This window comes from Chitinophaga filiformis, assembly GCF_900102545.1.
Taxonomy (GTDB): domain Bacteria; phylum Bacteroidota; class Bacteroidia; order Chitinophagales; family Chitinophagaceae; genus Chitinophaga; species Chitinophaga filiformis.
This window is the reverse complement of sequence record NZ_FNBN01000005.1, coordinates 288,357-346,027: the sequence shown is the minus strand read 5'-3', so window position 1 is coordinate 346,027 and position 57,671 is coordinate 288,357. Positions and strand designations below refer to the sequence as shown.

Below are 57,671 nucleotides of genomic sequence, written 5' to 3'. Positions count from 1 at the left end.
CTCCGAAGGAAATGAACAGGAAATTAAATGGCTCTTTCTGCCCGTTCCCTGTAAAGTAGCGGACCAGTTCCAATAGCCCTGCCACGCCGGATGCATTGTCGTCAGCACCGTTATGGATCTGTCCCACGGGATATTTCCCATCAAACAATGCGGCTGTACCCAGGTGATCATAATGGGCGCCGATGATGATGGTTTTAGCGGCGCCATTGTCCAGGAAGCCGATTACGTTCCTGCTGGTCAGGCCATGATGTTCTTTCCTGTCGAAGGTAAAGTCCTGAAAGTAGCTACCCCCATTACCCGGAGTGAGTCCTGCCTGTTTAAATTGTCTGGCTACATAGTTACTTGCTTTGAGTCCCCCCTTTTCATTAGTACCCCTGCCTTTTAATTTGTTGGATGCCAGATAGCTGGCCGTTTTTCGTATACGGCTCTCAGATGGTTGGTAATCCTGTGCGTAGGAAGTAGAATAAACAGTTGCGGCTGTAGCCAGAAACAATAGATATTTCATAAGGTTCAGATTAAATGCATGATTCCTGAAAATACAGAAGGCTTCCGTCGTGGGAAGCCTTCTGCTAATATAGTATATCGAATAGATCAGATACTATTGTTTTTTGCGTTGCTGAGCGTCCTGCTGACGTTTCTGCATATCGGCCTGGCGTTTCTGCATGTCTTCCAGCTTCTCCTGCCATTTTGATTTGCTGGCTGGTTTCTTTTTATTCTCCTGGATCTGTGCGTGGATCTTATCATGATTCACGAAGAATTTCTGGATCACCCACTGCAGACCAATACTGATCACGTTGGACAGGAAGTAATAGAAAGTCAGCGCTGATGCGAGGCGGTTGAAGATACCCAATAGCATCACCGGGAATACATACGGCATATATTTCATTACCGGATTGCTCTGATCTGCCATTCCACGGTTATTGAACGCCAGCATTAAGCTGGTAGCGGTCATCAGCAGTGTGAATAAGCTCACGTGATTTCCGTAGAAAGGAATTGTGAACGGCAGGTCCAGGATAGAATCGTAGGCAGAAAGGTCTTTTGCCCAGAGGAAGCTTTCCTGTCTCAGTTCTATGGATGATGGGAAGAAGCTATACATCGCTACCAGGATAGGCAACTGCATGAGGGCTGGTAAACAACCTCCAAGCGGGTTTACACCGGCGCTCTTGAATAACTTCATCTGCTCCATACCGAATGTCTGCTGGTCATCGGCATATTTTGCTTTCAGCTCGTCGATCTCTGGTTTCAGCACTTTCATTTTAGCCTGAGATACATAACTCTGGTAAGTGAATGGCGCTATCAGCAGACGGATGAACAGGGTAAGCAGGATGATGATGATACCGTAGTTACCAATAAATCCGCTCAGGAAGTTGAACACAGGGATGATCACCCATTTGTTCACATATTTTACGAAAGCGAAAATACCGGAGCCCAGTGGGATGATGCTTTCCAGACCAATATCAAAAGACTTCAGGGTCTTATAGTGGTTAGGACCGTAGTAGATCTCTATCGGGAATGTGAAATCATGTGCACGATTGTAAGGGATCTCCAGTGTAGCGAAGGTTTGTCCTACGATATTACCGCTCTCAGGTACTTTGGTGTTGATCTCCGCACCTGCGAAACGGGCATCCTTTCTGGCGATGAAAGTAGTATTGAAGAACTGTTGCTTTACGCTCACCCACTCAAGCCTGGTGTCCAGCTTTTCATTGCTGGTACGGTTCAGTGTGAAGTAGTCATGCTTTCCGTCTGTATTCCGGTAATGTACCTGGTTGTTCAGACGCTCGTTCTGCATGTCTTTTTCCTGCTTGTCGTTCTGGGAATCCCATTGCAGGCTCAGTGTTTTCTGACCGGCTGGCAATACATTTTCCAGACCGATGGCATGGATATCAAAATCCATAGCGTAACCATCCTGTTTCAGGGTATATACATACTCCAGGTACTGGCCGGGGTTGGAAGTAGGCAGGCGGTAGGCGATAGACTGGCTACCATCAGGCAGTTGCTGTACATTACCACCGGTAAAATACAGGTCTGCAGTATTTAATAAGGTATTGTTATTGGCAGGAACCTGCAGGGAAATGCGGTTGAAAGAGCTGTTTACCAGCATCAACGGTTTACCCTGGAAATCCTTGAATTGTTTCAGCTGTACCAGTGAAGGCTGTCCACCGTGGTTGGAGAAAGTGATTTTCACTACTTTGTTCTCCAGTACGGCAGTTTGCTGAGTTCCATTGGCTGCACCTGCGAAGGCACCATATGCACCGGCAAGTTTGGTGGAATCTGGCACGCCTGCGGTGGTGTAACTAGCGGTATCAACAGGTTTCGGCTTGTTAAGATTAGCTATGGAATCCTGGCGGTCCTTCTCTCTTTTTGCGGTAACCTGCTGTTTCTGGTTGTAAAAAATGTAACCAACAAACAACACTCCCAGTAGTACAAAGCCAATGACTGAGTTTCTGTCCATGAAATTCAATTAAAATTTAGGCAGCAAAGGTAAGTAAAAGCAATAAGCTTTCAGTTGTAATCAACAAAGTTAATACCCTGTTGTTACCACTGAAAGCCTGTTACTTATAAATATTCATTATTGGTGGGCAATCTTTTCTTCAGCAACTTTTGCCTTATTGGTCTTGTCTTCCGCATACTGTTTGGCGGCAGCAATAAAGTGCACGAACAGTGGTGCAGGCGCTTCAACCGTACTTTTCAGTTCAGGATGGAACTGACAGCCTACAAAGAACGGATGGTCTGGCAGTTCTACCATTTCCACCAGTCCGCTTTCCGGGTTACGGCCGGAAGGGATCATACCCGCTTTTTCAAAATCGGCCAGGTACTGACCGTTGAATTCATAACGGTGACGGTGGCGCTCGCTGATGATAGTGCTACCATAAATGCCGGCGGCTCTTGAACCTGGTGTTAATTCGCAGGTATAGGCGCCCAGACGCATGGTACCACCTTTTACAGTGATCTTTTTCTGCTCTTCCATCAGGCCGATCACGGCATGAGGCGTATCGGGATTCATTTCAGTAGAGTGAGCATCTTTCCAGCCTATTACGTTACGGGCGTATTCCACAACGCTCATCTGCATACCCAGGCAGATACCAAAGAATGGCAGATTGTTCTCACGGGCATATTGTATAGCGACGATCTTTCCTTCAATACCACGATGGCCGAAGCCCGGAGCTACCAGCAGGCCATCCAGGTTACGTAACTTTTCTGCCACGTTCTCCTGTGTAAGGAATTCAGAATGAATATTTTGTACCACCACTTTACATTCATTCATGGCACCTGCGTGAATGAATGATTCCAGGATGGATTTATAAGCGTCCTGCAGTTCCACATATTTTCCGATCAGACCGATGGTTACCTTGGATTTCGGATATTTCAGCTTATCCAGGAAAGCGCGCCATTTGGTCATATCCGGCTCTCTTTCAATAGGGATGTGCAATTTCTTCATACAGATCACATCCAGCTTCTCACGCAGCATTTCCAATGGCACTTCATAGATAGTGCTCATGTCGGTAGCCTCAATTACAGCATCTACTGTTACATTACAGAACAACGCTATTTTCTTTTTCAGGTCATTGTACATGGGCTCTTCTGTACGGCATACGATCACATCAGGATGTACACCGTTCTCACTCATCATTTTCACAGAGTGTTGCGTAGGCTTGGTTTTCAATTCCTTAGCCGCACGCAGGTAAGGGATCAGGGTCAGGTGTACCACCAGGCAATCCTGCTCATCCAGTTCCCATTGCAACTGACGAACTGCCTCAATGTAAGGCAGGGACTCGATATCGCCCACAGTACCACCCAGCTCGGTAATCACGATATCATATTTACCGTCTTTACCCAGCAGCAGGATCCTGCGTTTGATCTCGTCAGTGATATGCGGTACTACCTGTACAGTTTTGCCCAGGTAGGCGCCTTCACGCTCCTTATTAATAACAGTCTGATAAATACGGCCGGTAGTCACGTTATTCGCCTGAGAGGTAGGCGTGTTCAGAAAACGTTCGTAGTGGCCAAGGTCGAGGTCAGTTTCGGCGCCATCTTCAGTTACATAACACTCACCGTGTTCGTAAGGGTTTAATGTTCCCGGATCCACGTTGATATACGGATCAAATTTCTGAATAGTCACTCTAAAGCCACGAGCCTGCAATAATTTCGCCAGCGAAGCAGCTATAATTCCTTTACCCAACGAGGAAGTCACACCTCCCGTAACGAAGATATATTTTGCCATAAAATCTAAAAATTCTGTAGAATATACTTGACCTAAAGAGAAGCGCCGGACGACTTTTGGTGTAACCAGTCAAGTAAAAATAACTTCCGAAGGTCATGCAAAGTTAAGACAAATTTAAAGTGCTCCAAAAGGGTTTTTCATATTTCGTTGCAGCTGTACGTATAATACCTTCATAATAAGTCACTTCTATAGAAAATTGAAGGTCATAATTTTATATTCGATGAAATCCCACTCTGGTATTGCATTTCTTGCGTCTGTCAGGAAACTTCTTGCTAATTTTGCGCCGTAACAAATCAGCATATGACATTAACGCCCAAGCGTGCGCAGGATTCCGTGATCCAGATGACGGAACTGGTACTGCCCAACGACACCAACACTTTCGGTAACCTGATGGGGGGCCGCCTTATGTACTGGATGGACATAGCAGCCGCCCTCGCCACTATGAAACATTGCAGTGCTCCGGTGGTAACTGCTTCTGTAGATAACATTTCTTTTGAGACCCCGATTAAGCTGGGTAACGTAGTACATATTGAAGCGAAGGTGAGCAGAGCATTTTCCACCTCTATGGAAGTGCATCTGCGGGTATGGGGAGAAGACCCGGTACAGCAGTATCGTTATAAGTCCAACGAAGCCTTCATGACCTTCGTAGCACTGGACCCCAATGGAAAGTCCAGACAGGTTCCCCAGATCATCCCGGATACTGAAGAAGAAAAACTATTATATGAAGGCGCCATGCGCAGACGCCAGTTGCGTCTGATCCTGAGCGGCAAAATGAAACCTCAGGATGCAGAAGAACTGAGGGCATTGTTCATTTAAAAAACTGATCAGCTTCTCCCCGGATCATCTGAGTTTCCGGGGAGCATTCTTCCTCCCGTCAGCTTTCCCCCTCCCACTCCTGATAAAACTTCTCCAGGAAAGTTTCCATAAAATCATGTCTTTCCCGGGCCATCTGGCGACCTGTTGCGGTATTCATTCTATCTTTCAGCAGTAGTAATTTCTCATAAAAGTGATTGATGGTCGGGGCAGTGCTATTCTTATACTGTTCCTTCGTCATATTGAGATCAGGGGCGATACCCGGGTCATACATGGCCCTGTTTTTAAATCCACCATAATTAAAAGCACGGGCAATGCCAATGGCACCAATGGCATCCAGCCGGTCAGCATCCTGCACTACGGCCAATTCGGGCGAATGGAAAGTGCCATTATTGTGTCCTCCCTTGAAGGAAATATGCAGAATGATATTGACCACGTGCTGGATAGTGGCTTCCGGGACACCTGCTGATTCCATATAGGCACGTGCTTTCCGTGGGCCTACATTCTCATCGCCATTATGGAACTTGGAATCGGCAATGTCATGTAGCAGTGCACTGAGTTCCACTACCAGCAGATCTACCTGCTCACCGGCAGCGATCTTTTTGGCCAGCTTCCATACCCGGTAAATATGCCACCAGTCATGTCCGCCTTCGGCGCCTGCCAGTTCTTTTTTTACAAATTGTTCCGTCTGATTGATCAATTGTTGCGCATCTGCGTTGTATTGGCTCATAGAGCCAAAGATATTATTTCCTGATGGCTGCGGCAAAATGAGGGGCGTACAATAACAGGAAAAACGAAGAAAAGGAGAAACTGAAAAGGAGGCTCATAGCATAATTTGGTTTAGATATCTCATTTCTCATTGTTGTAGCCCTCCTTCCCACTTTCGGTTTCTCCCCCCTGGATTCCGGCATGCAATTTAGAACTGATCAGGGATCTTGCTTCACTAAGATTTTCTTCGTCTTTCCTTCTGAATGGCTTTAAATACCGATGGATCAATTTGGTGCATGCAGCCATGCTGTTGTTATTGAATTTTAACGGCGGTTTGGTTATTACGATTTAGATTTAAAATGTCCCCTTAAAAAAGGGGACAGTAGCTTCGTCGCTATATGCGATATAAATTCTGGTTGATAAAACTATAAAGAGCTTTCATAGCTTCCGGAGAGAAATACCTTATCGAGGCCCCTTTTGGGCCCCGACGTGTAAGGTATATACTTCAGGGAAGCGGGAATATTTTTATATTGGCGCGGCGCAAGACGGGGAAAAGTATGTGAACCCTGACTGCGAGGTCAAAAAAATTTTACTAGCCTTGCTGACCCTAGTACGGAGCTCTCCCCGCCTTTTACCGCTGAATTGTTTAATTTCAGACACACCCTTTCAGTATGTCAAGGTTTTTTACAGCGCAGAGCAGACTATCTCCAAATAATCATAGGACAAAGTTGTTCTCCTGACTGGTTTAAAAATGGCTAAATCTAATTTTTGAAGCTGTCTGTATAGCCTGATATAAACACATTATTAAAATAATAATTTATCTAATATTCGTTACATCGATTCAAAAACAACAAGCATCTATCATTATTTCATTATAAAAATAGGAATCACTATTCATATTTTAGAATGATTAGCGGTAAAATATAAATATATTTTTATTTATAATACAATAAGAAAGTACTGAAAAGAAGATGAAAGCGCTTGAAACAGGAACGCTATTTTAACTGAAACAAATTGAATATTTCAGACGGGCGGACATGGTAATGCCTCCCAAATATTTGTGAGTAATCTGTCTAATGGAGAGATAAAAAAAGAAGAAACGACGGGTTAATCTTTCCGAACCAGGACATCGGTGATCCTGTTCAATTGTTTTACTTTTTCCGTGAAATCGCCTTTAATCCGTTCTCTGATCACCTGTAACTTGTCCAGTACATCATTGATAGAGCCCGGGATCACCTCCTGCAATACTTCTTTCAGGCGTTTAGCAACGGTAGGGGATTTTCCGTTGGTAGAGATGGCTATCTTGAGGTGGCCTTTTTGTACAATAGACCCTAAATAAAAATCGCACAACTCGGGGGTATCGGCTACATTGATCAAAACCCTGCTGCATTTTGCCTTTTCCCAGATATACATGTTTAACTCCTTGTCGCTGGTGGCAGCAATAGCCAGGTCTTTTCCCAACATATCGCCACAGGAAAATGGCTTCTGGATAAGCTCCACATTTGGTGCATGCTTTACGAGTTCCATCAGTTCCGGCTGGAACCAGGTGGCTACCACGGTGATATTGGCCTGCGGGCAGTTTTCCAGCAAGGCATTTACTTTTTCATGACCTATATTTCCCCCTCCCACAACCAGTACATGCAGGCGATTCAATTTAAAAAATACCGGGAAAAGATGATTTTCTTCCATGATAGTGCGATTACTGATTACACGTGATAAATTACGTGTTTGTCCGTCATCCGGACTTCCTGTAATTTATCACGTGTAATTTATATGTTATACAGCTATTTTCAGTTGTTCTGCTATCTTTTCCTGTACGGCCTGGAAAGCTTCATGAAAACGCACCACTTCTCCTACTACAATAATTGCCGGGTTACGCAGGTTATCGCGTAAGGCTATTTCTTTCAGATCTGCTACATTTCCGATGCCTATCTTCTGGTCAGGCAGCGTACCATTCTGGATAATGGCGGCTGGCACATTGCCTTTCCCCTGTGCTACGTATGCTGCTGCAATCTCCTCCAATTTGCCCATCCCCATGAGTACTACTACCGTAGTATCTGCCTGGACAGCATACGCCAGGTCACGGGCTAAGCTCCCACTCTGTGTGGTACCGGTCAGGACCCAAAATCCTTCACTCACATTACGCGCTGTAACAGGTATCCTGTTGATACCGGGTACAGAGATAGCACTGGTAATGCCTGGCACAACTTCCGTATCAATGTTGAATTGCTGGGCGAAGGTCAGTTCCTCCTGTCCGCGGCCGAATACGAAAGAGTCTCCTCCTTTGAGGCGTACCACACTGCCATAAGTTAGCGCATATTTCACGATCATGCGGTTGATCTCATCCTGGGAGTACATATGCATACCTGCACGCTTACCTACGAAGCGTTTCAGGCAATTGCTGGGCGCATGCTCAAGCAACTCATTATTGGAAAGTGCGTCGTAAAGGATCACCCTTGCCTGCTGTATGGCTTTCAGGCCTTTCACAGTGATCAGCTCAGGATCTCCCGGGCCCGCACCCACCAGTGTCAATTTCGGATGTATGTTCTGCATAGTGTACATTTAAAAGATGATAACCGCAAGCGTTTATTGCGCTACAACTGCTGCTGTCTGTTGTCTGTATGACTGCGCCTGTTGGTAGAAATCTGCTGCCTGTTGCTGATATTGTTTTGCAAAGCTTTCAGAAGGTTCATTCTGATTGATCTGCAGTACCAGTGTTTTAAAGCTGCCATCCAGTGGCCATTTGCCGGTTTCAACAAAGTGTTTGTCGAAATCGTTGATGATACCTGTCTGTGTATTACAGCTTACGCCTTCACCCAGTAACAGTGCTTTCGCAGTCTGTACCAAAGTGGAGTATGAGTGGTAAATGCTGTCTGCATATTGCTTATCGTCCAGTGCAGCCTGGCTCCATTGCAGCTTTTCCTCACCTTCAAACAGCAGGGTCGCTACCAGGTCAATTACCACGCTGGCACACTCACCCACACCAATAGCGGTTGCGAATTTGTCGCCCTGACCCCAGTCAACGAAATCTTCATCAATCAGTGTATTCAGATCTGTTAATGGTTTCAGGAGATCGTAGAAGTATTTTTCACCTTTACGGTCGTAGTAATCATTGAACTTCTCGTCTTTCTGACCATTGGCTTCGTAGTCATTCAGCAGGGAACGCAGTACATCCGGGCCTCTTTTACTTGGCACTTTGATCACTTTGTCTGCAACACGGCCTACACCATCTCCGACAATACCACCACCCAGGAGCACCTGTAATGCCGGTAATACTTTACCACCGCTTTTCAGTGAGCTGCCATGGAAACCAATGGAGGCAATACCATGCTGACCGCAGGAGTTCATACAGCCGCTTATCTTGATCTTAATGTCTTTATTGTATACCAGGTCAGGAAATTCTTCCTGGATCACCAGTTCCAGTGCGGTAGAGATACCTGTACTGCTGGAGATAGCCAGGTTACAGGTGTCGGTACCAGGACAAGCGGTGATGTCTGCAATACTGTCAAAACCTGGTTCAGCAAAACCTGCTGCTTCCAATGCACTGAAAACATAAGGCAGGTGCGCAGGCTGGATATATTTCAGCAGTAAACCCTGATTCGCAGTTACACGTACATCATTGGCTATGGCAGGTTTCAGCGCTTCTATCAGCTGACGGGATATTACAGAACTGATGTTTCCCAGCGGCACACGTACATAGGCAGCATAGTAGCCGGCCTGACGCTGCTGGAAGACGTTCGTCTGTTTCCAGGCTTCATATTTCTTCGGATCCCTGATGGTATATGCAGGCAATACCGCATCGGCAGCCGGCAGTTCCGGAGCTTCCCAGGTATCAGCATCTACATGGAAGGATTTTGATTTAATAGCGATACGCTCTTCAGCCACCAGACGCTGGAACTCTTCAAAACCAATTTTCTGTATGAGGAACTTCATACGTGCTTTATGACGGCTGGCTCTTTCACCATGACGGTCAAACACACGCAAAACAGCTTCTATATATGGAATGAGCTGGTCTTCTTCCAGGAATTCATGGCCAACATGTGCCAGGTACGGCTGAGCACCCAGGCCACCACCTACCAGTATTTTGAAACCGCGCACTTCCTGTCCGTTTTCCTGGCGCACCTTAGGTATTACACCAATATCGTGCATAAATGCCCAGGCGGTATCAGCGTCGCTGCTGGAAAAGGCCATCTTAAATTTACGGCCCATATCCTGGCAGATAGGATTACGCAGGAAATACCTGAAGGCTGCATCTGCATAAGGAGTAACGTCAAATGGCTCCTCAGGATCAATACCTGCCTTGTCGGAAGCAGTAATGTTACGAACCGTATTACCACATGCCTCACGGATGGTGATATCGTCCAGATCCAGTTTAGTCCACAGTTCAGGCGTCCTTTCCAGGCTTACGAAGTGGATCTGGATATCCTGACGGGTGGTCAGGTGCAGGTTACCGGTAGAATATTCGTCTGATACGTCTGAGATACGTTTCCATTGCTCCAGCGTCATCTTACCATAAGGCAGTTTGATGCGGATCATCTGTACTCCGGCCTGACGCTGGCCATAAATACCCCTCGCCAGACGCAGGCTACGGAATTTCTCTTCCGGGATCTGTCCTGCGCGGAATTGGCGGATCTTCTTCTCCAGTTCTATGATATCTTTCTCAACCACGGGATTTTCCAGTTCGGTTCTGAAGCTTTGCATAGTGAATATTTTCTTGGTGGTAAATTATCAGATATTAAAACGTTATACTTCCTTATCTTCTATAAAACACAGAGCCCCCGCACATTAAGTCGGAGGCTCTGTATATCTTGATTTGATTCCTGATTGATCAATTTCCTTATACATCTACGCCTCCCTGGCTACCATTACAATGGAGCAATGGCATCCATGATACAAAAACACGCTATTCATTCCTATATTTCCCATTAATTTAGTAGACTATTACAAAGTTAGAAATATAGCCCAGAATTCCAAAAGTAATTTTGCCCCCTAAAACCCCAAGGGGCAACCCTTTCCCTGGCCGGCCGGAACGGTATATTTTTAAGGAATCTGTCCTTATGCCTGCCTGCACTGGAAAGGAGACTGCCTGTATGAGGTCCCTGTCATAACCAATGATTATACAGGATAACTATTATTTATGCTGAAAGAGCCCGGTATTGCTTTCTTCCGTCTCTGCCTTAACTTTGCGACGCAAGAACAAATGAAAAGCGCATGATAAATACGGTGATTTTTGATATGGACGGGCTATTGATAGATTCTGAGCCACTTTGGGGAAGAGCGATGAGAGAAGTTTTCGCGACTGTTGGGGTAGAGCTTACCCCCGAACTGACCACCCACACTACCGGTCTACGTACAGCAGAGGTGGTAGATTACTGGCAGCATTACTTCAAATGGGAAGGAAAAGATAATCAACAGGTTACCAACGAGATAATAGATGCTGTTATCAACAAGATACTGGCGGAAGGTGAAGCAATGGAAGGACTGGAATATATCCTGGACTATTTTGCGAAAAAGAACTTCAAAATAGGATTAGCCTCCTCTTCTCCCCTGCGTCTGATAGAATCTGCGGTTGATCACATGGGTATCAGGGACAGATTCCATGCTATTTCTTCGGCAGAATTTGAGTCACATGGCAAGCCCCATCCCGCAGTATATCTGGCTTGTGCTAAAAAACTGGGTAGTGCTCCGCTGGAATGCCTGGCTTTTGAAGATTCGGTAACAGGGATGACGGCTGCCAAAGCTGCACGCATGAAAACAGTGGTGGTGCCTGAGGCACATAACCGTCAGAACAAGCGGTATGCGCTGGCAGACGTACAGCTGGATTCCCTGCTGGAGTTCAATGATGAGATATTGGCTCGCCTGCAGGCATAAGCTGTGTAGGTTCAGGTAAAGCCCCCGGGAAACAAGGGCGGGGGCAACACTTAGACATCAGATCCCTTGTTGGATTAAGCCGCAGGCATTAACATAATTATCTTCTACGGGCAGACGTCATCGTCTGCCTGTTTTATTTTATCCAATCCCCGAGACACTTAGCTGGGTTACAAAAAAGAAGAAGGGTGTCCCGCTACCGGAACACCCTTCATGTATTTCAACTACCTAAAAAGCTTATTCACCTTTCTTCTCGTCGCCTTCATCCTTCTTCAGCTTCTCTCTCAGTTCAGCCAGTGCACCCAGGTCGCCCAGTGTAGCTTTTTCTACCTTGCTCTGGATGGTTTTCACAGCTTTACGAGTTTTGTCAGCATCAGCTCTCTTTTCTTTGGCAACTGCTTCTTTCTCTTCGTTTTTAGCCTGTTCCCACACTCTTGTATGAGATACCAGTATACGTTTTTCGCTGCGGTCGAATTCAATGATCATGAATTCCTTCACATCTTCAACGCTGATAGGTTTCTCATCTTCAGTGCGCAGGTGACGGGCAGGAGCGTAAGCTTCCAGACCATACTGCAGTTGAACAGTAGCGCCTTTTTCATCTTTCTTCACTACAGTACCTTCATGAACGGATCCAATCGGGAAGATAGTTTCGAAAGTGTTCCAAGGATCTTCTTCAATCTGTTTGTGGCCCAGGCTCAGTTTACGGTTATCCTTGTCAATGCCCAGGATCACCACTTCGATCTCGCTACCCACTTTAGTGTACTCACTTGGGTGGTTGAAGCGTTTGATCCAGCTCAGGTCAGAGATGTGGATCATACCACCGATACCAGTTTCCAGCTCAACGAATACGCCATAAGGAGTGATGTTCTTCACGATACCTTTGTGACGGCTGTCCAGCGGGAATTTAGTTTCGATAGTAGCCCAGGGATCTTCTGTCAGTTGCTTGATAGACAGGCTCATCTTACGCTCGTCCTTGCTCAGTGTCACTACCACTGCTTCGTATTCTTCACCTAATTTGAAGAATTCTTTAGCATTGATAGGAGTAGAAGCCCAGGAGATCTCAGATACGTGTACCAGACCTTCTACACCAGGCAGAATTTCCAGGAATGCACCGTAGTCTTCGATGTTCACTACCTTACCTTTTACGCGCGCACCTTCAGTGATGTGTGCAGGCAGGGTATCCCATGGGTGAGGAGTAAGCTGTTTGTAACCAAGGCTGATACGTTTTTTCTCGTCGTCGAAGTCCAGTACCACCACATTGATCTTCTGATCCATCTGGAGTACTTCGCTTGGATGAGAGATACGTCCCCAGCTGATGTCGGTGATGTACAGCAGACCATCCAGACCACCGAGGTCGATGAATGCGCCGAAATCTGTAATATTCTTGATAGTACCTTCCAATACCTGGCCTTTTTCCAGTTTGGAGATAATATCCACTCTCTGCTGTTCGATATCGCTTTCGATAAGCGCTTTGTGAGAAACAACTGCGTTCCTGATAGCCTCGTTAACCTTAACCACCTTGAACTCCATTGTTTTGCCTACAAACTGGTCGTAGTCGGTAACAGGCTTAACATCGATCTGAGAACCTGGCAGGAATGTTTCCATACCATAAACGTCTACGATCAAGCCGCCTTTGGTTTTGCTGGTAACGGTACCAGTAACCACTTCGCCGGTTTTGTAAACTTCCACGATTTTTTCCCATGCACGCTGCTGGCGAGCCTGTTTACGGCTCAGGTGCAGGTTACCATCGCGGTCTTCTTTTTCAACAACCAGTACTTCTACTTCGTCACCTACTTTCAGTCCCTGCAGATCGCGGAATTCGTTCAGAGAGATCAGACCGTCAGATTTGAAGCCGATGTTGATCACAACGTCCGTTTTGGTCAGGCCAACTACGGTACCTGTGAGCAGGCCGTTTTCTTCGATCACTTTAAAAGTGTTGTCGTACGTTTCATCGTACTTCGCTTTCTCTTCTTTGCTGTAAGAAGATACATTGCGTTTGTCCACGCTCCAGTCGAAGTCATCGTGAGCGGTTTCTACAACAGGCGCCTTTTTTGTCGCTGTTTCTACCTGAGCTGCTGCTGCAGGTACCTGTTGTTCAGCGTTTTGTTCGTTAGTAATGTTGTTTTCTGCCAAAATTTGGTTCCTCCTTTTGTAAATAAATTCTTCCGGATTTTGTGCCCGAAAGTTTTAATTGGACGGCAAAGATACTTAATAATCATTAAAAAATAAGCAATTTTCACATGTTTAACACACTGGTCCCCCTTTCTCCCCTCCCCTTCGTCCGGGTACCATTTGCTCCAAAAAAATGTGCTGCTAAATAGATTTTTGATTGCAGATTTTGTACTAATTTTCAAGTATGAACGGGACCTCATTCAGCTCTGATATTCGCTATTGGCTTAGACAAGGAAATACAATTAACCATCTTCTTTTCTGGAATATAATTGTTTTCCTCGTCATGGGAACTGTGTATCTGATCGGCAGAATTGCACCAACCACAGACTTCCTTTCCAGTTTTCTTTTTGATAATCTTTCACTCCACGCCAATGTGTTTGCCTTCCTCCGGAAGCCATGGGGCTTACTGACCTACATGTTCACACATCTGGAATTTTTACATATACTCTTCAATATGCTGAACCTTTACTGGTTCGGTAATATTTTCAGGTCTTTCCTGGGCAATCAGCGGGTACTGCCGCTTTACCTGCTGGGAGGTATTATGGGAGGGGCTGCCTATCTGCTTGTATATAACCTGGCCTTTGGTGGCGTAAATGCTCCCATGATCGGCGCTTCAGCCTCTGTAATGGCCCTGCTGATAGCCTGCGCCACCAAACTACCCAATTACGAAATTGGCTTGCTCTTCATCGGTTCTATCCGTCTTAAATGGCTGGCACTGGTGGTGATCATACTGGACCTGATCTCCCTTACCCAGGGAAATGTAGGCGGCATTGTAGCCCATATGGGCGGTGCAGTGACAGGCTTCATCTATATCAAACTGCTGAACAACGGTACGGATATCTGCCAGCCGCTTATCTGGCTGTTTAACCGTCGTCTGCGGGTAGAAACACCCAAACGTTCATTTAAGCCTAAAAAGTCTCCCCTTAAGCTTGTGAAACCCGGTCTGGAGGAGAATAAGCAACTCCGGCTGGACCAGCTGCTGGACAAAATAAACGACAACGGCATGGACAGTCTTAGTCCTGAAGAAAAGGCATGGCTGAAGAAAATGAGCCAGGAATAAACGGCCATGTATACCAGCCATTCAAAATATGTAACTTTGCCGGCAAGATGAAAACATTTAACGTTCCGATTATATATCGCAGCCCGCTGATTACGGCTATCAAAAACCGCCGTAAACAACAGGACCGCATGAAGAAGGATTTTACACCTACCGTACTGGATTTTGGTCCCCTGAAGATATTGCTGGCCCGCCACTTTGGCTTTTGTTACGGCGTGGAAAATGCCATCGAAATCGCATTTAAAACAGTAGAGGAAAATCCCGGCAAAAGGATCTTCCTGCTGAGTGAAATGATCCATAACCCACACGTAAATAACGACCTGCTGGCCAAAGGTGTCCAGTTCATCATGGATACCGCCGGCAAACAGCTGGTTCCCTGGGAAGCGCTAACACCGGAAGATATTGTGATTATCCCTGCCTTTGGTACCACCCTGGAAATAGAGTCCAAACTAAGCTCTCTGGGCATTGCTCCCCTGCAGTATAATACCACCTGCCCTTTCGTGGAAAGAGTCTGGAATAAGGCAGAACAGATCGGACAACAGTCCTATACCGTAATCGTACACGGCAAACCCGGACATGAAGAAACCCGCGCTACGTTCTCCCATAGCCGCAGCAATACCCCTACCGTAGTGGTAAAAGATATGGAAGAAGCCCGTCTGCTGGCTACCTTCATTACCGGAGAAAAACAGGCCGACGAGTTTTACTCCCTGTTCAAAGGACAATACTCAGAAGGTTTCGATGTAACACGCGACCTTCAGCGCGTTGGTGTTGTGAACCAGACCACCATGCTGGCTACGGAAACACAGGCCATCGCCGACTATATCAAAAACGTGATCATGGACAGGTATGCCCTCAGTCCTGAGAAGGTGAGTGAACGTTTTGCAGACACCCGCGACACGCTTTGCTATGCTACCAATGATAACCAAAGCGCAGTAACCGGCCTTTTAGAGGAATCAGCAGACCTTGCTATTGTGGTAGGCGGATATAACAGCTCCAATACATCCCACCTGGTAGAATTATGTGAAGTAAAGCTACCTACCTACTTCATCTCTTCAGATGAGAAACTGGTGGCAGCTAATGAAGTATATCACTGGGATTTTCATCACAAACAGGAACTGCACAGCCTTTCTTTCCTGCCTGCAAAAGAGCAGGTAACCGTCCTGCTGACAAGCGGCGCCTCCTGTCCGGATGCACTGGTAGAAGCAGTGATCAGAAAACTACTCTCATTTTATGACCTGGAATATAAAATGGAAGAACTTGCGGCAACCTTTGCCTGAGGCTGATTTTCATTCACCGGAAATATTATAAAGTAAAAAAGACACCATTGCGGTGTCTTTTTTCTTTGGGGCTAATCAATGCTAGTAATGCAGAGAAAAAAAATTTTATATAGTAATAAGTTTAAACCTGAACCAAAATTAGTTGTTAGGCGATAAGCGTGCAACAGAGACTTATTATCCGGTGGTCTATTTCCTGTAAGTGGCGTAAAACAGATTAAATCTGGTTAGAACTGCATCGCCTTTTTCAGGAAATCAGCTTTCCGCCTGCGGGAGATTTCCACCTGTGTTCCATCACTCATGAGCGCAAATCCGCCCTCACCCTGTATATAAGACTGCATCTGCTGCAGATTGATCAGGTGTGAATTATGTACCCTGAAAAAGTCAACATCTGTCAGTAGCTCTTCAAATTCTTTCAAGGGTCTTGATACCATCAGGTTCTTTTTATCTGTAAAAAAGATACGGGTATAGTTGCCGGTGGATTCACAACGTACAATATTCTGTACCGGCATAAATACCAATCCGTTAATGGTAGGCAAGGCTATTTTCTTATGTGTCTGATGCAATGTTTTCATATTCTGCAGAAATACTTCCAGCGGCGATGTGGATGTTTCCGTTTGTCCGTTACGGCGACTGATACATTTCTGCACAGCATCCTGCAGTTCTTTTACACTGAATGGCTTCAGCAGGTAGTCCAGTGCGTTAAACTTGATAGCTTTCAGCGCATATTGCTCATAGGCGGTAGTAAATATTACATCAAAAGTGATCTTATCAAACAGCTTCAACAGTTCGAAGCCATTTTGGTGAGGCATTTCAACATCAAGGAAAACTACATCCGGCTGCAGTTCGGTAATCAGGTCTTTCGCTTCTTTCACGCTATTCACTCCTCCCAGCACAGTCACTTCCGGGCATTTTTTCTGAAGCATTGTCTGAAGAGCATCTATACAGTGTTGCTCATCATCAACGATGATTGCTTTAATTTCGCTCATGCTGTCTTTGTAGGTTTATTAAAATATGAATTCCACCGGTAAGATGAGTTTCACTTGTGTTCCCAGGGCTTTCCCGGTTTCATCTTCCAGATCAGTTATATTTACATCTGCTTCTTTGGTATTATTGATCTTTCTGATAAGGTCTATTCTTCCTTCTGTTACTTTCATGCCCATTGAGCGATGGGTTTGTCCTTTTTTCTCCTTTATTTCTACTGCTTTTTTACGCCCGATACCATTATCTGTTACTGTGCAGGTCAGGGTTTTTCCTCTTACTGAAACGGCTATCTCCAGTAATCCTTTTCCGGATTTGTGCACCAATCCATGCCAGATGGCATTTTCTACATACGGTTGAATAATCATCGGAGGGATCATTACCTCCTCTTCATTAAGATCTTCTGACACAGTGATCTGATAATCAAACACATCATTGCAACGCAACTTTTCAAGGTCAAGATACAGGCGCAAAGATTCCAGTTCCTTATTCAAAGATATGAATGTGTACTGCGTATTATCAAGAATCATTCGCATTAAACGGGAAAATTTGGTCAGATAGTCTGAAGCCTCCTCCTGGTTATTGCTCCAGATAAACCGGTGAATAGAGCTTAACGAGTTAAAAATAAAATGTGGGTTCATCTGCGCACGGAGGGACCGCAGTTCCAGTTGCAGGGTCTGTTTATTGGTTTCCAGGTTCCTGTGACGGATATAAAAGAACCCTCCTATGACCAACATCAACGCAAAGCCTGCCATAGACAAGGTATATACGACATTCCGTTTGGTACGCAGCTCACTTATCTGCTTATCATGTTCCAACAGTTTGATCTGGTTGTCTTTACGATCTACCTCATAAACGGCCTGTGTCTGCGCCCATGCCAGCGACGATTGTTCTTCCAGCAGACTATCCTTATAGACCAGCGATTTTTCCATGGCTTCCATAGAACGCTTGAAGTCTCCTTTCACCTTATAATTGTTCGCAATGGCCTTATAAGCCTCCATTAACAGGTATTTGAAGCGCCAGGTCTGGCAGAGTTCAATACATTGCATGAAGTATTTATGCGCTTCCTCATATTTTCCCTGCAGGCTCCACAGCTTACCGATGTTCAGATAACTTTCAGCCACGTGTACTTTATCATCCACATTACCATTCACTTCCAGGGCCTTATTCAGGTATTCATGGGCGCGTGCATAGTCCTTTTTCTCCTGGTAGGCAGAGCCAAGGGCATTATAACAGATGGCCAGCCCGATACTGTTATTCAATTGCTGGTTCACAGCCAGTGATTTCTTGTAATAGTCAATGGCGAGATCAAGTTTTCCTAATCCCTGGTACGCATAACCGATATTGCCAAGATTGATGGCTACTCCGAGTGAGTTTTTGCTTTGTTTTTCCAGCTCCAGGGCCTTTTCAAAGTGATTGATGGCCTCTGCATATTTTTCAGTGGAGAGTTTGATGTTGCCAATACTATTGATGGCAATACAGATATTGCGGACGTCATTGATCTTTTCCGCCAGCTGAAGCGCCCGGAAGTGATAATCAAAGGCCTTTTCCAGCTGATCGTCCATCCTGCGGTAGTCTACCCCGGTATTATTCAGGGCGTTACAGAGCCAGAGATCATTCCTGGCTTCTTCGGCATATTTAACAGCTTTCTGGTGATAATCGGCAGCGAGCAGGTATTCGGATTTGTTCCTTTTTGAAATGCCGGTCTCAATATATGCATTGAATATCCCCCGCGTATATTTGATACGCTGAGAGAGGGTTATTGCTTCCTGGAAAAAGAGGTTTTCCATCCCACGTTTGTCGAAGTACCTTCCCAGTAATTTACCCTTATCAATGAGCCAGTCTGCTTTACTGGTATCTCCGGGAAGTTTTCTGGCAGAATCGAGCGTCCGGTATACAAGGGCGGAATCCTGCGCCAGTGTAATGTTCCCCTTTACAAACAAAAGCAAGAAAAATAGATAGATATAGCCTTTAAACATGCACAGCCGAGGTAATACCACAAGTTAATTAAAAAAGCGAAAGGGCGAAAGAATTCGCCCCTTCTTCCTATTAACCGAATACACCTACTGAAAATATGGAACAAGGCAGGCATCCCCGCCCTGCACCACATTAAGTTTAATAAATATCAGCCCACAAAGCCTGGATATATATGTAATTACTAGCTTCACGGTTAATAGCAACAGGTCTGTTGGATATAGTTCTAAAAAGATCATTGCTGATCCCTTATGACTTCTCTTGACCACGTTGGGAAAATAATATGCTTAGTATTTACCGGTACATCAAATGAACCGTCAATACAATACCATTAAATAAAAAATGCAGGAAATTCTAGAGGATGTGGAAAATTATCTATGGGTTTCTTCCTGGTTTGTACCGGGAACATAACAAATTTAACAAGGATTTCTTAAAACTAAAAATAAATTCAGGAAGACTGCACAAGCACCGCATCGTCCACCCATTGCAGTACCAGCTTCAACTGTTCATCAGGTGTTAACTGACTATTATCCAGGATAATAGCATCTTCGGCTTTCCGTAAAGGGCTGATCTCCCGGTTAGTGTCGATATAATCTCTCAGTTCCAGATTTTCTTTCACTTCGTGGATACTGATATTTTTATTTTTGGCATATAACTCCTTGAACCGGCGTTCTACGCGGATAGCGGTATCCGCGGTCATGAATATCTTCAGTTCAGCATGCGGGAATACAGTAGTTCCGATATCACGGCCATCCATCACAATCCCTTTTCTAACGCCCATTTTCTGTTGCTGTGCTACAGCAAATTCACGTACTTCTTTTACTGCGGCTACTTCACTCACTTTTTCAGCCACCAGCATCTCCCGGATCATGTGTTCCACATTCTCCCCGTTCAGCGTGATTTCAGACGCCTCGTTGAGGGGATTGAATTCGAACTCCAGGTGAATATCATGCAGGGCCGCCTTTACAGCCTCATGATCGGTCCAGTCTACCCGGTTTTGTATAAAATACAGGGTTATCGCACGATACATGGCTCCACTGTCTATATACACATAGTCCAGCTCCGCAGCCAGTTGTTTAGCCAGCGTGCTCTTTCCACATGAGGAATAACCATCTATTGTAATAATAATTTTCTTCAAAACCCTGTAATTAAATAACTATGAGATGAATAGACGGTGTAAAGTTAAAAGAATTTTGGAAAAATGGAACAAGATTGCCGGTTATATACCGGCAATGATCCACCAGTTACTTCCATCTGACTGGATGGTATATGAAATCCTCGAAGAACTTGTTAAGGATACAGACGCTGCTGCGTCGATCTGGCCGCCATTTGTGTCAATTGTAACCGTACCATTGTTAGGCTTTTTAAAGACATATATCCTGCCTTTACAGGTATTGGCAGCCGGTAACGTTATTGTAATATTTGCACCGCTGGTTTTTACAACAGTATAATCGCTTTCGGTTAATGTTGTACTGCTGGTAACACCACGGATCGGCAGACTGAAACTTCCGTTCACCATCGCTGTGGAGGTGGGAGCATTTGTCTTAACCCCCAAACGGTTGTTCGTATCATCCCAGAAGAAATTGGCATTGTCTTGTCCTACCTCTGAAGAAGCATCGCTGGTCACGCTGCCAAATATGATTGATCCATTGGTAATAGTGTTATTACCATTAGTCATAATCGCCTTGTACCAGCCATTGATAGCGGTCGTTCCCAGCGGAGCAGTAATACCCGTCCACTCTTTCAGCGCCAGTGTATTCTTATCGAAATATAACTGAGTAGTAAATCCGCCGTTATTTCCCTTAAAGGCCATTGTACTCCATGCATAAGCAGTCGTACCAGCCGGACCATTGGTAACTACCCCGGTCACAGGACTGGCCCATATTTTCATACGTGTGGTAGACCCTGCCACGTCTGCATTACCGATATCATTGTCAGCCAATGTACCATAGGTAGCACCACCATCATTATCCGTATTTGTCTCCCAGGCAGTACCATTCCATTTCAGAACTTCACCACTTGTAGGTGTTTTGCTGGATACCCTCAGGCCCACCAGTTTGGAAGCGTTCCAGATAGCCAGCGAACTGTCTGCATACAGCGTACCTCCCGTGTTCAGTTTAAGGCTGTTATCGAGGGCTACTTCCTGCGGACTGCCGGCGCCTGCTGTATATCTTCCCAGCAATTTCTGGGTATTGATGTTCTGCATTTTTGCAAAGGTCACGGCCTGATTACTGATAGTACTTGCTACCGTACCGGTACCTGTTCCGGTAACATCTCCGGTCAGCGTAAGGCTGGAACTACCACCATTATCCGTATTTGATTCCCACGCTGTACCATTCCATTTCAATACCTCCCCGTTTGCAGGCGCTTTGCTTGACACTCTCAATCCAACCAGTTTGGACGCATTCCAGATTGCAAGGGAGCTGTCTGCATACAAAGTACCTCCCGCATTGAACTTAAGACTATTATCCAGGGATACTTCCTGTGTGCTACCCAGACCTGCCGTATACCTTCCTAACAGTTTCTGTGTATTGATATTCTGCATTTTTGCAAAAGTCACAGCCTGATTACTGATCGTACTTGCTACGGTGCCCGTACCTGTTCCGGTAACATCTCCAGTCAGTGTAAAGGTAGGACTACCCAGACTTTGCCATGCCCCCAGTGAACGTACAGTTAAACTATTATTGAGCGTCAGATATATCAGCATTCCATCGGGTGAACTTTTAATTGTTGTCGATGTTGTGTCGCTGATACGCGGCAGTAACAATCCCTGTGAGCCACTTTCCAGTTCCAGCAATGCCGATTTCTTTATCACACTGGGATTATTCCCCAGCTTCAGCTGCTGTGCATAAGACAATGTGGTCACCGAAAGGAATAATAGCGTTAATATCTTCTTCATATTTCTGAACAATTTCCTGAAATAGAACAGGAAAGACACAGGCAGTATTACCTGTGTACTTCCTGCAATGTTTTATATAATGTCTTTATCTGTTGACAGATAAATCATAGGTATCAATGATCTATTACGACTACTTTGCAGACATAAGCCTGTTTCTTCGTCTCTTTATGTGTTAATACAAGGAAGTAAGTACCGGTAGGCATATCCCTGATGTTTACCTCACTCTGACCGACCATTTCCAGTCTGCGTACCTGTTGACCCCATGTATCAAATACCTGTACGATCAGCGGTGTCTTAATACCTCGAACAGTTACCTTAAAGTCGCCATAGTTCGGGTTCGGGAATACAGTAGCCTGGATCAGCGGTCCTACTTCTCTTACGTCTGTGTATACATACTTTCCGGTAGCTGATACCGCCTTGATGCGGTAATAGCTCCATCCATCATAATCGTTGGTATCCTGATAATAGTAGTCAAGACGGGTTGTACTGTAACCACCTGGCGCTTTTGTTGGTACAGTAGCAATCTTCTTAAACGCTGTTTCGTTATCCAGCATCCGCTCTATTTCAAATACAGCGTTGTTAGTTTCGCGGCTGGTTGTCCATACAAGGTCGACCAGTGAATAACTTACACGGTAAGCGTTAAAGTGAATAATATCCGCCGGCAGATAACTATACGACAGGGAGGTCAGCTTGGCAAAGTACATGTTCATGCCAATGCCGGCAAAACCACGGGAGTGCATTGTCGCGCTCTGTAGCATGGGCTGTGTGGTCAGTGTGCCAGGCGCCATACCATCATTTACGGCTCTACGTAATTCCCAGTCAGTATCTATAAAACGGCTGATATAGCTGCTGCTACGGTTTACACTGTATTCCGGCGCTTCATCAGCATCCATGTGCTGCAGCGCAACACTTGTCAATCCTGTACCGTTCCCTTCCTGTCCAAGGTTCCAGGTTTTATATACCACGCTGTCATAAAGCGTCCTGCCTGTTATAGCGCGCAGGAATACGCTGTCAAAAACCCTGGCTTTAAAATCTTCCGGAGAGCCTTCATAGCGTACACCGGCAGGTGCATAGTTTGTGGCGCTGGTACCTACTGGAAACACTACCTGTCCTGCGCTGCTGCTCAGTTTTGCACGATAAAGGAAACCACCTGCTGTTTCAGTTCCGGTAACAATGAAACGTTGATCACTATACCCCGTAATAGAGCCCGGATTATCAGTCCCAACCATCAGGTTCCATCCATTCAGGAATACATGACCGTTGGTTAACTGTAGTGTATTTCTTATATGCAGGTCGTGCAGGTCCGCAAGCACAACACCGTTGGCATTGTTAATTTCCAGGTTGGGGAAGCTGGCGCCCGTCTTCGAAGCCACATTATAGCCGCCGGCAATGATCTGCTGGCCGCTTTTACTCATAAAACGAAAAATTCCCCCGGTACCATTAAGGCCGGAAGAGCTTTCATCAGACAATAAAGCAGAATAACTATTCGTCCACTGTTTACCCAGAAAATAAAGCACAGAAGCGGGACTGGATCCCAGCATACCGTCATTGGTAACATCTCCGAAAAAGGCGACATTACCAAAGCTCCACACCTTGCCGTCTGGAGGAATGTATGCTGCGTTCTGAGCTATAGTATTTATAGAAAGAACCACTAAACATAATATGAGTAAATATCTCTTCATGCAGGGTATTATGCCTTTTAATTTCAACCTCACCAGCCATTATATCCGTAGCAACGGCAGCGCATCATGGTCTGCAGGCGCTACGGCACAGATATTAAGGTTCCGGAATTAAGCAAGGTTCCGGACCGTTATAGTATTGATTGTAGAGATCTTGCGGGTCCCGGGAGAATTCAGCAATAAAAAAACTAACAGGAGCAGTCGATTACTGCTCCTGTTATGTAGTATTTTTTATTTTCTGATAATGTACCAGTTCACACCATCAGTCTGGATAGTAATGAAGGTCCAGTCATTGTAGATCATGTAGTTGGCGCCGCCTTCAATAGTACCAGCGCTTGGCTGTACAGTAACTGCGTTATTGATATCGCCGGTACCGATCTTCTTGATTGTGTAAATACGACCGGCAATAGCAGCAGAAGGAGTAGGCAGTGTGATGGTCAGTGCACCGCTGGTAGCATCTGCCAGTACTGTGTTGTCAGTATCGTTGATAGCGTATGAAGTAGTGGTCTTTGTAATTCTCATCTGTACAGAACCATTCACCTCCAGGGTTGAGTTGGCCGGAGCTGTCTTACCTACAGCAACAGCCGCAGCGAAGCTCTTGTTACCAGCGAAGCTCTGAGTGGCGGTAGATACCACACCTCGTTGAGCTGTAGTGTGTGAAGCATCTACAGCACTTGCGTTAGGCAGGTTGAAAGTAACATCGTTAGCAGTTGCCTGTATGTCGAAGTTTGCACCAGCGCTGTCTGTTTTGAAAGCTACATTCACATTGCTGGTAGTACCAGCACCTGCCTGGATAGTACGGATCGCTTTTGCGATTGCATCCAGGTCGAATGGTCTCTTTGTAACAGTGCTTCCTTCACGTACCAGCACATCATAAGATGCAGCAGTAGCAGCATTTGCCACACTGTTCAGTGTCAGTGTGCCATTGAGTGTAGTACCATTGGACACTGCCAGTGTATTCAATGTGGTAGCACCAGTTACACTGAGATCATTACCCAGTGTAGCAGCACCGGTTACACCGAGTGTATTGTTAACTGTAGTAGCACCATTCAGTGTAGTGTTGCCGGTTACAGCTAATGTGTTACCCAGCGTAGCAGCACCGGTTACACCTAATGTAGTACCCACATTTACAGCACCGTTGAAGGTCTTATCGCCACCAAAGGTCTGTGCACCAGTGGTTACGATACCCGCCAGAGTAGCGCTGGCTGCAGTCAGTTCCAGTTTGTAGCTGGCAGTAAGCGGATCGTAAGTGATACGACCACCTCTGTTTTCCTGGCCAGCAGCGATCGCTGTGATGAAGTCGGCGATAGACAGGTTGGTACCGCTTGACAGGGCCTGTAATTTATCCCAGTCAGATTTTTTCATGAAACCATAGGCAGCAGTAGCAGTAGGAGCCATAATAGGCGCATTTACTGTAATTTCTCCGGTGGTAGTGTTTTCACTAATGTTGAAAGATGCATGTGCAGAATCAGCATTAGCGAAGATATTAGCTGCCAGCGCTTTGAAGGCAGTCTGTGGTAATGTCCTTTTCGAAACGATGCCTGTACCGCTTAACATCATTACATCCAGCAGGGTATTATCCTGGTTTACAGTTGAAAATTTCAACTGTCTGTCGGCCTGTATACCAATCGCTTCAACACCGTTTGTACGGATAGAAAGCGGATTTGCATCAGCAGTACCGAGGTAATCAGCAGCTGTAGTACCTGTATTTCCTTTCAGGCTCCAGTTGGCCAGAGCGTCAGCTGTGCTGGCAATCTTTACCCAGGCGCCTCCCTTTCTCATGTATACGCCCTCAGTAGTGGTACCGCTGGCCAGGTATACGATCATACCGTCCACAGCATCAGTTCCGATAGCGGCGTCGATAGCTGTGAAGTTTGGAACTCTTGGCAGCAAGAGACCCTGTTTGTTGCTGCTCAGCTCCAGGATAGCTGATTTCGTGATCTGTGAAGGATTATCACCGATCTTCATCTGTGCCTGAACTGCTGTAGCTGCAAGGGTCAGACCTCCAGCTAAGAGAATTGTGCGTGAAGTGTTGCGTAAAACTGATTTCATAGTATAGGGATAGATAGATTTTATATCCGTTAATAAATATGTTACCATGATTTGTTGCAAACGAAAACACGCACCTGTCATGCGCATATAGCCATTATAGTTTATCCGCTTTGAGGCAAACCTATTCTGACTAGACCCCCGTTTGCACCGGGCCAGGTTTTAACAGTAATGAAGACTGGTTAAAAAAGGTTGGTTAAGAAAGATTGGATGTTGTTCACTTGTCGTTTACGAGTCTGGCACCACCTGCTGTGGATGTCCCATTTTGTATAATGCAAATATCTAATATTATTAATATTACTTTTATGACATGAACGTATCATTTTGACGGGCACAACCATTTTATATTTAATTGATTATCATTTAATTCTTTTGCAAATATAAAAACAAAATGCATCGCCGTCATTCTCATCGCAGAGTACTGGCTCTGAAATACCACGTTCATGTTATATTTTTTTTGAAGATATCCGGACACAGCAACAAGGCAAGTTTCTGCTGTTCTGATTGAACAATTCACTATTTTTAATGCTTCTAGCAAATCTGTTTACATAAAAAGGAAATCATACTTCAGATATGGGAGTGGTGCAGAATCTATTTTTAGGCCTGGGAAAGAAATTTCGCTCGCAACGCAAGCCTAACCAACTAAGCTTTTTCCAGGAAAAACGGCTAAAACACTTGCCTGACAACAAGATCAATAGTCTACCATATAAGAACGGGCAGATCTGGTTTAAGAGGGCATGGGAATTTATGCATTCCTATGAAGAGTTAATCACTAACGAGATCTATCGCTTTAAAGCAGATACAGATACTCCTTATGTTATTGATTGTGGCGCCAACATTGGCCTGAGCGTTCTGTATTTCAAATGGCTCTATCCTAAGGCGAAGGTATTGGCATTTGAACCGGACGGAGATAATCTGGCCATTCTCCAAAAGAATGTGGAAAGCTATGACATGAATGATATAAGCGTGCGGCAGCAGGCGGTCTGGACAAAAGAAGGACATATCTCTTTCCAGGCTTCCGGTTCACAGGCCAGCAAGATTTCTCTGTCAGACACACCGGATACGCAGACTGTCAATATTCCATGTACACGCTTAGCCAGCTTTTTACATCAGAAGGTAGATTTCCTGAAAATGGATATTGAAGGAGCAGAATATGAAGTGCTGAAGGATTGTAAAGATGACCTGGCTAATGTGCAGCATCTTTTTGTAGAGTATCATGGAGATATCAGGGAGTCTTCTCATCTGACAGAAATACTGGAGATTCTCAACAACGCCGGCTTCATGTATTATATACAGGAAGCAAGTGATAATGTGCCATACCCATTATTAAAGCACAAACAGTTTCACAGTTTTGACCAGCAGCTGAACATCTATGCACATCGGGGTTGATCCCTCGCTGGCTTCTCTCCTGCTGATAATAGCCTTAAATGGCTTTATTACCTGCATCTATTACCAGGGTTAACAAGAGCTACAGACGTATAGCCAAGGATCTGTGCGACCGTTCCGGCAAGGTTTTCTTTAACCTGATCTTTACCCCACATCATTGCTTAACGAACCAGATTGAAATAATCAGATAAAAAAATCCCGGACTAATGTCCGGGATTCCTATCAAAAACAATTTCTATCAACTATGGCTTAATTGTTTATGCTTCTGATTTTTCGGATTTGTTGCTCTTTGGAGAGTTCTTTAAAGTGAAGATCAGTTTCTGATTTTCCTTGTCAAGATCTGCGAGCAATACATCTCCGTTATGAATATTCATATTCAGTATTTCCTCAGCCAGAGGATCTTCCAGGTATTTCTGGATCGCTCTGTGCAACGGACGGGCGCCGAACTGCTGATCGTAACCTTTCTCTGCCAGGAAGCCTTTCGCCTCGTCTGTCAGTTCCAGGCTGAAGCCCAGGTTCTGAAGGCGTTTCAGCACGCTCTGCATAGTGATATCTATGATGGTATAGATATGCTCTTTGCTCAGTGAGTTGAATATGATCACATCGTCGATACGGTTCAGGAACTCAGGTGAGAAGGTACGTTTCAGTGCTTTTTCGATCACTGATTTTGTATTGTCTTCTTCGCTGGTTGCTTTTGCTGTGGTAGTGAAACCAACACCTGCACCGAAGTCTTTTAACTGACGAACACCGATGTTAGAAGTCATGATGATGAGTGTGTTCTTGAAGTCTACCTTACGGCCCAGACCATCAGTCAGAATACCATCATCGAGCACCTGTAACAGGATATTGTAAATATCAGGGTGTGCTTTTTCAATTTCATCCAGGAGGATTACAGAGTAAGGCTTACGGCGTACCTTTTCAGTCAACTGACCACCTTCTTCATAACCTACATATCCCGGAGGCGCACCAATCAGACGGCTTACGGAGAATTTCTCCATATATTCACTCATATCGATACGCACCAGGCTATCTTCTGAGTCGAACATATAACGTGCGAGGGATTTTGCCAGCTCGGTTTTACCAACCCCGGTAGGTCCGAGGAAGATGAAGGTACCGATTGGTTTCTTAGGATCTTTCAACCCTACCCTGTTACGCTGAATCGCTTTGGTCACTTTGGTGATGGCCTCATCCTGTCCAACAACAGCGCCTTTCAGGTCTTCACCCATGCGGCGGAGTTTTTCAGTTTCAGCCTGTACCATACGTTTAACAGGAATACCTGTCATCATGCTCACTACTTCTGCGATAGCCTCTTCGTCGATCGGATAGCGTTTGTGTTTCACTTCTTCTTCCCACACATTCTTCGCACGCTCCAGATCTTCTCCCAGTTTCTTTTCTGTATCACGCAGTGCAGCAGCTTCTTCAAAACGCTGGCTCTTTACTACTTTGTTTTTTTCCTGCTTGATATCTTCGATCTGTTTTTCCAGGTCGAGGATATTCTGAGGTACGTTGATGTTTTTAAGGTGCACTCTTGCTCCCACTTCATCCAGTACGTCGATAGCTTTGTCAGGCAGCAGACGGTCTGTCATATAGCGATCGCTGAGCTTAACGCACGCTTCAATTGCATCATCAGAATAGCTTACGTTGTGGTATTCTTCGTAGCGTGGTTTGATGTTATTCAGGATCTGAATAGTCTCATCTACGGTTGGAGGATCTACCATTACTTTCTGGAAACGGCGGTCTAATGCACCGTCTTTCTCAATATACATTCTGTACTCATCCAAAGTGGAAGCACCGATGCATTGGAGTTCTCCACGTGCCAGGGCAGGTTTGAAGATATTGGAAGCATCCAGGGAACCTGAAGCGCCTCCTGCACCTACGATGGTGTGGATCTCATCTATGAAAAGTATAACGTCACGGTTCTTTTCCAGCTCATTCATGATGGCTTTCATCCTTTCTTCGAACTGTCCGCGGTACTTGGTACCTGCCACGAGGGCTGCCAGATCGAGGCTTACCACGCGTTTGTCAAACAGTACGCGGGATACCTTACGCTGCACGATACGCAGTGCGAGGCCCTCTACGATAGCTGTTTTACCAACACCCGGCTCCCCGATGAGGATCGGATTGTTCTTTTTACGGCGGGACAATATCTGCGATACACGCTCAATTTCCTGCTCGCGACCCACTATAGGGTCAAGGCTGCCACTCTCGGCCAGCTTAGTGATGTCCCTGCCGAAATTATCCAGCACAGGAGTTTTAGACTTCGTATTGGTCTGTTTGGCCTTGGAGGCAAAGCTCTTACGCTCATCTTCAAATTCCTCTTCTCCAGGATCATCAAACTCCGCTTTGGGATCAGCAGATTTTACGAAGCCCAGCTCGTTTTTAAAAGTGTCGTAATCCACGTCAAACTGTTGTAAGATTTGTGTACAAACGTTTTCTTTATTCTTGAGGATTGAAAGCATTAAGTGCTCTGTTTCAACTGTCGGGCTTTTCAGGGCCTTCGCTTCGAGCACGGTAACGCGTATTACCTTTTCCGCCTGCCTTGTAAGCGGTAGACTGTTGATATTGGCGATGTTTTTTCCTGTCTTATCTTTTACGGCCAATTCAACCTCCTTACGTAGTTCATAAAGGTCTACATTTAAAGCCTGCAGAATTTTAACAGCTGTCCCTTCCCCTTCTCGAATTATGCCTAGCAGCAGGTGCTCTGTGCCGATGAAATCATTCCCCAAGCGTAAAGCTTCCTCTCTGCTAAACGAAATGATCTCCTTTACTTGCGGTGAAAAATTCTGGTCCATTGTGAGAATATTAAATTATTAAAACCCTTACGGGGACTTGCTTATACAATATTAGCAAATAATTTTGATTTACCTTTACCCTAACACTTTAATAGTATAAGTATACAATTAAGGGTGGCGAAGTAAGAAAGAAGGCTGTTATTTGGCAGGATTCCCGATTACTTATTTACTAACTTATAAAAGAAAATCTTGCTTATGGAATTCAAAATTGATACCAAAGAAAAAATATTGATTGTACAGCCTCAAATTACCACCCTGGATGCTAATTTGTCAGCCAGGTTTACTAAAGAGGTATCAGAATTACCAGATCTGGAGGGCCGCAACCTTATACTGGACATGGCATTAGTGGAAAAAGCCGATGATACAGGGCTTAAAGCCATTTTAACAGTATACCATCAACAATATGACGGCGGAATGTCATGTGCGCTTACCGGCCTTAACAGCACTTTAACAAATGCAATTAAAGCAGCGGACGAAACGGTCTATAACCTTGCTCCTACTATGTTAGAGGCTGTTGACCTCGTAATGATGGAAGATTATGAGCGGGAACTGATGCAGGATGAGGAATAATTTTTTCTGCTCCTCACATATTGGTGCTATATTTTTCCGTAATGTGGAAATAGATTCCATTTTTCGGAATAAATAGGAGAATTTAGTAATTATTTATTTTCGTTCATGTTTGCAGTCACCATTTTAGGCAACAATTCGGCTCTCCCCACGTTAGAAAGACATCCAACAGCTCAGATTATAACATGTAATGATCAGCTGATACTGGTTGATTGCGGAGAAGGAACACAATTACAATTTGCGCGCTATAAGATCAAAAGCAGCCGCCTGAGATACATTTTCATCAGTCATCTTCACGGAGATCATTATTTCGGCCTTATAGGCCTTTTAAACAGCCTTAGCCTCCTTGGCAGGAAAGAGCCTCTGACCATCTTCGCTCCGCCTGAACTGGAAGCTATTATCCAGTTGCAAATGCAATGTTCGGGCTCCATTTTCCAGTTTGAACTGCAGTTTGTACCTCTGCTGGAAGAGAACCAGGGGCATATTCTGAGCGATAAAGACCTGCATGTCAGCTTTTTTCCTACCATGCATCGTATTCCCTGCTACGGGTTTATATTCGAAATGCAGAAGCGGAAACGCAAACTTCTTCCCGAGCAGGCCAAAGTGTATGAAATTCCTGCGGCCTTCTACTCAAAATTGCAGGAAGGCGCTGATTATCAACGTAAAGATGGGTTCATTGTAAAAAATGACTGGGTAACACTGCCTCCTCCTAAAGAGAAAAAGTATGTCTTCTATGCCGATACGGCATACTCCGAAGAGCTGGTCCGCTTTGCTCACAATGCAGATCTGGTTTACCATGAAACGACATATTTACATGCCCTCGCGGAAAGAGCGGCAGAACGGTTTCACAGTACTACTGTACAGGCAGCCACCCTGGCATTAAAAGCCCATGCCCACCGGCTGATAGTCGGGCACTTTTCCTCCAAGTATACAGACCTGAAGTGCTTTGAAGAGGAATGCCGGGAAGTATTCCCTAATTCTGATGTGGCTGTTGAAGGTGCTACCTACATCATCTGATCATCGTTTAAAATACAGATCCCCGTCCTGCTCAGCAGAACGGGGATCATTATTTCTTACCAATACCTGGTCTTACTTGTAATTTTTCCTGAAAGCAGCTATACGGCTATGTAATCCGGTGCTTACCGGCACTACCGGCAGGCGGAAAACATTCTCAATAAGTCCTGCATCTGCCATAAACGCTTTTACGCCGGCAGGATTGTTCTCTTCAAACATCAGGTCAAATGAGTCCTGTAGCTTGTAATGCAGCTCACGTGCTGTAGGAATATCGTTCGCCAGTGCAGCCTTTACCATTCCTGCCACATCTTTTGCATAATAGTTCGCAGCAACAGAGATCAGGCCATCCATACCGGTAGCGATCTGAGGGAATGCCAGTGCATCATCGCCACTCACCACCAGGAAGCCTTTCGGCTTATCCTTGATGATCTGCATACACTGTATCATATCTCCGCTGGCTTCCTTCATGGCAATGATGTTAGGCACTTCATTTGCCAGTTTCAGGGTAGTCTGCGCTGTCATATTACGGCCAGTTCTGCCTGGTACGTTGTACAGGATGATCGGTTTGGGAGAGGCAGCTGCTACTGCTTTATAATGTTGGAACAATCCTTCCTGGCTAGGCTTACTGTAGTAGGGAGCAACGCTCAATACCGCTATAGCTTCATCCAGCGGGCAGGATTCCAGCCGCTTGACAACATCGCGGGTATTGTAGTCACCAATACCTACTACCACCGGTACGCGCTTATTCACCTTTTCGAAGGTGAACTTCATAATGTCCAGCTTCTCTTCTGCGCTTAGTGTAGGAGTTTCTCCGGTTGTCCCCAGGGATACTACATAGTCAACCCCGCCGGAAATCACATGATCAATCACTTTTTCCAAAGCATTCCAGTCGATGCTTTCATCTTTTTTAAAGGGCGTAACCAGTGCCACACCGGTGCCTCTCAATTGTTCCATATTTTGTGAAAATTCCAGATAACAAATTCCAAATCGCCCTCTTTATCAATCTAAAGGTGGTGCAAAGATGACAATTTGGAATGGTATATGACAAAATAATTTTAGCGCTCGTCGAAAAATCCCATGTTACTGAACTTATCGATACGTTGCTCGATACGGGTATCGGCATCGATCTTTCTCAGTTCAGCCAGGGTGTTCTTAATGGTTTGCTTCAGAATGTCCGCCATTTCGTCCGGATTCACATGTGCACCGCCCAGTGGCTCTTTAATAACGCCGTCTACCAGGCCAAAGCGGCTCATATGGTCAGATGTCAGCTTCAGTTCTTCTGCCGCCTTCTCCTTAAAGTTCCAGCTACGCCAGAGGATAGTAGAACAGTTTTCGGGAGAGATCACTGTATACCAGCTGTTTTCCAGCATCAGGATCCTGTCTCCGATACCAATACCCAGTGCACCACCGGAAGCGCCTTCTCCGATAATGATGCAGATCACGGGCACCCGCAGCTTCACCATTTCGAATATATTACGGGCAATTGCCTCGCCTTGTCCGCGCTCTTCAGCTTCGAGACCAGGATAAGCACCGGGAGTATCTATCAGGGTAACAATAGGCTTATTGAACTTTTCAGCCAGTTTCATCAGGCGCAGGGCCTTTCTGTAACCTTCTGGGTTTGCCATACCGAAGTTGCGGATCTGGCGCATTTTGGTGTTAATACCCTTTTGCTGACCAATGAACATGACGGTTTCTCCATCCAGGTCAGCAAAACCACCGACCATAGCCTTGTCATCCTTCACATTCCTGTCGCCATGCAGCTCCACGAAATTGGTACACATTTTCTCAATGTACGCCAGGGTATAGGGCCTATCAGGATGTCTGCTGAGCAGTACCTTCTGGTAACTGGTAAGGTGCTCGTATACTTCCAGGCGGGTAGCGGCGATCTTCTGCTCGTACTCCTTTACAGTGGCGGTAACGTCTACACCTGACTTTGCTCCATTCTCTTTCAGTTTTTCCAACTGATCATACAGGTCCTCAATAGGTTTCTCAAAATCCAGGAATTGCATATTTATGTATAAAATTGGTTAAAGAACGATGTAAAGATAAACGCTAAAATATTTTTTAAAAAAGATTTGCATAATTGATGGCTTTGTTCCTATCTTTGCTGCCCCGAAAACAAGGGAAGGATCAGTAGTTCAGTTGGTTAGAATGCCGCCCTGTCACGGCGGAGGTCGCGGGTTCGAGTCCCGTCTGGTCCGCAAAAAGGGACAAGTCAATAATATTTTGACTTGTCCCTTTTTCATTTCCGTCTGCATTACTTGCCGGTAATCCCCCAGGTTTTCAACTTGATCCATTGTGGCCAGCACGAACTGAAAATTATTTTTTCGGTTCGAAATTCCGCTTCCCCTGGTTGTAGACGATTCCTTCCGGAAAGATCAACTATAGTACTGCGTCACCGAAATCTTCCGCTAGCCGGATCGCGGTTGACCAGGTGGATGATAAGCGGATAGGAATCACCGGAAAGGTAGCTTTCCCCGATAATATTTCTCTTAATTAAAAGTCTGTCTGAACTGTACAGGCGAAAGATTGGTTTTTGTTTTAAACAGCCTGCTGAAGGACTGTGAGTGCTCGAACCCCAGTTGGTAAGCTATTTCACTGATCGTAAGGTTGGTGGTAGTGAGCAGTTCCTTAGATTTTTCGATCAGCTTTTCATGAATGTGCTGCTGTGCGTTCAGCCCCGTAAGAGATCGTAACATATCGCTTAAATAGTTGGAGGTATAGTTCAGCTGCTCTGCCAGGTATTGTACGGTAGGTACACCCTGATAGAGCGGCTTTACTTCGCTGAAACAACTATTCAGCAGCTCTTCGAATTTTTGAAGCAGATCGCCTGTGGCTGCCTGCCGGGTCAGGAACTGACGTTTATAAAAGCGTTTTGCGTAGCTCAGCAGCAATTCAATTTGTGCAATGATCACTTCATGGCTGAAATCATCTATCCTGCTATTCAATTCTTCCTGAATGATGGCGAAAACAGATGATACCGTCGCTCTTTCCTGTTCAGAAAGGTGCAGGGCTTCATGGGAGGCGTAAGAAAAGAATCCGTACTGTCTGATCTTGGCGGCAAGCGGATAGCCTTGCAGGAAATCCTGGTGGAAGATCAGCGAATAACCTTCGTTTCCCTTGTAAATTGCCGTGCTGCCTACGATTTGATTAGGTGCTGTAAAAACCATGCTTCCTTCGTCAAAATCGTAATAACCCTGGCCATATCTGAATTTACCGCCCAGCTTATTGATAAAGGAGATTTTGTACAGTGTGGTTACATAGCTCAAAGGTAGCCTGCTCAGATTGATCCGTTCGTCCCTGGTATCCAGTAAAGTGATCAGTGGGTGACCAGGGCCCGCAATACCCAGCACACGGTGTATATCCGTTACCGATTCCATCCTGGCAACTTTTGGCGCGTCGTTTTTCATACTGTAAAAATAATAAGTAAGACCGGAGACTGTTTAAAGTTGCCGGTCATAATTAAAAATACGGTTAGTTCTGTAATTGCCCGATGGTATTACCAGGGCAGTGGTCCATCCGGACCGGTAAAGCCGCCGGTCGGACCATCGACCTCCAGCGCTACACGTATCGGCTCACGTGAGCCAACTTCCAGGCTGTCCGTGCCCTGGAAATTATTTAAAGCAGTAGCGGTATAACCGGGGCTGGTGGCATTTACCTTGATGTTTTCTTTTTCCAGCTCTAAAGCGAAAGCCAGTGTCACCGCATTAAGCGCTGTTTTAGAAGCAGCGTAAACAATGCCAAAATTTTCTCTCGCCCAGCAGGTAGGGTCAGATATCCAGGACAGTGAACCAAGTCCGCTGGAAATATTGACAATACGTGCCGCAGACGACTTGCGCAGCAAAGGCAACGCTGCCTGGGTAACGGCGATAACGCCGAATACATTAGTTTCCCAAACTGTTCGCACTTCATCCAGCGAAACATTGACGGCACGTCCGGTACTCATCAGCTCCTCCGGGCTTTTCGGAGCTGCTCCGCCATGTGATATACCGGCGTTATTAACCAACAGGTCCAGGCGGCCATATTCATTTTCAATACGCGCTATCGCTGTATGGATGCTTTGTTCCTGCGTTACGTCCAGCTGGATGGCCTTAGCGTTTTTGCCTATCTCGGCAGCAGCTTTTTCCCCGTTTTCCTGTTTACGCGAGCCTACATAAACGATATAGCCATTAGCAGCCAGCGCTTTGGCGATCTCGTTGCCTACTCCCTGGTTAGCACCGGTTACCAACGCAATTGGTTGGGTCGATGATAATGTTTGATTTTCCATAAATACTCATTAACTGTTACAAAGCAAAAGTCCGCATTGCGCTTATTATGATTGTAACCTAATCAAGGAGAGTTGTAACCTAAACCACGATCATGCAGCTGTATAAAACTAATGCCGCCAGTCTGGTGAAAGTATAGCAGCTGCTCAGCAGTCCGATGCTATCTTATGGTGCGCCCGGAGGATCCGACGCTTGCCCTAAAGTAGTTATCGTGTAGAGCAGGAAGAGAAAACTAAAAAATATTTCATAGGTTGAAACGGGTTGGTTGTTCGATGTATAATTGCAAATTAGATTATTGTCCGATAACGATGCCCTATCTGAAAGGCTACAGCTTCCCACCTACATTCTCTGGGAGGCCCTCATCTTGAGAGGCAACAGGCAGAAACTCATCAGGCCCTAAGACTTCCCCCTCTTCTTACTATCCACCTGATTAATAACAAGATCAATTATAACACGGCGCTCAACACCAACAAGCTTCGCTATAGCAAATAGCTGATCCAATGTAAAAGCAACAGGACGATTCAGCCGATAGATAAACGTCTGATAATTCATGCCCAGGTCTTTGGCCATGTTAGTACGGGAAACAGTGTCAAATATTTGCTCAAACTGTTTGATATGACCTGCTTCGATAAGTACCTTAATTGTTTCATATCCTGTTTTCTTAGCCGCCATTGTAGTAGATTCAGAACTATTTTACTTCCATAAAGTAAAAGCAAATGGCTATCCATTACATTTTAACAACATGTTTGTAAGTTTTTTATTTCTATTATCAATAATAATATTTAAGTAATTTATATTTGCTTCAGGTAAGATTACATAATAGATCGTGCTGAAACTTTTGTGGGACCAGTATTTATGCTCAGGTAATACCTAATATCATAGCCCATAACAACTTAGAGCTTCACCTTTTTATCAAACAATTCTGCTTATGTTCCTAACTCTTAAGGGGCGGAAAGTATGGACTAACCCCGTTAAGCTCCTCCCTTTTTTACCCCGGCCGCCTTTTTTTAAAGACCTTGGAGAGCCCTCCGGACCACGTGTGCTGCTTGCCTTAGATAATTTAGCCATCTCCAGGATGCTCAAACAATACCTGGAATGGACCGGAGTATCTGTTACAATTGTACTTACCCCTGAAGAAACAATAAAGATTGCGCTTTCAAGATCAATAGATCTCGTGATCTATTCCACTGCGCTGTCAGGGAGTTCCGATCCCCTGGCACTGTTAACCGGCATTCGGGAGCGGGGAGGGAAAATGCCGTTTATCGCAATTGTAGAGAAGGACTTTAATTCCCATGATGATTATATCCGGCAAGGTGTTGATGATATTATTAAAAAGCCGCTTGAAATTGCAGAATTGCAAAGAAAGATCGAACAGCAGTTAAATAAATCCTGAATAAAATTGTAACCGTGATCTATCATTCCTTCCGGCTTATTTAAGCCGGGAGCATGTTATCTCTGCATACCCTGTAACAATATTATTACCTAAACCTATCAGATGAAGAAGGATGAAGTGATCCGGATTATCAGAAAAAGAATATTTATCCGGTATAGCGAATGCCCCGTGCTTGAAGACTGTAAAGATATTGAAGTGGATATTCCTGTGTTACCTGTACCTGGCAATCTCTTTGACGGCAGCTTCTTTTTAAGTGAAGACCAGCGTGCAAGGCTTAGCACACAGGATATCCGCCTTTTTGTGGCTGACGTGAAGCATGAATTTCATGACATGGTACAGTACTGTATCATTGTGCTACAGCTTCTACCTGCTCAAACGACGCCATTAAACCAATCCCGGAACTAGCAACTTAATTCCCGAACTACGCCACTCCTATTGTAACAAGCAGCCCATAAAGGGCTACGGACCTTATCATAAAACAACCGGGTAGGGTAAAAGGAAGCGCTTACAGGGATGTACTGAATGGCACCGATGCTTTCAGCTTTTCCCAGCTTACCTCGATCCGTCCTCCTTTATCTGCAGGCGTCACTCCTATCGTCAGCAGCTCTACTGTCTTCGGCAGGGTTTCTACTGACATGGGCACACGTAGCACATCATTTTCCGCCTTATACTCCGTACCCCAGATATCGGATTGTTTGTTGAACATAATCGTCCAGCCATTTTTTGACGGTATGGTAAAAATAGAATATGCTCCGGCAGGCAGCTCCTTTCCATTGAAATAAATCGGCCTGCTAAGTATCAGCCTGGTGGCTGCATCAGCGCCTGTCCGCCAGAAGCGGTCGTAAGGGACCACTTCACCGAATATCACCCTTCCTCTTACCGAAGGACGCGAGTATCTGATCTTGATCGCTGTCTCTCCAAGGGCCATTTGCACAGAATCCAGCTTATTTGTTATCGCAATATGTGGGATCGTCTGGTCTTTGGCTACACTGGCCGTAATCACGGAGTCCATATTCACAGGAGGGATGACCGTTCCCCTGATATTCCAGGACGTCCCTATACCATCAACGGTACGTAAATCACCTTTTTCGTCAAGGGATAACCTGAACATTCCCATCACCGAACTTCCGATGGAAAAATTCCCCTTACCTGTTTTGCGAATGACAAAATTCCTTGCACTGTTAAAAACGATGTGGTGACTCAACAAACTATCACCATTTTTCGAAGGAGCGAAGTTAACCAGTAAGGCAGGCATATATACAAGGGTATAGCCACCAAGACTATTGGCAACCATGATCTTTACAGGATACTTTCTCGTCATGATCACATTATTCCTCCGGGTCTCGATAAAGGTGGCATTGCTGTCATAATAGAGTTTATAGCTGAAAAGCAACTGTTGCTCTTTGCCCGAAACAGGCTTATAAATATCTCCTTCCACAGCCTGTAATTCGCCGTTAGGGAAAAAAGTGCCTTTAAGTTTGCTAACAGTGGTAGCTGCAGTCAGATCAGCCACTGTTATAGAAAAATCATATCCTTTCAGTTCGTAATTTCCAATTGCTGTGGTGTCTTTGCCAAGCGTATAGATCAAACATCCCTGTCTGGCAGTATGACGCTGTTGCGCCCTGGCGCTGTAAAAGAAGAAGAGCAGCATTAAAGAAAATAAGACTCTGGGCAACATTGGGAAGTTTTTTAAGGAGTAATATAACAATGAAAAAAGGTACGATTAGCCGTATTGTGCAGACCGGTTGATACGCAGGATACCCGGTAAGGCAAAAACTGAAGTCAGGCTCCGTCCATTCTTTGTTTTTAGGTAATTTTCCCTCATATTGAGTGTCTAAATCCAGATACCAGAAAATCATCACCCTTACCATGAATTTTTTTAAGCGATTCTTCAGCAAAAACAAAACGCTCATTCAATGCCCAAGATGCCTTGGGAAAGGACATGTAGACCAGGATGATATTAAAAGGCTCAGGCAGGAATTAAAATGGAGACCTGGCAAGTGTGCTTATTGCAACGGAAAAGGTGAAGTTGAATCCGATATGATTTCCAAAGTTGCTGTAGATGAAGCTTACCTGGCAACAAATCTCTCTCAAACAGAAAGAGAACGGCTTATTAATCGCGACTTTCGTGCCCTTGAAAGAATGAGGGAATTCAACGCGGAAACTGATCAAATCATAGAAGAAATTAAAGAACTACATTTTGTAAGGAAGCTTGATGTCGAACAGATCACCAGATTATATTTGCAATCCACGCCAGGATTAGGCCCTGAAAACTATTTTGAAAGGAAAAGAGAGCTAATGGAATATATAAGCAAGGTAATAGCTCATACAAAGTAATCGGATGTCTTTGAATATAATGGGAAGAATCAAGCTTAGTACAGCTCTATTCCTCCCATTTTTCATTTATTGTTATCATATTTTGCGACACCGTCAGCAATTACTTCACCCATTTGGGCTGGTAAACTATTTTCTGCTGTAGCAATGTATTCAATAACCTTTCCGGATCATCATCGAAAACCAGCGACTTCATATGATATTCCGATAAGAATCCCGCATTGCACATCGTCATCAACAGTTCCTGCAGCTTGTCGTAATAACCGTTCACGTTAAGAATGCCACAGGGCTTACTGTGAAATCCTAGCTGCGCCCAGGTGAACACTTCTATGATCTCTTCCAGGGTACCTATGCCACCGGGTATCGCTACAAAGCAATCCGCCAGATTGGCCATCATTGCCTTCCGCTCATGCATCGTAGCTACCACATGCAATTCTGTAAGGCTCTTATGCGCGATCTCCGTATTGGAGATCTTTTCCGGCAATACGCCAACCACTTCTCCTCCTAATGATAGTACCTGGTCGGCCACCACTCCCATCAGGCCTACAGCTGCCCCACCGTAGATCAGCCTTAGCTTGTTCTTTACGATACAACTGCCCAATTCCTTGGTCAGACTGGTGTAAATCGGATCATTTCCGAAGTTGGATCCGCAAAATATAGCGATGTTGTTCATGGGGACAAAGATTATGAAAAATAACCAGGCAAACGGGACAAATGTCCCGCTGGGGGTGCATCATCAGATAATTTCACCCGTGCTCAGAATGCAAATTTAAGAACCATTCCGGAACGGTTTCGAAGAAAGGACCCAAGCATCAAAATTGATCATAAAGGGCTTTAATCGACTTATAAAGGCGTTTTATCGTTATGATAAGGTTGACCATATATGTACATATCCTGTATATAGTCTCGTATTGACCGCCTGACTGGGAAGGAATGAACACCATTCAATTCATTAATAGCTGTCGGACATCCCATACCCTATTCCAGCGGCGACCTCCAGATCACCTCCTGGTCAGGGCATCTAAACAAATTATTTGTCCATTTGAAATATTTATTCAATATTTGCACCCCGGCGAACAAAAAGGATCAGTAGTTCAGTTGGTTAGAATGCCGCCCTGTCACGGCGGAGGTCGCGGGTTCGAGTCCCGTCTGGTCCGCTAAAGGGGACAAGTCATCATCAGTATGATCTGTCCCTTTTTCATTTTCAGGGGGATTGCCTGATAGGTGGGCAATCCGGGAAAAAATGGATCAAGTTGAAACCTTGGGGATTGGTTAATAAAAAGTAAGTGCGTACCCACCAGCAATCAACAGGAAAGGCACGGCTACGCCTACCTACTTTTAAAGTGGGAGTAATACATGTCAAAATCTGTGCTGGCAAATGGAAGAAGATGCAGACAAAGCTTCTCAACCAGCAGGAAGCCATTCCTAGACAGTGAAAACGGTTTTATGTAAGCAGCAACTCCTTCACCGTCTGACACCCCGGCAAATTTTCCGCTACTATGATGACTTTACCGCCTGCAGGCAGCGCAGTTGCTTTATAACACCAATCTACTCTGTTGCGACCCAGCACTGCCTGACCGCGTTCTGTAATAACGCCCTTAGCGTCTACTACCTTTACTTCCACTTCTGCTACCCGGAACTCATTTTTGGCAGTCACTACAACCTCCTCCTTTTCGATCCTGATATTCTGGACTTCCGGACTGCGGTAAGCATCCTTCACCGCCATATTATAGGCATTCTGGCCCGGCCCGGCCATCGACTGATAGTAGGCCTTTATCTCCGGATCGGCCATCATAACCTGCGCACGTGCCGAAGCAATGGTCATCTTATGCCTTGCTTCCAACTGTTTTTGTGTAGGCTTTTTCCTGGAAGGGCCGCGCTTTACCGCCATAATAATCTGTCCATTCCGTTCGTAGATGATGTAATGTTTGCCGAGAGTACCCCGTACAAGCTGCATGAGAATATTGTCTTTAACAATGGCCATAAAAAGGTTTTTTGAGGTTATCAATACAAAAGCTCGTTCTCTTAGTGTGACTAATATACAAATAGTTATGCAACTGGCCATCAAAATAGTACTTATAGGTCACTTCAATATCCCTTTGATATACAGGTACCCTTTAAATAACCTATTGATACCATTTTAGTATCCAAATAATAAGCCGATTCCAGGCCGATGGTATACTGACAGTAGGCCGACAGACAACTATCAGAATGCTGCGGAAAGATTATCTAACTCCTGTAGGTCTGTCATTTTGATGTGCCTGGTAGTTCCGGTATATCCATGCAGGTGCTTCCGATAGAACGCAGTTTTGCGTCGGTGTTTGTTTAAATAGAAAAAAGGAAATATTTCAATTCTGGTTTCTTGTTTACGCCCTTTATTATCCGGTTCGACAATAAATATGTCCACTTTGACGGATTGCCTATTTACCTGGCGCTTCCCTACGTATAGTTTTGTTGCAGCAACAGAAACCCAATCTTAAAATCTAAATTTTAAAAAGCAATGAAAACAAAAATTTCTGCCATACTGCTAGCAGCAACCTTCTCACTAAGTATTCCTGCAATTACAAATGCACAGACGACCGGAACAAAAACGGCAATATCAGCATCTGATATAAGTATCAGGCCTTTCAAGATCAACATTCCCCAGGCAAAGCTCAATGAACTTAAAAGACGTATCGCTGAAACCCGCTTTCCGGATAAGGAAACTGTAAAAGATGAATCTCAGGGTATCCAACTGGCCCAATTAAAAGCACTCATAGACTATTGGGGAAATGGTTACGACTGGAGAAAACTGGAAAACAAGTTAAATGCCCTACCTCAGTTTGTGACAAAAATTGACGGTTTAGATATCCAGTTCATCCATGTACGTTCAAAAGAACCAAATGCACTGCCTGTAATCCTTACCCACGGCTGGCCAGGTTCTCCCCTGGAGTTCATTGATGCCATAGGCCCGTTAACTGATCCGGTAAAATATGGTGGTAAAGCGGAAGATGCATTTGATGTAATAATACCTGCCATTCCAGGATATGGTTTTTCAGAAATACCCAAAGAAGTGGGCTGGAATCCCGACCGCGTTGCCAAAGCATGGGACGTTCTGGTGAAACGTCTTGGTTACAAAAAATATGTTTCCGAAGGTGGCGACCATGGTTCAGTGATCTCCGACGCCCTGGCAAGACAAGCACCTTCAGGGCTTTTAGGTATACATCTTACTATGCCTGCAACAATTCCTGCTGAACTTGTAAAGCCAATTAATGCAGGAGATCCTGCACCATCAGGGCTTTCTGAATCCGAAACCAGGGCATATAATTCCTTAAGTATCTTCTTTGGAAGAAATGCGGCTTATGGAGGAATGATGGTGACCCGTCCACAGACCACCGGCTATCTACTTTCCGATTCTCCAGGTGCATTAGCAGCATTCCTGTACGAAAAAATTGCTGAATGGACAGATAGTAACTTAAAACCCGAAAATGTAATCAGCAGAGACGCTATCCTTGATGATATAACGCTCTATTGGTTGACCAATACAGGAGCATCCTCTTCCCGGTTCTATTGGGAGAACAATAACAATAATTTCAGTTCCGAACATCAGAAAACAAAGGATATAAAAGTTCCCGTAGCCATTTCTGTTTTTCCACATGAAATTTACGAGGCTCCTGAAAGCTGGTCAAAAAAAGCATATCCTTCATTATATTACTATCATAAAGCACCTAAAGGTGGGCACTTTGCAGCGTGGGAGCAACCACAGATCTTTACTGAAGAACTTAGGGCTGCCTTCAGATCTCTACGATAAGAGGATGAGCAGACGGTATTCATGATACATGTCATTTGACTCAATATGTCAATAAAGTTATTTTCTCTAAATGTGGTAAAAATAAGTTTGAAAGTTGCACCTCCAGCCCGCAAATTGAAGGCAATTAAAACAAAAAACCTCCGGAATGAATCCGGAGGTTTTTTGTTTTAATTAGTTCCACCACCAGGTTATTTTAATACATATAAGAATGTGATCTGTTGGACAAGACTTGACACCATATCACCAGGAACATGGCGAATACATATTTTGAAACTTGTATCTTGCAACAGTAATTTTGACAATAATCTGCTTCAGTACTTTGTGACGGTACGCTAGTCTCCCGCCACCGCAAATACTGGAACAGCTATACGCCACCTTAACTGATCGTAATCCTTACTTCAAAGAAAGACATGAAAAAATATGTAATAATCACTTTCCTGCTTACAGCTACAAATATTGTTTTGGCTCAAATTCCAATTGACAGTATAAAAACAATCATTAAACAAGAAGTTGCTAATAAAAGAAGCAAAAGTATTATCGTCGGAATTGTTGATCCGAATGGTAGACAAATATTTGCAGCAGGTGTAAAAAGCGATAGCGATTCCACTTTACCAGACGGCAATACGATTTATGAAATCGGGTCAATTACAAAAGTATTCACATCTTTGTTATTGGCAGATATGAGTTTAAAGCATCAACTGAGTCTGAATGACCCTATTTCCAAAGCACTTCCCAAAAATGTAAAAACGCCTGTAAGAAACGGAAAGGAAATTTCCTTACTCAGTCTGGCAACCCACAGATCTGGAATGCCTCGTTTTCCCTATAATGTCGACCCCAAAAATCTATATCAGCCTTATATTGATTACACCGTAAATAAACTTTACGAATACGTCTCAAATTTTGAACCACCTTACGATATTGATTCAAAATGGAGATATTCAAACGTTGCCTATGGAGTATTGGGCAACATATTGACCTTGACTGCTAAAAAGGATTTTGAAACTTTAATAAAAGAGGAAATTTGCGGACCGTTAAAAATGAATAATACCGTTATTTCATTAACAGCAAAACAAAAATCAAATCTCGCAATAGGTCATGCAGAAACAGGAACAAAAGTCGGCTTAACCGATCTTGGTGCTATTGCTGCTGGCGGAGCTTTACGTTCAACCGTTAATGATCTTCTTACCTTTGCAGAAGCTAATTTGGGGCTCATTGAAACAGATCTGTTCCCTGCAATGGAATTAACCCATGTCCTACAGGCAAAAAAAGATGGGGATAACACTTTTACTACAATGGGTTGGACACTCGTGAATGTGGATGGATATCTACTTTTTAAGGATGGTGGAATGCCTGGTTACACAACTTTTTTAGGAATAGATAAGAAGAATAAGATTGGAGTAGTTGTTTTATCTAACTCAAACAATCCTGTAACTGATATTGGCCGCTATATTCTTGAGCCCCAACGTAAAATTGATCCATATAAATATCCCTGGGCTTTATTGGATACACTCAGAAGAACTGTCGAAACCAATGGCGTTGACGACGCTATTAAACTTTATCTGCAACTCAAAGAATCAAAAAACACATCGTTCATTTTTAACGAAAATCAACTTAATTACTTAGGAAATGAACTGAGGAAAAATAAAAAAATAAAAGAAGCTATAAAAATCTATGAACTGAATTTAAAAGAGTACCCTAAATCGCCTCTTGTGTATGAAAGTTTAGGAGAAACTTATAGACGAAATAAGAATGAGAAAATTTCTGTGAAATATTTTGAAAAAGCCTTCGAACTAGATCCACAACATCCTCACTGGACTTATATAATTAAAAAAATTAAAAATGATGAAAGGAAGAAAAACAACCGCTAATCAGCCCTTTTTACTCTACTTTACAATTAAGCGGTTGATTTTCCTGCTACCTTTATTTAGCTTAATACTTAAAAAAACGACCTGGGTTATGGTCATTAAATATCAGGGATATCAAGTTGCCGATCAGGTTTAAATATTTATTGTCATCTCACATTAGGGTTTCACATTTTCATATCGTTCAAAGAAGCTATCAGAATATCAATAGCCTCTTCCAACATCTGAAATTGGCAATGCTCATCCATATCCTTGTGAATTAAATTGAGCGAAGTAAGTCCCTGTACAATGGCCATTGATATATAACACTTCCGTTTCAGATAAATATCAGTACGCGCTTCCTTTCTGCAAACCTTCGTAATTGCCTGACTTATCGAGTTAATAAAGGTCAGCATTTCCGGAAACAGCAAATCTAATTCATTTAACTCCATTCCGGTCTCCTGCATAACGAGGTACAATTCCTTTTCATGGATTGCGAAATGCCAATAGGTTGTAAGCATTGCCTTTAATCTCTTCCTCGGGTTATTTATACCCTTACAATTGCTATCTATACTGGCGTTAAGTTGTTGATATCCTAACCTGGCCAGATCAACCATTAGCGCCTCCTTATTTTTGAAATACAGATACATCGTCGCGGCTGAAAATTCCATATTATTAGCTAGTCTCCTTAAGCTAAGGGACCGATATCCTTCATCTCTGACAATACTCAACGCTGCATGAAGAATATCTTTATGCATGTTCACACGATGTCTGGCTTTTCTTTCCTTGATACCCATTATTGTATGTTGAGAAGATCACCGGAAGACACTCCGCCAAGATTGCCGGAGTGCCTTCCGGTTTAGCATAACTGTGAAGAATTACTTTTTCTGACTGGCTAAATTCTTCTTGATTTTCATCATCGCAGCGCTGGGAACTATTTTTGCTAATATGGCATTAAACCGGTTTTGAAAGCCTACAATTTTTTTACCCTTTCCGTGCAACAGCAATTTCACTCCTGCTGCAGCCACCGTTTTTACCGGGGTGGGTTTGTTAGACTTCAGGAGATTAGTTTCCCGCATATCCGATGAAATAAATGCTGTTTCTGTTGTGCCAGGGGCAAGTGTGGTTACCACTACTCCGCTTCCTTCCAGTTCGGCAGCAAGGGTTTCCGAAAAGGCTAAGACAAAAGACTTTGTTGCTGAATACACTGACTGGTAAGGGAAAGGTAAAAATGCAAGCAGCGACGACACATTCATAATCCTTCCGGACTTTCGGGCTGCCATATCTTTCGCAAATAATTTAGTAAGTATCACCAGACTGCGGATATTTAGATCAATCATGTTCAGCTCCTCTTCAAGAGAAGTGTCTGTAAAACTACCATAGTTGCCAAAGCCGGCATTGTTGACGAGATGAGAGACCTGTAAGTTTGCCGATTTGATCGCATCGTACAACTCAAACGCCTGACCCGTCTTACTAAGATCTTTGGCTATATATTGCACATCAATTCCGTATTTTGAAGATAATTCCTGCTGTATAGCAGCCAATCTATCTTCACTACGGGCGCTGAGTATCAGATTGTATTTTAATGCCGCAAGCTGTTGGGCCATTTCGTAGCCAATTCCGGATGAAGCTCCGGTTATTAAGATATATTGTACCATTTTAATTTGACTTTATAGATGTTTAAATGCTTTCAATGGAAGGTGGTATAAGTTTATACATTACCGGCGTTACAATCCTGGACAGTATAGTAGAACTTATGAGTCCTCCAATTAATACAATTGCCAGTGGCGCTATCAGTGGATTTGGATTCATAGCAAGAGGAATTAATCCGCAAATGGCGGTTATCGAGGTAAGTACAACTGGCAGGAAACGGGTTTCACCTGCCATACTAATCGCATCATCTATGTTATATCCTTCAGCCCGTAATTGATTGGTAAAATCAACGAGCAAAAGAGAATTTTTGACCTGTATACCCGACAGCCCAATAAATCCAATGATGGAAACCAATGACATCGGATTGCCGGAAATAAGCAGCATTACCACGCCTCCGAGAATCCCCAACGGGATAATTGAGAGTACAATGATGATCCCTTTAAAGGTTTTAAATTGCAATAATAGCACTCCAATAAAGAGGAATGTACTTAACAGAATAACTGACAGGAAGTTCCCTCCCAGTGTATCTCCCTCTGATTCCGCTTCACCAGACAGCTTATAATAGTAGCCAGGAGGCATTTTAAGATTGTTCAGTTGCGGAACAATATCCTTCAGTACATCGTTGGCATATACATTTTCCCTGGTAAGAGAGGTTACTTTAACGAAACGGGATTTATTAAAATGATTTATAGCCGTGGGTGATGTTTCAAAAGAAATGGTTGCAATCTGGCTTACCAATACAGGAACCCCTTGTATGTTATTTACATACAGGTTTTTGAATGCATCCAAATTTGAAAATTTATCCCGGGCAAGCGTTATGACAACATTGCGGGAGTCGCCCCTGTCGTCTATATAATCACCAACGGTTAACCCTGCAACCGCTAATCGAATCACCTTATCAATGTCGCTTGTAAGCACACCCAACGTGCGCGCCTTTTCTTTGTTTATTTTTATCTTGACATCCGACTTGTAGGTGTTTAACTCGTTATTGATGTAAACGGTGCCTGGATGCTTACGTAAGATATCCTCCACTTTAAAGGACAGCTCGCGCAGTTTATCCGGATCTTCACCAAAAACCCTGACTACTATGTTCGCCTCTATTGGAGTACCCTGTTCAAAATCTTTTACTTCTATTTTTGCGTAAGGGAAATCTTTAAACCTTTGCCTTAACCGCCTGATTAAATCTATTTTTGAGGTAGGGCTGGCCTCCTGATCCATCTGCACAAAAACCTGGGCAAAGTCGGGCTTAATGTCCTGTTGGTGTACATTGTAATATATCTGCGGATTACCTTTACCCACATTGCTCGTATAATACACAATCTCTTTGTGCTGCTTTAACTCGTCTTCCACGAGTTTAGTCACGCGGTCACTTTCCGGAATATCGGCCTGCAGAGGCATTTTGATATTGATCAGGAACATTGGCTTTTCGGAGGTAGGAAACAATTTGAATCCTGCTTTAGTAAATAGGAAAAAAGCCAATGCACTGACGATTAATGATAAACCAATAGTTACTTTAGGCCATTTCAAGGCTAAGGGCATAATACCCTTGTAACTGTAGGTCAGGAATCTCTGCAGGTATTTAAGGAAAAAGTTTCCTTCTCCATGCGTGTGGGTTTTCAGTATCCGGCTTCCAATGAACGGAACAAGCGTTAATGCCACGATCATTGATGCCAACACGCTGGTGATAACAGCCATAGGCAGGCTACGGATAAATTCACCGGCTGTGTCGGGAAGGAAGGCCAGTGGCAAAAAGGCAATTACTAAGGTAGCTGTACAACCTATTACTGCTATGCCGATTTGTTTTGTACCCTTTAGAATAGCATCTTTTCGCGAGTGCCCTTCCCTGAGCCACCGCTCTATATTTTCTACCACTACAATACTGTCATCCACCAGCAATCCCAGAGCAACAACAAGCCCAACGATACTTAATTGGTTTAATGAGTACCCTAGTATGTTCAATGCGATAAGCCCTAACGCTAAGGAAAGCGGAATAGAAATCATTACAATGAGTGACGCCCTAAACCCTAATGGCAATAGAGTAATGACTACCAAGAGAATGGCAAGGCCAAAATCAAATCCAAGATGTCCTAATCTTTGCGAAACCATAGTAGCCTGGTCAAAATTTTTAACCAGCCGGATATTAGAAGGCAGCGCTTTGGAAAATTCGTCGAGTATGGGGGTGAACTCCTCCTGCACTTTCGCTATATTAACTTTGTCTTTCATCGCCGCTGTAACAAGCACACAGCGGTGCCCATTTATGCGCGTAATGTGGTTGACCGTTTCGTTCCTATAACTTATCTCAGCCACATCTTTCAGGTAAACAATTTTTCCGTTCGCATTGTATATGACAGTGCCGGCGACATCCTCGATGTCCTTAAATTTACCGCTGGTCTTTACATTAAAAACTTTGCTGTCAAGGTTAATGCTTCCCCCCGGAATATCTGCCGCTTCACTTTGTAAACTGCCTACAACCAGGTTGAGCGGGATTTTTAGTTGTGCCAGTTTATCCAGCTGTACATCCACCCGGATTTCCTGCTCCGGCATTCCAAAATACCTGACTTCTTTAAGGTTTGTTATTTTTTCCAGGCGGCTCTTAAGTATGTCAGCTTCATCTCTCATCAATTTATCAGAAGCGTTATTGGAAACTAAAGCCACCTGTAAAACTTTGACGTCGGAAGAAGAAATCTTTTCTGTTTTGATCAGGTAAATATCTTTAGGAAGTTCACTGTTTTTCAAAGCATTTATTTCTGTAGATATCTCCTGGTACTTGTTGTCGACATCAACCCCATATTTAAATTTCGGCTGGATGACAGCAATGCCATCCTCAACGGTAGTAAGCATTTTGTCAATGTTTTCCAGGCCGTAAATCTTGTTTTCAATGGGCTTTGCCACCTGCTCTTCCATATCTTTAGGACTGGTGCCTGGATATATGACGGTGATGAGATATTCCGGTGGATGGATGGTCGGATCTTCCGAACGGGGCATTGTAAACAAGGTGAGTACACCTACAACTGCAAACAGCAGGAATATAATGAGTGTGAACTGATAATTTTTAACGGCAAAGTTTGTAATCTTCATATCTGTAGTATTACCTGATAATTTTTATGGTAGATTTTTCGTTGAGATAGGCACTGTTAGATATCACAATCTCATTCACGCCGGCAAGTCCATCTCTCAGGTAAACCTGGTCATTATCAATCTTTGAAATAGTTACCGGCACTTTCTTAACCTTACCAGTTCCATCGGGCGTAAATACGAAAGCTTTATCGCCATCGGCTTCCACTAAAGAGCTGTATGGGATGACCTTTACATTTTCGTCCTGGCTGGTAGATATTTCTGCTTTGCCAAACATGCCTACTGCAGGTTTTACGTCCTTTAATTTCAATTTCAGTTCTATCTGAAAGGAGCCAAGTGCACGATCTGCCGCCTGCGATTTACGAAACACGAAAGCGTCTATCTCCTTATCAGCATATCCATCAAGGGTTACTTTGGCTGTCTGGCCCAGGCTGATAAGAGACCATTCGCGGTCAGTAACACCAACCCTAAGCAGATAGTTATCGTTGCCCCGTGTTTCGTTAATGGAAAGAACCGGCGTTCCCGGGTCAACTACTTCTCCTTCATTCGCCATTTTTTGACTTACAAACCCGTCCGCTGCCGCGTATATTTTTGAATAGCGTTCGTTAAAAGCTGTTGCTTCTTTTGCTTTTTGAGCAATATCCAGCGCTGTTTTGGTATTTTGAAGCTGCTCTAAAGTAAAAACACCGTCTTTGTACAGGCTGGCTGCGCGTTCATAATCACGCTGGGCCTTGTCTACATTTAAACTGGATTGTGCCAGGCCAGCAGAAATTTCCGTTGAATTGAGTGTGGCAAGCAACTGGCCTTTCTTAAAGAACTGGCCTTCTTCTACAAAAACACGGCTGATGACGCCTCCTATTTTGAAAGAATACTTAGCCTCGTTTTCTGTGGTTACAAGGCCTGTTGCATTTATACTTCTGGCTAAGCCTAATGCAGATACCGCTGATATCTTTACGGGGATAACATCTGTATCTCCCAGTGAATTCTTTGATTTGTTTTCTTCCTTGCAGGAATATAAAACTGATATTGCTGCAATAAGACTGAGCAATTGTATTTTATTCATATTAGTTATCTTTTATTTATTGAATAATGAAACTGGCGTTGGCGCGTTCTACAGCTGTGTAGGAAATCCAGGTATCGAAAAGAGCGATGTTGGCATTCAGGCGGGCATTGATCAATTGATTTTGTGCATCCAGCAGTTCAATATAAATGGCCATTCCTTCCTTGTATAATTTCAATACATCATCGTAATAGGTTTGCGCGGTTGTTAGCTGTGATTGCGCTGCTTTATATTCAGCAACTGCACTTTGCATCTCATTCTGACGAACTTTTAACTCAGTAGTGAGCTGTTGCGCTACATAATCAGTCTGGGCTTCTATACTTTGACGGGTGGCAACCGTCTGTTTTATTTTGTAGGAATTCTTACCAAATGAAAAGAGATTCCATTCCAGCGACACTCCCAGGAAATAGTAGCGGCTATGATTGTTAAATTGCCAGTCGAAGGCTTGTGAACCCAGATCCAGATAAGTGCCTATCTTAGGGATGAGATATGATTTTGCAAGCCCGTTTAAGTTGTTATTAATATCTTTTGCAATCCGGAGCTTGGCCAGTTCTTCTCTGCTGCTTACATTTTCAGCCGGTAAGTAATCCTGCTTCGGTAATTCTGTGATATCATCCAGGAGTATACTATCTGTAGAAGAACGGTTCAGCAGGAAATTGAAATAGTAACGGGCCGACTCCGCCGTTTTGGTTGCGGCAATAAGTGAGGCGTTTATTTTCGATACTTCATTTGTACTGCGTATAACCGCGGTACGGTTTACTTTGCTGTTATTAAAAAGTGCTGTATTAATTCGTTGTCCTTCCTCTACAAGCCGAAGTGATGATTTATAGATCTCAGTGGCATTAATGGCTTTTACATAGTTATAATAAGCCGTTTTAATCTCTTTTACTAATTCACGTTTGTAAAGCAATACTTCTGCTTTTTGCAAATCAACCTGCTGTAGTTTAATTCTTTTATTATAGATAAGTTCTGCATTCAGAATTGGCAAAGTTGTACGAAACTTAGCATCATAAAAATTATCGGGATTTAGCAGAATGCGCTGATTTTTGAGCTGAGGAAATGAATTACTTCCAGTCAGCTGGTTCAGCGTGGCATAAGCACCGTTTAATAAGTCGCCAGTTGGGAAATCTATCGTTCGTCCCCCATCCGCTTTTGTATAGGTCGTTGAAAAGGAAACGTCTGGCAGGAACATACTTTTAGCCTCCTTCAGTGCGTACACGTTTTTGTCGAGTATAAAAGTCTGCTGCTTAATGCTCTGGTTAGAAGAAAGTCCCTCCTGGATATATTCGTCCAATTTATGCTGGGCGCTCATTGGATGAGTTGCCGCAATGAAGAGGGCTACGAGAAGATGACTTCGAGACACCTTGTTTTTAGACCTTAGATTAATCACCGTAATAAATTTAAACACTGTTCAATAATATGGCAAAAAAAAGCTCAGCTCTTTTCGAGCAGAGCAATAAAACACTCATAACCATGTAGCATAAGCTCTTCATTGGTCTTATTCACAAAGCTTGCCGTACGATCTTTGCAGAACAAGGCACAGATGCCATGTAAGGTTGAAAGGATCATAAATGTGAAATATTCAACGTCCATATCCTTAAACCGGCCTTTCTGTTGACATTCTTTTACAGTAGAAGCCAGCAGGCTAATCGCTTCCTGCGCTATCATAAAGCCGCTGCTTTCAGGCATTTTTGCCGGTACTTCAACGATAAACATCAAATTATAATAGTCCTTATTATGCTGCGCAAATTCAATAAAAACATGCCCCATAGCTTTTAACCGTTCAAATGGATCTGCCACCTTGTTCAACACCATTAACTGGCTGAGCAGCAACCGAAACCCCTCTCTGTGTAGCTCATGGAAAATTTCACCTTTATCTTTAAAATAAAAATAGAGCAAGCCCGGGCTGTAATTGATTTCATTGGCGATATTGCGCATACTTGTCTGCTCATAGCCTTTCTCGAGGAATACTTTACGGGCACCGTCTAATATCCGTTTGGTCATTTCTTGTTTTTCCTCTTGTTTTCTCTCTGCAATACCCATTATCAATAATTTAAAACGTAAACTTTAGTTATATACTTAGTCAGCCATACCGGGACTATGCCCGATATAGTAACGGCAGCATGTCTGCCTGGATTTATCACTATTCTGATGCAAACTTATTGAACACTGTTCAATAAAACAAATTTATTATCAATTTTCTTGATCCGGCAGCTATTTGCAGAACGATGTATTAATTCGTTTGAATGAACCTTATCCGCCAACGGCACAACATTTGTGCTCAATTTTGATCACTTGCAAAAAGTCATGACCGAATTGCCAGAAACCCGCTATATTGAACTACCGGAAGCAAGTATTGCTTACAGCATCTCCGGTAAGGGGTGGCCACTGCTGCTGCTTCATGGCTTTCCTGAAACACATGTTGCCTGGTTTCAAATAGCACCCTTTCTTGAAGATAGGTTCATGCTTATCATGCCAGACCTACCTGGTTATGGTGATTCTATTGTAACCGCCAGTGGTGGAGATGACCGCTATACTAAACGCAATATGGCCCGTCTGCTGGTAGCTTTCATGGAAAAGCTCGGGTATAGGCAATTTTCCCTGGCAGGCCATGATCGTGGGGCAAGAGTAGCATTTCGTCTATGCCTGGATTTTCCACATCATGTCCAAAAGGTGGCTATGCTCGATATTATACCAACCGCCGATATCGCTGACCGGCTAAACTTTAAGCTTGCCTCTTCGCTTGGCAACTGGTGGTTAATGGGCCAACCCAGCCCTTTACCCGAAACTTTGCTTGCAGCAAGCCATGAATTCTACCTCGAACATATCCTGCATAGTTGGTCGGGAGGCAAAGCGTTTTTGATTCTTTCGCCCGGAGCGAATACTCCCGTTGTTTTGGGAATCCGGCATCAAGGCGTGCTATTTTTGCTGAATACCGCATGGGCAATACGCTTGACCTGGAAGATGAACAGCAAAGCAGGCAGAAAGGCGAGAAAGTGACCTGTCCGTTACTTGCATTATGGTCTTCTGATGGTTTTGTGACAGGTTTTGGTGATCCGCTTGTTATATGGCAAAGCTGGTGTGATAACGTCACCGGCGAACAGTTAGGTGCAAGTCATTTTTTAATGGAAGAGCTGCCTTCGGAAGTTTCCACCCTGTTCAGGGCATTTTTCACAAACGAAGCCCTTGACCATAAATAAAATCGCTCCCCCCTACTCATTTGCTACGGCAACATCGACTTGTTTGAATTTGAGTTGATGGTAAACTACAGTTTTTGCTGCTATTGTGAATGTTGATTTAAACCACCTTTTTTCTTCTGTTAAGTAGTAATTTACGGTAATGTCTATTGGAAGTTTATATCCGTATGGGAAAAGAGTGTCACTATTCCCATAAGCGTGTCTGAATAATCCGATTCTTCCAAATGACTCAAATTCAGCCTGAATTTCTTTTTCAAATTTATTGTTAGCTGTCGCTTTTTTCCAAAGATCAGGATAAAGATATTCATCTGGTATCGAATCGACTCTGAATTTTGTAGTAAACGAGAATTTATCCGTTCGTGAATTGAGTTTGTTTTTTAGTCTGACTTCTTCGGATGTTCTGTCTTTGTCAATTTTCGAGCCTGCTTTGAGACTAATACCTGAAAATCTATCTTCGAATTGGGTAAATAGCCAACCGATGAACTGATCTTTGTCTTCATCTCCATTGATTATTGTACTTAACCCAGATTTGTTTATTGTGTAGATATGTTTATCTAAACTGTCATACAGGCGGTCATAAAAGTTGCCTGGCGCGTTGGGGTCTACGATATTAATTACGAACGGCACTTTACCTGGAACGCTGGTTCTTTTCTCTAACGAAATCGATGAGCAAGCAGAAAAGAACAATAAAATAGATACGAGGTATAGCTTCATTTTACGAAAAGTTGTCAAAAGATACGTAGCTGTGGAATTTGAATCGCGCCGATGGTTGGTCGGCAGTCCGAACCTGGGATGCGGGTCGTTGGGCATTATCACCAATGTCGGTACTTCCGCGATGATACGATATTTTCATCAGAAATAACTATTGGCGATTATTTTTTCAAGATGTCTGGAAAAAAGTTGTGATTACCAGCGAGCCAGATAATTCCACGGAAATCAGGTATCGCCCTCCAATATAAATGAAATATATACTTCTAATCAATCGGTTCGGTCATATAGTTAAGCGAATAGCAACACTAATGAAGAACCTGCATTATGGAAAAGCAAAGACTTTGCATCTTAAAGGAGTGCTACGCCAAATGATTGTTGGCTATCACAACTTTACTTTCTCAACCGCTGTACCATGACAATACTATGCCGACCATTCTCTTTAACAGTATTTACATTATCACTTATACTCACTTGCTCTTTTGCCTCCTGTATCAGCAAAGAACCGGCAGATACGAATGACCCAGCCTATTTCAATGCTATAGACGGCAATGATATTCCGCTGACAGTACCAGAGGCCGGCGATTGGCGCTATTCGCATAACGAGAAGAGGCAACATCTGGATGCTTATAAGAAGAGTAATCCTGTGAGGCAGGGTCCTAATCATTCTACTATTTATCTTATGCCCGTGGGCGATTTCACCGATCTTCAGCAGGCTGCATTGAAACAGGTAAGGGAGTATGTTGAAATTTTCTTTCAGATGCGGACGGTTTTACTGCCAGCTGTTACTGACAGTATTGCTACAGTCGTTGCATCCAGAGAGCATGACGGCCATACGCAATTACTTGCTTCTTATCTCCTGGATAGTCTGTTGAAAGGCAAATGTCCTTCTGACGGCATAGCACTCCTGGCACTCAGTGCAAAAGACCTTTATCCTAAAGATTCGTGGAACTATGTATTCGGATTGGCATCATATACAAAGCGGGTAGGCGTTTCTTCTATTTATCGTTTACAGGACGAACACCTGGATACTACTAATTACAAAACCTGCCTCAGAAGACTGGCAAATATTTCTTCGCATGAGATAGGTCACATGTTTTCCATACATCATTGCGTATATGCAAGCTGTGTGATGAATGGTTCCAACGGTCTGCGGGAAACCGACCGAAGTCCGCTGCGCCTTTGTTCTGAATGTCAGAAAAAACTGTTCTGGAATATTGCTTACAATAATAGACGCAGGTTGAAACAATTGGCGGATTTCTGTAAAAATAATGGCCTGCAGCATGATTGGCAAATCTTCAAAGCAGACCAGGATGCGATATAGCAAAAAAGTAAAGCCTTCAAATCTTTTGACATGAAGGCTTTACTTTTACAGGATGTTAATTAAGATCTGCTGTAGAAAAAGTCTCTAAGCTCTTTTGCAAACAGATCAGGAGCATTCAGCGCCGCGAAATGGCTGCCTTTTTCAATAATATTAAATGATTGTGCATTTACTTTCCTCTTGACCCATTCTATCGGGAAAGGGGCTTCTCCCGGGAACAGGGATACGCCGGTCGGAACTTCGACTTTCATGTCTGATTTAAGCCCTGTAGTCCATGCAGCCTTACTTTCTTCGGCATATGTCCGGATAGAGGTATTAATAGTATGCGTAACCCAGTATATCATGATATTAGTGATCAGCTCATCTTTAGTGTAGTGGTCGTCAAGGTTTTCAGGTTTCCCGGACCAACCATGAAACTTCTCCACGATCCATGAAGCTAATCCTACGGGAGAGTCGTTTAAGCCATAACCTAATGTCTGTGGTTTGGTAGTCTGAATCAGGTTAAAAGCACCTTCAGCAAAAAACCATTGTTGAATAAAGCGGCCAAACTCCTGCTCCGGACCTGACATTGTTGACCAATCTTCACTCCCATTCGGATAGCCGACATCCGTGATATGAATAGCGGAGACCAGCGAAGGGTATTGATTGGCCAACGACTTGCTGATCGTTGAACCAATATCTCCCCCAGCGGCAAAAAACGACTGATATCCTAAAACATCTGTCATTAACCTGGCCCATAAACCTGCAGTTTTATCGCTACTCTGGGGAATACGGTCAGAAAACCCAAAACCAGGTATTGAAGGTATAACAAGGTCAAAGGCCTGCTCTGCATTGCCACCATAACTTGCAGGATCTGTCAGCATTGGGATTACCTTATGGAACCTGTAGAAGCTATCGGGCCAACCATGTGTTAAGATCAATGGTTTGGCATTTTTCGATTTCCCCTTAATATGTATGAAATGAATGGTAATACCGTCTATTGTTGTTTTAAACTGGGGAAATTTATTCAGCGCCGCTTCCTGCGCTCTCCAATCATATTTATGTTGCCAATGATCTACCAGTTCACGTAAATAAGTTGGGTCTGTTCCATAATTCCAACCCGCATTTTCCGGTTCATCCGTCCAGCGTGTTTGCTGTAATCTTGTTGATAGATCGTTCAATACTTCCTGTGGTACAGCTATTTTGAAAGGTGTGATCTGCGTCATTGTCTTTTTTTTAACAAAGGTAGCCGCCTGTGGCCTGCCCTCATTGTAAAAAATTTACCTACCCCCATAGGCTAGGGATGATCAGAAGGAGGTTGTAAGATCATATCTGCAACCAGTTGATTATCTGCCACTTCAAGTTGCGATAGTAAATATTGTGTTGGTTTGATGCCGGTAAACTGTGAAAATTCCTTGATAAAATGCGCCTGATCAAAATAATCATACTCATTAACAATAGTCATCCAGTCTGTTTTTCCCTTAAAGGCCTGGATATCTCTGATTACCTTTTGGAATCTATGGAGCCTTTGCAGGTATTTGGGCGAAAAGCCAGTGTGTTGTTTAACGACGTGTATCACATGTTTCTGCGAGTAACCGGA

General features: G+C 44.0%; 48 protein-coding genes and 2 tRNA genes (2 of these 50 cut by a window edge). 18 read left to right on the top strand and 32 right to left on the bottom strand.

The window, feature by feature from the left end:
• The 3 genes from BLR32_RS21540 to BLR32_RS21530 all read right to left on the bottom strand — a co-directional run.
• On the bottom strand, positions 1 to 505 hold the 5' portion of the coding sequence (locus BLR32_RS21540) for a M20/M25/M40 family metallo-hydrolase (protein WP_089834918.1). 443 nt of this gene lie to the left of the window's left edge; the window shows 505 of its 948 coding nt (coding positions 1-505); its start codon is at positions 503 to 505; the stop codon falls past the left edge of the window.
• Positions 506 to 598: 93 nt separating this feature from the next.
• A complete protein-coding gene (gene yidC / locus BLR32_RS21535; RefSeq protein WP_089834917.1) occupies positions 599 to 2,452 on the bottom strand; it encodes a membrane protein insertase YidC in 1,854 nt (617 codons plus the stop codon).
• A 117-nt stretch (positions 2,453 to 2,569) separates the two neighbouring features.
• A complete protein-coding gene (locus BLR32_RS21530; RefSeq protein ID WP_089834916.1) occupies positions 2,570 to 4,222 on the bottom strand; it encodes a CTP synthase in 1,653 nt (550 codons plus the stop codon).
• 300 nt (positions 4,223 to 4,522) lie between these two features.
• On the opposite strand from BLR32_RS21530, the gene BLR32_RS21525 reads away from it, so the two are divergent.
• On the top strand, positions 4,523 to 5,038 hold the full coding sequence (locus BLR32_RS21525) for an acyl-CoA thioesterase (protein ID WP_089834915.1): 516 nt from the start codon (positions 4,523 to 4,525) through the stop codon (positions 5,036 to 5,038).
• 58 nt (positions 5,039 to 5,096) lie between these two features.
• Here the strand turns inward: BLR32_RS21525 and BLR32_RS21520 are convergent, their stop codons facing one another.
• The 4 genes from BLR32_RS21520 to BLR32_RS21505 form a co-directional block, all read right to left on the bottom strand.
• Positions 5,097 to 5,765 (bottom strand): HD domain-containing protein, encoded by a 669-nt coding sequence (locus BLR32_RS21520; RefSeq protein WP_089834914.1) that lies wholly within the window; start codon positions 5,763 to 5,765, stop codon positions 5,097 to 5,099.
• A gap of 1,085 nt (positions 5,766 to 6,850) precedes the next feature.
• On the bottom strand, positions 6,851 to 7,432 hold the full coding sequence (locus tag BLR32_RS21515; protein ID WP_089834913.1) for a precorrin-2 dehydrogenase/sirohydrochlorin ferrochelatase family protein: 582 nt from the start codon (positions 7,430 to 7,432) through the stop codon (positions 6,851 to 6,853).
• Positions 7,433 to 7,519: 87 nt separating this feature from the next.
• Entirely contained in the window at positions 7,520 to 8,296 is a 777-nt protein-coding gene (cobA, locus tag BLR32_RS21510) for a uroporphyrinogen-III C-methyltransferase (protein ID WP_089835084.1), read from the bottom strand.
• A 33-nt stretch (positions 8,297 to 8,329) separates the two neighbouring features.
• Complete coding sequence (locus BLR32_RS21505) at positions 8,330 to 10,444, bottom strand: HEPN domain-containing protein (protein ID WP_089834912.1); 2,115 nt, start codon at positions 10,442 to 10,444, stop codon at positions 8,330 to 8,332.
• A 510-nt stretch (positions 10,445 to 10,954) separates the two neighbouring features.
• Between BLR32_RS21505 and hxpB the strand changes: the two genes are divergently transcribed.
• Complete coding sequence (hxpB, locus tag BLR32_RS21500) at positions 10,955 to 11,614, top strand: hexitol phosphatase HxpB (protein WP_089834911.1); 660 nt, start codon at positions 10,955 to 10,957, stop codon at positions 11,612 to 11,614.
• Positions 11,615 to 11,848: 234 nt separating this feature from the next.
• On the opposite strand, the gene rpsA is transcribed toward hxpB, so the two are convergent.
• Positions 11,849 to 13,744: a 30S ribosomal protein S1 gene (gene rpsA / locus BLR32_RS21495; protein ID WP_089834910.1), complete on the bottom strand. Its 1,896-nt coding sequence runs from the start codon at positions 13,742 to 13,744 to the stop codon at positions 11,849 to 11,851.
• A gap of 322 nt (positions 13,745 to 14,066) precedes the next feature.
• On the opposite strand from rpsA, the gene BLR32_RS21490 reads away from it, so the two are divergent.
• Both BLR32_RS21490 and BLR32_RS21485 read left to right on the top strand, forming a co-directional pair.
• A complete protein-coding gene (locus BLR32_RS21490) occupies positions 14,067 to 14,843 on the top strand; it encodes a rhomboid family intramembrane serine protease (RefSeq protein WP_176842379.1) in 777 nt (258 codons plus the stop codon).
• A gap of 47 nt (positions 14,844 to 14,890) precedes the next feature.
• Positions 14,891 to 16,117, top strand: a complete 1,227-nt coding sequence (locus BLR32_RS21485; RefSeq protein ID WP_089835083.1) for a 4-hydroxy-3-methylbut-2-enyl diphosphate reductase — start codon at positions 14,891 to 14,893, stop codon at positions 16,115 to 16,117.
• 224 nt (positions 16,118 to 16,341) lie between these two features.
• Here BLR32_RS21485 and BLR32_RS21480 read toward each other — a convergent pair whose 3' ends face one another.
• The 5 genes from BLR32_RS21480 to BLR32_RS21460 form a co-directional block, all read right to left on the bottom strand.
• Positions 16,342 to 17,103 (bottom strand): LytR/AlgR family response regulator transcription factor, encoded by a 762-nt coding sequence (locus tag BLR32_RS21480; RefSeq protein WP_089834908.1) that lies wholly within the window; start codon positions 17,101 to 17,103, stop codon positions 16,342 to 16,344.
• Between the two features lie 18 nt (positions 17,104 to 17,121).
• The gene (locus tag BLR32_RS21475; protein WP_176842378.1) at positions 17,122 to 19,044 is read right to left on the bottom strand and encodes a tetratricopeptide repeat-containing sensor histidine kinase; all 1,923 of its coding nucleotides are present in this window, start codon (positions 19,042 to 19,044) and stop codon (positions 17,122 to 17,124) included.
• Between the two features lie 473 nt (positions 19,045 to 19,517).
• On the bottom strand, positions 19,518 to 20,207 hold the full coding sequence (gene cmk, locus BLR32_RS21470; protein WP_089834906.1) for a (d)CMP kinase: 690 nt from the start codon (positions 20,205 to 20,207) through the stop codon (positions 19,518 to 19,520).
• 81 nt (positions 20,208 to 20,288) lie between these two features.
• Complete coding sequence (locus BLR32_RS21465) at positions 20,289 to 21,968, bottom strand: hypothetical protein (RefSeq protein WP_143011541.1); 1,680 nt, start codon at positions 21,966 to 21,968, stop codon at positions 20,289 to 20,291.
• A 113-nt stretch (positions 21,969 to 22,081) separates the two neighbouring features.
• Positions 22,082 to 23,620: a T9SS type A sorting domain-containing protein gene (locus BLR32_RS21460; protein ID WP_176842377.1), complete on the bottom strand. Its 1,539-nt coding sequence runs from the start codon at positions 23,618 to 23,620 to the stop codon at positions 22,082 to 22,084.
• Positions 23,621 to 23,630: 10 nt separating this feature from the next.
• Between BLR32_RS21460 and BLR32_RS34505 the strand changes: the two genes are divergently transcribed.
• Positions 23,631 to 23,762 (top strand): hypothetical protein, encoded by a 132-nt coding sequence (locus BLR32_RS34505; protein WP_262487431.1) that lies wholly within the window; start codon positions 23,631 to 23,633, stop codon positions 23,760 to 23,762.
• A gap of 116 nt (positions 23,763 to 23,878) precedes the next feature.
• Here BLR32_RS34505 and BLR32_RS21455 read toward each other — a convergent pair whose 3' ends face one another.
• Positions 23,879 to 25,699: a hypothetical protein gene (locus BLR32_RS21455; RefSeq protein WP_143011540.1), complete on the bottom strand. Its 1,821-nt coding sequence runs from the start codon at positions 25,697 to 25,699 to the stop codon at positions 23,879 to 23,881.
• 672 nt (positions 25,700 to 26,371) lie between these two features.
• Between BLR32_RS21455 and BLR32_RS21450 the strand changes: the two genes are divergently transcribed.
• Positions 26,372 to 27,085 (top strand): FkbM family methyltransferase, encoded by a 714-nt coding sequence (locus tag BLR32_RS21450; protein WP_176842376.1) that lies wholly within the window; start codon positions 26,372 to 26,374, stop codon positions 27,083 to 27,085.
• A 254-nt stretch (positions 27,086 to 27,339) separates the two neighbouring features.
• Here the strand turns inward: BLR32_RS21450 and BLR32_RS21445 are convergent, their stop codons facing one another.
• Positions 27,340 to 29,874 carry an ATP-dependent Clp protease ATP-binding subunit gene (locus tag BLR32_RS21445; RefSeq protein WP_089834901.1) on the bottom strand — a complete coding sequence of 845 codons (2,535 nt, stop codon included), beginning with the start codon at positions 29,872 to 29,874 and terminating at the stop codon, positions 27,340 to 27,342.
• Positions 29,875 to 30,069: 195 nt separating this feature from the next.
• Between BLR32_RS21445 and BLR32_RS21440 the strand changes: the two genes are divergently transcribed.
• Together BLR32_RS21440 and BLR32_RS21435 are read left to right on the top strand one after the other, a co-directional pair.
• Positions 30,070 to 30,444, top strand: coding sequence for an STAS domain-containing protein (locus BLR32_RS21440; RefSeq protein WP_089834900.1), 375 nt, complete (start codon positions 30,070 to 30,072; stop codon positions 30,442 to 30,444).
• A gap of 105 nt (positions 30,445 to 30,549) precedes the next feature.
• On the top strand, positions 30,550 to 31,458 hold the full coding sequence (locus BLR32_RS21435; protein WP_089834899.1) for a ribonuclease Z: 909 nt from the start codon (positions 30,550 to 30,552) through the stop codon (positions 31,456 to 31,458).
• 72 nt (positions 31,459 to 31,530) lie between these two features.
• Here BLR32_RS21435 and dapA read toward each other — a convergent pair whose 3' ends face one another.
• Positions 31,531 to 32,409 (bottom strand): 4-hydroxy-tetrahydrodipicolinate synthase, encoded by an 879-nt coding sequence (gene dapA, locus BLR32_RS21430; RefSeq protein WP_089834898.1) that lies wholly within the window; start codon positions 32,407 to 32,409, stop codon positions 31,531 to 31,533.
• 101 nt (positions 32,410 to 32,510) lie between these two features.
• A complete protein-coding gene (locus BLR32_RS21425; RefSeq protein WP_089834897.1) occupies positions 32,511 to 33,464 on the bottom strand; it encodes an acetyl-CoA carboxylase carboxyltransferase subunit alpha in 954 nt (317 codons plus the stop codon).
• Between the two features lie 118 nt (positions 33,465 to 33,582).
• On the opposite strand from BLR32_RS21425, the gene BLR32_RS21420 reads away from it, so the two are divergent.
• Positions 33,583 to 33,656 (top strand) — tRNA-Asp (locus BLR32_RS21420).
• 291 nt (positions 33,657 to 33,947) lie between these two features.
• Here the strand turns inward: BLR32_RS21420 and BLR32_RS21415 are convergent.
• The 3 genes from BLR32_RS21415 to BLR32_RS21405 form a co-directional block, all read right to left on the bottom strand.
• Complete coding sequence (locus tag BLR32_RS21415) at positions 33,948 to 34,865, bottom strand: helix-turn-helix domain-containing protein (RefSeq protein ID WP_089834896.1); 918 nt, start codon at positions 34,863 to 34,865, stop codon at positions 33,948 to 33,950.
• An 89-nt stretch (positions 34,866 to 34,954) separates the two neighbouring features.
• Complete coding sequence (locus tag BLR32_RS21410; RefSeq protein ID WP_089834895.1) at positions 34,955 to 35,722, bottom strand: SDR family NAD(P)-dependent oxidoreductase; 768 nt, start codon at positions 35,720 to 35,722, stop codon at positions 34,955 to 34,957.
• A gap of 394 nt (positions 35,723 to 36,116) precedes the next feature.
• Entirely contained in the window at positions 36,117 to 36,392 is a 276-nt protein-coding gene (locus BLR32_RS21405; protein ID WP_089834894.1) for a hypothetical protein, read from the bottom strand.
• Positions 36,393 to 36,648: 256 nt separating this feature from the next.
• Here BLR32_RS21405 and BLR32_RS21400 point away from each other — a divergent pair, with 256 nt between their 5' ends.
• Both BLR32_RS21400 and BLR32_RS21395 read left to right on the top strand, forming a co-directional pair.
• Positions 36,649 to 37,113 (top strand): response regulator, encoded by a 465-nt coding sequence (locus BLR32_RS21400; protein WP_089834893.1) that lies wholly within the window; start codon positions 36,649 to 36,651, stop codon positions 37,111 to 37,113.
• A gap of 102 nt (positions 37,114 to 37,215) precedes the next feature.
• Entirely contained in the window at positions 37,216 to 37,518 is a 303-nt protein-coding gene (locus BLR32_RS21395; RefSeq protein ID WP_089834892.1) for a hypothetical protein, read from the top strand.
• Between the two features lie 100 nt (positions 37,519 to 37,618).
• On the opposite strand, the gene BLR32_RS21390 is transcribed toward BLR32_RS21395, so the two are convergent.
• Positions 37,619 to 38,791, bottom strand: a complete 1,173-nt coding sequence (locus BLR32_RS21390; RefSeq protein WP_089834891.1) for a DUF2911 domain-containing protein — start codon at positions 38,789 to 38,791, stop codon at positions 37,619 to 37,621.
• Positions 38,792 to 38,982: 191 nt separating this feature from the next.
• Between BLR32_RS21390 and BLR32_RS21385 the strand changes: the two genes are divergently transcribed.
• On the top strand, positions 38,983 to 39,450 hold the full coding sequence (locus tag BLR32_RS21385; protein ID WP_143011539.1) for a hypothetical protein: 468 nt from the start codon (positions 38,983 to 38,985) through the stop codon (positions 39,448 to 39,450).
• A 100-nt stretch (positions 39,451 to 39,550) separates the two neighbouring features.
• Here BLR32_RS21385 and BLR32_RS21380 read toward each other — a convergent pair whose 3' ends face one another.
• Positions 39,551 to 40,120 (bottom strand): LOG family protein, encoded by a 570-nt coding sequence (locus BLR32_RS21380; RefSeq protein ID WP_089834889.1) that lies wholly within the window; start codon positions 40,118 to 40,120, stop codon positions 39,551 to 39,553.
• A 410-nt stretch (positions 40,121 to 40,530) separates the two neighbouring features.
• Between BLR32_RS21380 and BLR32_RS21375 the strand changes: the two genes are divergently transcribed.
• Positions 40,531 to 40,604 (top strand) — tRNA-Asp (locus BLR32_RS21375).
• Between the two features lie 287 nt (positions 40,605 to 40,891).
• On the opposite strand, the gene BLR32_RS21370 is transcribed toward BLR32_RS21375, so the two are convergent.
• Positions 40,892 to 41,431: a hypothetical protein gene (locus BLR32_RS21370; RefSeq protein WP_089834888.1), complete on the bottom strand. Its 540-nt coding sequence runs from the start codon at positions 41,429 to 41,431 to the stop codon at positions 40,892 to 40,894.
• Between the two features lie 516 nt (positions 41,432 to 41,947).
• Here BLR32_RS21370 and BLR32_RS21365 point away from each other — a divergent pair.
• Positions 41,948 to 43,237, top strand: coding sequence for an epoxide hydrolase family protein (locus BLR32_RS21365; RefSeq protein ID WP_089834887.1), 1,290 nt, complete (start codon positions 41,948 to 41,950; stop codon positions 43,235 to 43,237).
• Between the two features lie 410 nt (positions 43,238 to 43,647).
• Entirely contained in the window at positions 43,648 to 45,105 is a 1,458-nt protein-coding gene (locus BLR32_RS21360; RefSeq protein WP_089834886.1) for a serine hydrolase, read from the top strand.
• 161 nt (positions 45,106 to 45,266) lie between these two features.
• Here the strand turns inward: BLR32_RS21360 and BLR32_RS21355 are convergent, their stop codons facing one another.
• The 6 genes from BLR32_RS21355 to BLR32_RS21330 form a co-directional block, all read right to left on the bottom strand.
• A complete protein-coding gene (locus tag BLR32_RS21355) occupies positions 45,267 to 45,875 on the bottom strand; it encodes a TetR/AcrR family transcriptional regulator (protein WP_089834885.1) in 609 nt (202 codons plus the stop codon).
• A gap of 81 nt (positions 45,876 to 45,956) precedes the next feature.
• Positions 45,957 to 46,736 carry an SDR family NAD(P)-dependent oxidoreductase gene (locus tag BLR32_RS21350; protein WP_089834884.1) on the bottom strand — a complete coding sequence of 260 codons (780 nt, stop codon included), beginning with the start codon at positions 46,734 to 46,736 and terminating at the stop codon, positions 45,957 to 45,959.
• 22 nt (positions 46,737 to 46,758) lie between these two features.
• Positions 46,759 to 49,809: an efflux RND transporter permease subunit gene (locus BLR32_RS21345; RefSeq protein ID WP_089834883.1), complete on the bottom strand. Its 3,051-nt coding sequence runs from the start codon at positions 49,807 to 49,809 to the stop codon at positions 46,759 to 46,761.
• Positions 49,810 to 49,819: 10 nt separating this feature from the next.
• Positions 49,820 to 50,869 (bottom strand): efflux RND transporter periplasmic adaptor subunit, encoded by a 1,050-nt coding sequence (locus BLR32_RS21340; protein ID WP_089834882.1) that lies wholly within the window; start codon positions 50,867 to 50,869, stop codon positions 49,820 to 49,822.
• Between the two features lie 16 nt (positions 50,870 to 50,885).
• Entirely contained in the window at positions 50,886 to 52,178 is a 1,293-nt protein-coding gene (locus BLR32_RS21335; protein ID WP_089834881.1) for a TolC family protein, read from the bottom strand.
• 122 nt (positions 52,179 to 52,300) lie between these two features.
• On the bottom strand, positions 52,301 to 52,909 hold the full coding sequence (locus BLR32_RS21330; RefSeq protein ID WP_089834880.1) for a TetR/AcrR family transcriptional regulator: 609 nt from the start codon (positions 52,907 to 52,909) through the stop codon (positions 52,301 to 52,303).
• A gap of 252 nt (positions 52,910 to 53,161) precedes the next feature.
• On the opposite strand from BLR32_RS21330, the gene BLR32_RS21325 reads away from it, so the two are divergent.
• Both BLR32_RS21325 and BLR32_RS21320 read left to right on the top strand, forming a co-directional pair.
• Positions 53,162 to 53,866 (top strand): alpha/beta fold hydrolase, encoded by a 705-nt coding sequence (locus tag BLR32_RS21325; RefSeq protein ID WP_143011538.1) that lies wholly within the window; start codon positions 53,162 to 53,164, stop codon positions 53,864 to 53,866.
• Positions 53,806 to 54,066, top strand: a complete 261-nt coding sequence (locus tag BLR32_RS21320; RefSeq protein ID WP_089834878.1) for an alpha/beta fold hydrolase — start codon at positions 53,806 to 53,808, stop codon at positions 54,064 to 54,066. Before BLR32_RS21325 ends, BLR32_RS21320 begins: the two co-directional genes overlap by 61 nt.
• 12 nt (positions 54,067 to 54,078) lie before the next feature.
• Here the strand turns inward: BLR32_RS21320 and BLR32_RS21315 are convergent, their stop codons facing one another.
• Positions 54,079 to 54,777, bottom strand: a complete 699-nt coding sequence (locus BLR32_RS21315) for a hypothetical protein (protein ID WP_089834877.1) — start codon at positions 54,775 to 54,777, stop codon at positions 54,079 to 54,081.
• Positions 54,778 to 55,186: 409 nt separating this feature from the next.
• On the opposite strand from BLR32_RS21315, the gene BLR32_RS21310 reads away from it, so the two are divergent.
• The gene (locus BLR32_RS21310; RefSeq protein WP_089834876.1) at positions 55,187 to 56,095 is read left to right on the top strand and encodes an archaemetzincin; all 909 of its coding nucleotides are present in this window, start codon (positions 55,187 to 55,189) and stop codon (positions 56,093 to 56,095) included.
• A 59-nt stretch (positions 56,096 to 56,154) separates the two neighbouring features.
• Here BLR32_RS21310 and BLR32_RS21305 read toward each other — a convergent pair whose 3' ends face one another.
• Both BLR32_RS21305 and BLR32_RS21300 read right to left on the bottom strand, forming a co-directional pair.
• A complete protein-coding gene (locus BLR32_RS21305) occupies positions 56,155 to 57,297 on the bottom strand; it encodes an epoxide hydrolase family protein (protein WP_089834875.1) in 1,143 nt (380 codons plus the stop codon).
• A gap of 71 nt (positions 57,298 to 57,368) precedes the next feature.
• Positions 57,369 to 57,671 carry the final stretch of a helix-turn-helix domain-containing protein gene (locus BLR32_RS21300; RefSeq protein WP_089834874.1) on the bottom strand. It continues 540 nt past the right edge of the window, so 303 of the gene's 843 nt are visible here — the last part of the coding sequence; its start codon lies off the right edge, out of view; the stop codon is at positions 57,369 to 57,371.

What these genes read in the sequence shown, in the direction of transcription:
- yidC (WP_089834917.1), bottom strand. Translation starts at nt 2,452, where the DNA reads ATGGACAGAAACTCAGTCATTGGCTTTGTACTACTGGGAGTGTTGTTT.
- BLR32_RS21530 (WP_089834916.1), bottom strand. Translation starts at nt 4,222, where the DNA reads ATGGCAAAATATATCTTCGTTACGGGAGGTGTGACTTCCTCGTTGGGT.
- BLR32_RS21525 (WP_089834915.1), top strand. Translation starts at nt 4,523, where the DNA reads ATGACATTAACGCCCAAGCGTGCGCAGGATTCCGTGATCCAGATGACG.
- BLR32_RS21520 (WP_089834914.1), bottom strand. Translation starts at nt 5,765, where the DNA reads ATGAGCCAATACAACGCAGATGCGCAACAATTGATCAATCAGACGGAA.
- BLR32_RS21515 (WP_089834913.1), bottom strand. Translation starts at nt 7,432, where the DNA reads ATGGAAGAAAATCATCTTTTCCCGGTATTTTTTAAATTGAATCGCCTG.
- cobA (WP_089835084.1), bottom strand. Translation starts at nt 8,296, where the DNA reads ATGCAGAACATACATCCGAAATTGACACTGGTGGGTGCGGGCCCGGGA.
- BLR32_RS21505 (WP_089834912.1), bottom strand. Translation starts at nt 10,444, where the DNA reads ATGCAAAGCTTCAGAACCGAACTGGAAAATCCCGTGGTTGAGAAAGAT.
- hxpB (WP_089834911.1), top strand. Translation starts at nt 10,955, where the DNA reads ATGATAAATACGGTGATTTTTGATATGGACGGGCTATTGATAGATTCT.
- BLR32_RS21490 (WP_176842379.1), top strand. Translation starts at nt 14,067, where the DNA reads ATGGGAACTGTGTATCTGATCGGCAGAATTGCACCAACCACAGACTTC.
- BLR32_RS21485 (WP_089835083.1), top strand. Translation starts at nt 14,891, where the DNA reads ATGAAAACATTTAACGTTCCGATTATATATCGCAGCCCGCTGATTACG.
- BLR32_RS21480 (WP_089834908.1), bottom strand. Translation starts at nt 17,103, where the DNA reads ATGAGCGAAATTAAAGCAATCATCGTTGATGATGAGCAACACTGTATA.
- BLR32_RS21465 (WP_143011541.1), bottom strand. Translation starts at nt 21,968, where the DNA reads ATGAAGAAGATATTAACGCTATTATTCCTTTCGGTGACCACATTGTCT.
- BLR32_RS34505 (WP_262487431.1), top strand. Translation starts at nt 23,631, where the DNA reads ATGAGTAAATATCTCTTCATGCAGGGTATTATGCCTTTTAATTTCAAC.
- BLR32_RS21455 (WP_143011540.1), bottom strand. Translation starts at nt 25,699, where the DNA reads ATGAAATCAGTTTTACGCAACACTTCACGCACAATTCTCTTAGCTGGA.
- BLR32_RS21445 (WP_089834901.1), bottom strand. Translation starts at nt 29,874, where the DNA reads ATGGACCAGAATTTTTCACCGCAAGTAAAGGAGATCATTTCGTTTAGC.
- BLR32_RS21440 (WP_089834900.1), top strand. Translation starts at nt 30,070, where the DNA reads ATGGAATTCAAAATTGATACCAAAGAAAAAATATTGATTGTACAGCCT.
- BLR32_RS21435 (WP_089834899.1), top strand. Translation starts at nt 30,550, where the DNA reads ATGTTTGCAGTCACCATTTTAGGCAACAATTCGGCTCTCCCCACGTTA.
- dapA (WP_089834898.1), bottom strand. Translation starts at nt 32,409, where the DNA reads ATGGAACAATTGAGAGGCACCGGTGTGGCACTGGTTACGCCCTTTAAA.
- BLR32_RS21425 (WP_089834897.1), bottom strand. Translation starts at nt 33,464, where the DNA reads ATGCAATTCCTGGATTTTGAGAAACCTATTGAGGACCTGTATGATCAG.
- BLR32_RS21415 (WP_089834896.1), bottom strand. Translation starts at nt 34,865, where the DNA reads ATGAAAAACGACGCGCCAAAAGTTGCCAGGATGGAATCGGTAACGGAT.
- BLR32_RS21410 (WP_089834895.1), bottom strand. Translation starts at nt 35,722, where the DNA reads ATGGAAAATCAAACATTATCATCGACCCAACCAATTGCGTTGGTAACC.
- BLR32_RS21405 (WP_089834894.1), bottom strand. Translation starts at nt 36,392, where the DNA reads ATGGCGGCTAAGAAAACAGGATATGAAACAATTAAGGTACTTATCGAA.
- BLR32_RS21400 (WP_089834893.1), top strand. Translation starts at nt 36,649, where the DNA reads ATGTTCCTAACTCTTAAGGGGCGGAAAGTATGGACTAACCCCGTTAAG.
- BLR32_RS21395 (WP_089834892.1), top strand. Translation starts at nt 37,216, where the DNA reads ATGAAGAAGGATGAAGTGATCCGGATTATCAGAAAAAGAATATTTATC.
- BLR32_RS21390 (WP_089834891.1), bottom strand. Translation starts at nt 38,791, where the DNA reads ATGTTGCCCAGAGTCTTATTTTCTTTAATGCTGCTCTTCTTCTTTTAC.
- BLR32_RS21385 (WP_143011539.1), top strand. Translation starts at nt 38,983, where the DNA reads ATGAATTTTTTTAAGCGATTCTTCAGCAAAAACAAAACGCTCATTCAA.
- BLR32_RS21380 (WP_089834889.1), bottom strand. Translation starts at nt 40,120, where the DNA reads ATGAACAACATCGCTATATTTTGCGGATCCAACTTCGGAAATGATCCG.
- BLR32_RS21370 (WP_089834888.1), bottom strand. Translation starts at nt 41,431, where the DNA reads ATGGCCATTGTTAAAGACAATATTCTCATGCAGCTTGTACGGGGTACT.
- BLR32_RS21365 (WP_089834887.1), top strand. Translation starts at nt 41,948, where the DNA reads ATGAAAACAAAAATTTCTGCCATACTGCTAGCAGCAACCTTCTCACTA.
- BLR32_RS21360 (WP_089834886.1), top strand. Translation starts at nt 43,648, where the DNA reads ATGAAAAAATATGTAATAATCACTTTCCTGCTTACAGCTACAAATATT.
- BLR32_RS21355 (WP_089834885.1), bottom strand. Translation starts at nt 45,875, where the DNA reads ATGGGTATCAAGGAAAGAAAAGCCAGACATCGTGTGAACATGCATAAA.
- BLR32_RS21350 (WP_089834884.1), bottom strand. Translation starts at nt 46,736, where the DNA reads ATGGTACAATATATCTTAATAACCGGAGCTTCATCCGGAATTGGCTAC.
- BLR32_RS21345 (WP_089834883.1), bottom strand. Translation starts at nt 49,809, where the DNA reads ATGAAGATTACAAACTTTGCCGTTAAAAATTATCAGTTCACACTCATT.
- BLR32_RS21340 (WP_089834882.1), bottom strand. Translation starts at nt 50,869, where the DNA reads ATGAATAAAATACAATTGCTCAGTCTTATTGCAGCAATATCAGTTTTA.
- BLR32_RS21335 (WP_089834881.1), bottom strand. Translation starts at nt 52,178, where the DNA reads ATGAGCGCCCAGCATAAATTGGACGAATATATCCAGGAGGGACTTTCT.
- BLR32_RS21330 (WP_089834880.1), bottom strand. Translation starts at nt 52,909, where the DNA reads ATGGGTATTGCAGAGAGAAAACAAGAGGAAAAACAAGAAATGACCAAA.
- BLR32_RS21320 (WP_089834878.1), top strand. Translation starts at nt 53,806, where the DNA reads ATGGGCAATACGCTTGACCTGGAAGATGAACAGCAAAGCAGGCAGAAA.
- BLR32_RS21315 (WP_089834877.1), bottom strand. Translation starts at nt 54,777, where the DNA reads ATGAAGCTATACCTCGTATCTATTTTATTGTTCTTTTCTGCTTGCTCA.
- BLR32_RS21310 (WP_089834876.1), top strand. Translation starts at nt 55,187, where the DNA reads ATGACAATACTATGCCGACCATTCTCTTTAACAGTATTTACATTATCA.
- BLR32_RS21305 (WP_089834875.1), bottom strand. Translation starts at nt 57,297, where the DNA reads ATGACGCAGATCACACCTTTCAAAATAGCTGTACCACAGGAAGTATTG.